Below are 57,671 nucleotides of genomic sequence, written 5' to 3' on the forward strand. Positions count from 1 at the left end.
ATTGATAATCAAGGTGACCAGCCCGAGAGACAGAATCGCAAACGGCAGTGCGATCAGATGCACAATCGGCTTGATTGACGCATTAATCAGCGCCATGAACAAAGCGAACGCGGCGATGCCGAGAATCGGAGGCTCCCCCACCGGGGTCATGCCGGGAGTCACCGCGACCATGACGGCGGCGGCGATAGTCATAATCAACCAGCTGGTCAGGAAACTTCTCATGGCCCAATCGTAGCGCGGCAGGTTTTACTATTGGGCAAAACATGAGATGATGTTGTGCAGAAACGGTAAGAAGGTATTGCCGTTCCCGATTGAGAGGGGACTGACCCGCATGACTGATAATCAACAACAACCGTACGGTTCGGACAGTGTTCCGCAGCCGGCACAGCCCGCACAGCCGGCACAACCGTCTTACGGCCAAGATGCCGCACAGCAGCCGCAGGGCTATGGCGCCCCACAGCCCGCCGCATACGCTCAACCCGCCGCCGGAAGCTACGGCCAGCAGCAACCGCAATACGGCCAGCCCGCCGGCGCATACGCTCAGCCTCAGTACGGCCAGCCGCAGTACGGCCAGCCCGCACAGCCCGCAGCGGGCTACGGCCAGCAGCCCGGCTATGGACAGGCTTACCAGCAGCCGAACGCCTACGCGCAGCCGCAATACACCGCCGCTCCGTATGCCGCCGCCCCGGTGGGGCAATCGTCCAAGTCCAAGCTGGCTGCCGGCCTGTTGGGCATCTTCCTCGGCGGACTTGGTGTGCACAACTTCTATCTCGGCAACACCGGCAAGGCCGTGGCCCAGCTGCTGCTGACGCTTGTCGGCTGGATTCTGCTCGGACTTGGCCCAATCGCAGCCGCCATCTGGGGCTTTGTTGAAGGCATCATCATTCTGTGCAGCAAGCCCGGCTCACCGTGGCATAAAGACGCCAACGGCTACGAACTATCAGACTGAAACTAACCTCGGGCCACGTTCATTGGGCCCCTGATCAACCACGCCTCTGCAGGTATCATCTCGATGCCGCAGTCGCAGCGGGATGCGACACGCCGGCCGTGTACATGAGTTCATGTACACGGCCGTTTTCTTTGTTGCTTTCACCCTCAAAACAAACATTTATCATGTTCACTTTTGCAAGATATGAACATCAGACATCACAGACTACCATAACTTCCCAATTGCATTACCAATAGATTAATAACCGGCAAAACGGCTTATATCCGCCATTTTTCATGCTAGGCTTTGAAACCAGCACATCAACAAAGTGCACAATCCTTTTCTACAGAGAAGGTAACATGTTGTTCAATTCATATGTGAATCGAACAATGCCAGTACTTCCCTAGGTGCTTGCTTGGGGAACGCCATGCTGAAAGGAACACATTATGGCGGAGGGAAAAGTCATCATCGTCAACCCGGATATGTTCGGCAAGGACCCGGATTCGAAAACAACCAAGGCCAATGAAGTGGCCAAGAGCTTCGGCCTGAGCGACGCGGCGTTGGCCGAGGTCGAGGACTTCAAGGCACAACTCACCAAACACAACGCCTGGGATCTGCCGTTCATGGGATACGTCAACGAGGATGGCTACGGTTACGCCTACGTGCCCGGTGCCGCCGTGGTGTACGACCCGTACTGGGACGCCCACCAAGCATTCCTGGCGCTGCCTAAGGACGTGCAGACCACATTCGCCATTCGTATGCTGTTCACGCACCGTCCGGTCGACCGCTATGGCGCCAGCATGTTCCTGCATTACCAGCGTGGCTTCAACGTGAAGTTCGAGGGTATCGGCGCGAACCAGTACTGATTGGTACTGACTATCAACCATCTTTTTCGGATTGCCCGATAAGGGGCGTATAACAACGGTGTTATACGCCCCTTATCTGTATTCAGTGTCAGGCGATGGCCGCCCGCCGCCCGACACAGGCGAATCAGTATCGCACGAGATTCAACAGTTCCTGCTGTTTGGCATAGCGGGAAACGTTGGTCAGGGCGATGCGGATGATGTGTTCGGAAGTCTTTTCCAAATGATTGCCGCCGGCCACATGCGGGGTGATCAGGCAATGCGGCTCATCCCACAACGGACTTTCCGCCGGCAACGGCTCAGGCTCGGTGACGTCCAATCCGGCACCGTGGAGCCGTCCATTGTGCAAGGCGTCAGCCAAGGCCTCGGGATCGATGGCGTCGCCACGCCCGGCATTAATCACGATGGCTGTGGATTTCAGACGACCCAGACGATCCGCATTCAGCAGATGATGGGTCTGCGGCGAGCGCGGCACCGCCATCGCCACCACGTCTGCCAATGGCAACAGCGTCTCCAGCCGCTCGAAGCCATACATCTTTTCAATGCCCTTGGCCGGCACGTCCGCATGACGGCGCACGCCGAAAGTACGCATACCTACGGATTGGGCAAGCTGAGCGAAATGCGACCCGATGTCACCGACGCCGATAATCAGCGCGATGCCACCTTCCGGGCTCAATACCGGTCCTTCATCCTGCCACTGATGATCACGCTGATTGGAGGCATACCGGCTGAGGTTCTTCATCAATGCCCACATGGTGGCGAACATGTGTTCCGACACGCTTTGGCCATACGCGCCGCTCGCATTGGTGACCATGGTGCCGCGAGGCAGCACACCCGGGCAGATGTACGCATCCACACCGGCGCTGAAGGTCTGCAACCATTCAAGACGGGTGTATTGGGAAGCCTGCGAGACCGGAAAGTTGCCGATGACTGCGGTAGCTCGGGAGCGAAGCTCCTCGGGAACAGCGGCCGACCAGACCATGTCGCCGCGGTGCGCTTCGTCGCCCACGAATTCCTGCGGCACATCGCGAGCCGCCTTGGCGAAAGCCCGCCGTTCTCCTTCGTTGAGTGGCAGGCAGTTGACAATCAGCTTATGCGTGTTCTCAATACCCATGGTTCACCAAACTAGGCGGCAGGGCAGATATTATCGCGGTTTCCTCATGCTGAACCAATGCCGAACTGCTACCGGACCAATGCCGAATCCGCCCCATCAAACCCCACCAAACCAAGGGACAACCCATTGCGCATCGACCGTAGCGTCCGCCCCGAACCGTACACTCACAGGTGGTTTTGTGATTCCATAGCGTGCAGCCAAGGCAGTACGATTGCCGGTTTATCCGCACGCACAGGTACCTACGCCGGTTGGTAAACCTTACATTCCATACCTTGCAACCGAACGTTTAGGAGCATGTATGCCTGAGCAGCATATTGATAACGAGAAGATTCCCACACGTCTTATCGGCGCGATTGTGGCTGTCGGCTCACTTGCCTTCATTGGCATTCTGACCGAAACCGTGATGACCGTGCTTTTCCCCGCACTGATGCGCGAATTCCATGTCGACACGGCCACTGTGCAATGGATTACCACGATTTATCTGTTGGCGGTGGCCGCTACCATGCCCATCAGCTCGTTTTTGAAGCGCCGATTCGCGCTGAAAACCATTTTTCTTGCGGCTGTGATTCTGGCCATCGTTGGCTCGCTGATCATGATCGTCGCCCAAGCCTTCCCGCTGCTGATTGTCGCCCGCATTATTCAGGGCATTGGCTCAGGCGTGGCCACGCCGTTGATGATCAACATCATCCTGGAGCAGTCTCCTCGTTCGAAAATCGGCCGATTGATGGGCGTAGGATCGCTGGTCATTACCGTGGCTCCGGCCATCGGCCCGACCGTCGGCGGCGCGGTGACCACAGTGCTGCCGTGGCGCGCGATTTTCGTCATCGCCATTCCGCTGGTGCTAATCGCAGCATGCATCGGCATGAAGTGCATTGAGCAGAAGACACCGACCGAGGCTGCCTATCTTGACCCGATTCAGCTTGGGTCCATTGTTGTCGCGTTGGTCGGTCTGGTGCTGGCGCTCAACCAAGGTGGCGTGGCCATCAGTGCGGCGGTGTCCGGCAAGTCAGCCACACGCTCCGGCATTATCGCCATTGTCAGTCTGATTGCGGGCCTCGCCTTGTTGATCGTGTTCGCCATGAGTTCCAAGCGTGCCTTCTCCCCGCTGCTGCGCCTTGGCATTCTCAAGGATCCCGCCGTACTGTTACACGCCTGCGCATATCTGCTGCTGCCATTGGTCGCCATCGGCTACGGCTATGTCATCACCAATGTGGCACAGCTCTCGCTCGGTACCACGGCATTTGTGGCCGGCTCTCTGGTACTGCCCGGAGCACTGGTCGGCGCTGTCTGTGCCCCGCTTGGCGGCTGGTTCTACGATAAGTTCGGCGCGGTCAAGCCGATTCTGATTCCGATCGGCATCGCTATTTTGGGCCCAGTGCTTATGCTGGTGTTCTCGATGCAGCTTACGCCCTTGCTGCTCGCCGGATTCTATTTCATTTTCGGTCTGTTCTATTCCATCGGCAATGCGAATGTGATGACCAGTGGCCTGTCGGAGGTCTCTCCCGAGTTCAAGCCGGACGGCAACGCCATTTTCAACACGTGTCTTCAGTTTGGCGGCGCTGCCGGTACCGCACTGTTCTCCACGATTCTTTCCGTGGCTCAGGCCGGCGCAGGAGAAGAAGGCACCGCTGAGTTTGCTCACGCCACTGCCGTCGGCGGCACATGGACGTTTGCCACGATGACGGTTATCTGCCTGATTGGCTGGTGCTGTCTGGCCACCGCGTTCCGCATTCGCGCGGCACGTAAGCGTGCATAAATCCGATCATCAATAGAGTCCCAGCTTTCCAAACACGTGTGGGGCGTGCCCCGGGAGAACCCCGGGGCACGCCCCACACGCTAATGAAAGGAAGAAAAGGAGAAAGAAAGCTTTGGCGGGCAGTGCCGGCTGCTGTGACCTTGCCATCACAGCAGCCGGGCTGATCCCGCCTATTCAGTTATGGTGTGTGTCGTATTCGGTGCGGAGACCGAGCGGGCAAGCCCGCTATTTTTTATCTCCGCCGACCGCCATCACCGCGCGCTGAAGCACAACGAAGACGAGGATCATGAGACCGATAACGATGGTGGTCCATTCGGCCGGCACACCGAAGTCAGAGGTGAGCGGATCGAGGATGGAGCGGACCAGAGAGCCGAGCACGGAGCCGAGCACGTAGCCGAAGCCACCGGTGATGATCGTACCGCCGATGACCACGGAGGCAACGGCGTCGAGCTCCCAGCCAACACCCACAGTGTTCTTGGCAGAGCCGATGTTTGCGGTGTACACGATCGAGGCCAGGGCGGCGAGAGTCGCAGAGGTCAAGTAGATGATGTACTGCGTGCGCTTGACCGGCAGACCCATGAGTTCCGCGGAGGAACGGGAGCCGCCGATGGCGTAGATGGTGCGTCCGGTGCGGGTATGGTGCAGGAAGACGTAGCCGAAGACCACAACCACCAGTGCGATGATCACGCCGACGTTGAAGGACAGATCGTTGGAGATCTTCGGATTGTCGATGATCTTGATCACGTTGGAGATGAACGAGAAGTCATTGCCCTGCGGGAAGGTCAGCGAGTCGGTGGAGATGATGGAGGCAAGACCACGGGCCAGGAACATCGTCGACAGGGTCGCGATGAACGGCTGCATGTTGAATTCCTCGATCAAGGTGCCGGCCAGCAGGCCGAACACAGCGCCGATGAGCAGCATGATGATCATGACCAGGAAGGCGGGCACGCCGGCGTTCGCCAGCTTCAGGCCGACGACTGCGGTGATGGCCACGATAGCACCGACAGACAAATCGATACCACCGGTCAGAATCGGCAGGGTCATGGCCACAGCCAGAATAATCAGGTAGGCGTGGTCAATGAACAGGGAGGAGATGAAGCCCAGTCGAATGTAGGTGCCGAACAACGCCTGACCCATGATGATCATCAGGATGAAGATCACCACGGCCGCGAGGGTCGGGATCATCTGACGATCGAGCTTGAAGCCCTTCTTGGGAGCCTTCACTTTGTTTGCCGTAGCTGTTGTCATGCTGCCACCGCCTTAGCTTGAGCCTTGAGCGCGCGCTTGCGTTTCATATTCGCGCTCAGGTTGTGAATCTTCGGAGCCTGCATCACGCAGATCACAATCACAACGACGGCGAAGAAGGCCGGAGTTGCCTCGGCGTTGACGCCCAGGGTGATGATGGTCTTGCGGATCATGGCGATAATTACAGCACCGACAGCAGAGCCGGCGAGGGAGAACTTACCACCCAGCAGTGAAGTACCGCCGATGACGACTGCCAGAATGGCGTACATTTCGAGGTCCTGACCGGTCTTAACCACGTCGACACGCATCACGGATGCGGTGGCGAACAGACCAGCGATGGCCGCGAGGAAGCCGGAAATCGCGTAGACGAGGAAGAGGATCTTCTTCGGCTTGATACCGGTCATACGGGAGGCTTCCTGGTTGATGCCCACGGCCTCAATCATCATGCCCATAGCGGTCTTGCGGCACAGCAGGCCAACGAGAATCACAATGATAACGGCGATGACGAAGTTGGCGGGAATGCCCAGAATGAAGCCGTTGGCGAACCACTTCAGCGGTTCGTTGCCAGCAACTGCGGAGGCGTCGGTGTTCTCACCGGAGGTGATGACCTTGGCCATACCACGGCCGGCGAGCATCATAATCAGGGTGGTGATGAACGGCTGTAGGCCCAGGAAGGAAACCAGAGCGCCGTTGACGCAGCCAATGGCCAGACCAACAGCCAAGGCGATGAGGATGGAGAGCCACACGTTCATGCCATTGGACAGGGTCTGCATGGCGGCGGCACCTGCCACTGCCATAACGGAACCGACCGAAAGGTCGATACCGGCGGTGGAGATAACCAAGGTCATACCGGTTGCAATCATCAGGTATCGGGCAGATTCCTGGAGCATGGTGATCAGCGGGCCGGCCAGACCACCGGTGTTGCTGTTCCAGCTCAAAGCCAGGAAGTCATGCTGGAAGATGGTGCAGATGATGACCAGAAGAATGAATGCGACGATCGACCAGGTCAGGTTGCTGCTCAGCAGCTTCTTGACAAAGTTGTTGCCCTCGGCTTTTGCCTTTTCAGCCATCTCATGCCTCCTTTCCGGTGTTTACGTTGGTGTTAGCGATGGTTTCGACGATGGTCGCCTGAGAGACGGTGTCGTCGTTTTCGATTTCTGCGATCTTGTGGCGGTCCTTGAGAACCTCGATGTCGTCGGACAGACGCACGACCTCTTCAAGCTCGGAGGAGATGAAGACAACGCCCATGCCCTGAGAAGCCAGGTCAAGCACGACCTGCTGAATTTCAGCCTTGGCACCGATATCGATACCACGGGTCGGCTCGTCCAGAATCAGCAGCTCGGGGTGCGTGGCCAGCCAACGGCCAATGAGCACCTTCTGCTGGTTGCCGCCGGAGAGATTCTTGACCGGGCGATCCGGGTCGGCGGGACGAACGTTGAGTTCCTTCATGTACTTGTCAACGATGGCGTCCGCTTCCTTCTTGGGAATCGGCTTGAACATACCGCGCGTTGCCTGCAGGGCGATAAGGATGTTCTGGCGGACGGTCAGGTCGCCGATGATGCCCTCATCACGACGGTTTTCGGTGGAGTACGCGATTTTGTTCTTCAAAGCCGTGTACGGATCGGAGATGTTGACCTTCTTGCCGTTGAGCGTGTAGGTACCCGAATCCGGCTTGTCGGCACCATACAGGAGTCGACCAAGCTCGGTACGACCGGAGCCCAGCAGGCCAGCGAAGCCAACGACCTCACCCTTGTAGATGTCAACATCAACCGGGTTGATGGTGCCCTTCTTGCCGAGGCCCTTGACATCGACGATCGGCTTCTCGCCAGGGGTGATTTCACGGCGAGCCTTCTTGGCACCAATCTGGGACAGCTCGGCGGCGGACTTACCAATCATCATGCCGATGAGTTCGTCGCGCGGGGTGTCCTTGGTCATGACCTCCTTGATGAACTGGCCGTTACGCAGAATGGTCAGACGATCGGTAATCTCATAAATCTGATCGAGGAAGTGGGAGACGAAGAGGATGGCCACGCCCGAGTCACGCACCTTGCGCATGATCGCGAACAGGTCCCTGACCTCGTTGGCATCCAGCGAAGAGGTCGGCTCATCGAGAATCAGCACCTTGGCGTTGATAACCATAGCGCGGGCGATGGCGACCAGCTGCTGCATAGCGATGGAGATGGAGCTCAGCGGAGTGTGCGGGTCAATGGATTCGAGGCCCATCTGTGCCAAATACTTCTTGGCGGCCTCGTGGGTCTTCTTCCAGTCGATGCCGAAGGGGCCGCGCTTTTCGTGGCCCAGCATCACGTTCTCACCGACGGAAAGGTTGGTGCACAGGTTCACTTCCTGATACACGGTGGCGATACCGGCGTTTTGTGCGTCGAGGGTGCCGTTGAACTGCTGAGGCTTGCCGTCCACCATAATGGAGCCGGCGTTGATCTTGTACACACCGGTCAGAGCCTTAATCATGGTGGACTTGCCTGCACCGTTCTCACCCATCAGGGCGTGAACTTCACCCGGGTAGAGAGTCAAATCAACACCATCCAAGGCCTTGACGCCCGGGAATTCAATCGTAATGCCTTTCATTACGACGATGGGGTTTTTATCTGTCATGTCTTTGCCTTAAACGAGAATGAGATGTTATCGTTTTGTGATATTTGAGCCACACATGAGTGATGGCGTGGAAGGAACATCCTTCTCACACCATCACATCAATTATTTGGTCCAGTTATCAATGAGTCGCAGCAGACTTATCAGTAGGCGCGGGTGTTGTTGTCCAGGGCTTCCTTGGCGGAGGCGGCCTCGAAGGTCTTGGACTCGATCTCGATGTCCTTCTCAACGGTCTTGCCATCCAGATAGTCCTTGACGGCCTGAGCGGTTTCCTTACCGAAGATCGGGTTGTACTCGATCACGTAGGAGAGGTCGCCATCAACAAGAGCCTGCAGAGCGTTCTTGGTACCGTCGATGGTGATGATCTTGACCTTGCCCTTGAGGCCGGCGGCGTCAACAGCCTGAGCGGCACCGAGGCCCATCTCGTCGTTCTGAGCGAAGATGAACTGCGGGTTGTCGGACTTGTACTTGTCGAGCAGACCAGCGGTCACGGTCTTGGCCTCATCAGTGGACCAGTTAGCGGACTGGGACTCAAGAACCTTGACGTTGGAGGCAACCTTGTTGTCCCAACCAGTGCCACGATCCTTCACCACGGACAGGCCGGCAGGGCCTTCGAGGATGAAGCCGTTGGCGCCATCCGGGAAGTTCTTGTTCACGAACTCGGCAGCCTGCTCGCCGCACCAGACGTTGGACGGTCCGATGTGAGCAACGATGGCCTTCTTGGCCTCGGCGTCCTTGACGTCCACGTTACGGTCAACGGTGAAGACCGGAATCTCAGCCTCAGCGGCCTTCTTCAGGGAGTCATCCCAACCGGAATCCTCGGTGGAGGACAGGATGATGGCGTCGACTTCGTCGTTAACGAACTTGTTGAACGCCTGAATCTGCTTCTGCTGATCGTTGTTCTGGGTCGGAGAGTAGGTCAGGTCAAAGCCGGCATCCTCGAATGCCTTCTGAATGTCCTTCTCGTTGGCGGTACGGAAGCCGCCCTCAGGACCGACAGCCACGAAGCCAACCGTCTTCTTGCCGGAGTCCGAGCTGCCACCTGCGTTGCTGGAACCGCATGCGGCAACGCTGACAAGCGCAGCAGCAGAAGCAACGAGGGCAATGGCCTTCTTCCAATTCTTCATAAATACTCCTCCTCGAGCAGTGTTTATTTTTTGGATGATCTTTCATCCTGTTTGGTGACTGTTCGTCATCGACAGCCTCTAGTATGACGCTCACAGGCCAAATGTTCAATCGCATGCGATAACAGTTTGATAACAGGTTTATAACAAATTAATAACAGTGGTTCAAAAATGGCGTCGCAACACTGTTTTGCCTTGATAACAGACCAATAATAGTGATTGGTTGCGCAGCGGCAATGCCGCTCGCCAGCCGAGCGACAAAGCCGTTGCCTCATACAACAAGAAAGGTTATTATGAACACCGTTTTTCTTATACCATCTACTGCGCACCGAGGGCAGTGACCTGGCTATCGGCGATGGTCCAGGAACCGTCGAGTGAGCCAGAAACGGAGCGAACAATACCCAAATCGTCCACAATGGCCAGGCGACGGGACAGGCTAATCTGCCCCGATGCCATCGACGTTATGGTTCCATTAGGCAGACGCTGCGCATTGGCCGGGCCTGGTGCCATTTGACGCCATGCCTCTTGTTGTTCGCTGTTTCCCTCAGGAGGTGTGGTGGCGTACACCAGATTCAGATCGTTGTAGAACGTGAGCATGGTGACGTGTCTGAGCACACTCACTTGGGTGGCCGCTTTGCTCAGACCGCTCAGTGTTTTATCACCGTTGCGCGCCACACCGGTCATCATCACGCCGTTCGTGTCCTCGCCCTCGACTGCCAACGCCAATCGGCACCCTTCCGGAGAAACCGCCAATGCCACAATGCTGTCGGCAGCGCCAAGCCAATCAAGCTTCAGATCGGTTTCCTTACCCCCATCTGACACATGCAATTCGCGCCCGTTCTCGGATACAGCCCATACTTCGCCATCCAGACCTTCGGTAATCGATCGCATCGACTCGCCGGAGAACATCACCCCACAGGACGCACCATCAGATTTCAGGCATTCGACGACACCGTCCGCACGCAACACCGCACCGCCGGATGAGGAAAAAACGAAGCCCCGAGCATCGTCATATCCGGGGGCCTCCCCTACACGCAACGGACTGGAGCTGGCCAGGGAAACGATATGCCCACCGGTCAACGTGTATACGCCCGCTGTCGGCTGCTCGGTAGTAAGTTTCACATTTGCGTCGGCATCAGAATAGTCCACTCCGTCGCCGGTAATCTTCAGCGCGTATTCGGCATTGCCGTCGCCCATAGTCAGACGGATGCGATGTACCAGCAGGCCTCGTTCTTCCTCATTCAACGCATTGATACCGCTGTTAAGGTGTATCTCCACCACATTGTTCTTCACCGGCACGCTGTCGACCGCGAGTTTGATGGTAGGCAAGCCGGTGCCTCGCAGCACTCCTTCCAACCAGGAGGGTGCATCCGAGAGTACTTCACCGACTGCCTGGGTGCGCCAGTTGCGCCAGCTCAGCCATCGAACATCCGGTATGAGCTGTTTGCCGGATGTGCTCACCTGATACACGGATACTTGGCGGAAGACTTGTTCAAAATCGGCGGTGGATATCACCACGCCGTTCTCCAACGAGGAGATGCGCCACTGGCCGCTTCTTTTAATCAAGATATAAGGAACTTTGCTGATCGTGCTGCTATCTGTCGGCGTATACACGCCATGCGAGTCCAGAGAGCCGACCACTTGGAGCTGTACTTCTACAATCAGCGAGCTCTCCGCCCCTTGCGGGGTACTCATCGTATTGGCACGGCGGCGGAAATCCGGCGTACCGCTGTAGACCAGTGCCGAGGAATCGCCATTCCATCCGGCCGACGCCGAACCGGTCAGAAACTCACGGGCCACACGGTAGCCATCGGACTGTACGCCGGCAGGCATGGCATCATAGAACCCTTTGACGATGGTTTCCGGCTGCGCATCGTCCGCAGGTCCCTGAGGATTGGTGTAAACACGCTGAGTCTGCTGTTCCACCGGTGCCAGAGTCTGCACCGAGCCGCTAATCGGCAAACCGAACGGACTTGAGCATGCCGTCATCGTGACGCAACAGACTATGGCCGCGCCTGCGGCGGCAATCGTTCTGGTCACTCGTCTCATAGCGGCCTCCCCATCATCGTGTCGCGGCGAACCTCATGATAATCATGTGTGACTTGGCTGGTGGCCACACCAAACCCACCGGTAATACGCAGGTCATCGGGCGTTTCAGAAGCAAAATTCACCGGCAGTTCAGCGTCCGCCACCTCACCTTGGTCGGGGTCACGCGGCAGCAATACCAAGAACCAGGTGCCCTCCCCCACTGCCGAACGTACACGGATAGTACCGTGGTGCAGCAAGGCATCAGTCATGGCGATGGCCAAGCCCAATCCGGTGCCGCCGGTAACGCGCGAACGTGAAGGGTCGCTTCTCCAGAATCGATCGAATACATGAGCGACTTTGTCTTCGTCGATACCAACGCCATAGTCGCGAACGCTGATGGCCACGGCTTTGCGGTTGGCCGCGACACGCACTTCGATCGGCCGGTCCTCAGCGAAATCGACGGCATTGGCCAACAGATTTCTGACGATGCGAATCACTCGACGCGAATCGATACGAGTCAAAACCTGCACATTGGGCAGATACGTGTGAATCGGCACCCGTTTGGCTTGGGCGATGCCGGCAACTTGGTCCACTGCCGTTTCAATTGGTTCGCATAAATCGGTTTCCACAAGGTCAAGTGCCGCATAACCGGCATCGTAGCGGGAGATTTCCAACAGATCGGCGAGCATGTCTTGGAATCGACTGATCTGGCCGGCCAACAGTTCGACCGTACGCTTGGTGGAGGGGTCGAAGCCGTCTTTTTTCATTTCGAGCAGGTCGGAAGCCATACGCATGGTGGTCACCGGGGTGCGCAATTCATGACTGACGTCGGACACAAATCGTTTCTGGAAAACGCTTGCTTCCTCCAGCTCATCAATCTTCTGGTTGAGCGCATCAGCCATCGTATTGAAGGATTGCTGCAGCACACCAAGCTCATCCTTACGATTCACGGTAACGCGCATATCGAGATTGCCGGAGGCCAGTGTTTCCGAGGCCGCTGCCACTCGTTCAATCGGGCGCACGATGCCACGAATCACCAGCCAGATTACTACGCCCACCACGATGGACAGCAACGCACAGATGACCACCAGACTGAGCTGAATCTGCGTCAAGGACTGCTGCTGGAACGTGTACGAATAAATGGCGAAGAATTCGAGGTTGCCGGCCACGCCAAAGTCCAATACGGTGCCGAGCACCGCTGCGGGCGTCCCGCTGCCCGACATGCCGGAATCACCGGGAATTTCGACCGGCTGATAGAACACGCTGTCATCCAAGTCGGAGGCCACGGACGAACGGATGTCATCAGAAATCAGACTTTGATAGCTGGGTTCGGTGGATACGGGGATGATGGCACGCGAGTTGGTATCACGACTCCACAAATACACACCTATCAGGTTGGAGGGCCCCTCGGATTGCAACGAGGACGCCAAGTCATTGACCAGCTGCTGGATCTGCACTGTGGCGGAGACATCGGCCGCGTCCAGACTGGTTTGGGCCTGCTGCACCATGTTTGAATAGTCGGCACGCGACTGCGAAGTGATTTGGGTAAGCAGCGAGGCGCGCACTGATACCATCGATACGCCAGAGAAGACGATGGCCACGGCCAGTGTAAGAATCACGGTGAGGGCCACGGTGCGGGCCTGCAGCGAGCGACGAACTTCAGCGCGTCCGTGGCGCAGCAAGCGTTTGAGGCTGAATCGAGGGCGCAGGTTCATTGTTCAGGAGTGACGAACTTGTAGCCGATGCCACGTACGGTCTGCACGATTTGCGGGTTCTCGGGGTCGTCCTCCACTTTGGCCCTAAGGCGTTGAACATGCACATTGACCAGGCGCGTATCGCCGGAATTCTCGTATCCCCAGACATTCTTGAGCAGGCTGGAACGACTGATGGCCTCGCCGGCGGCGGCCGCAAGCATGAACAGCAGCTCGAATTCCATCGGAGTAAGATTCAGGTCCTTGCCATCCTTGGTGGCGGTGTGTTCCAAACGGTCGATGACGATGGATCCGCGTTCCAGATGGTTGACGTTTGCATTGCCACCGCTTGCGCCACCGGTGGCACCGTCTTCGGCGGCCGGCTTGGCGATGCGGAAGCGTGCATGGATACGCGCCAGCAATTCGGCCACTTTGAAGGGCTTGGGCACGTAGTCGTCGGCCCCGGCTTCCAAGCCGGCCACGACGTCAAGTGTGTCTGATTTGGCGGTGAGCATGATAATCGGCACATTAGAGGTAGCTCTGATGCGGCGGGCCACCCCCGTGCCGTCCAGCCCGGGGAGCATAACGTCAAGCAGAATCAAATCGGGCTTGACGATGGGGAACATTTCCACAGCCCTCAGCCCGTCCAGGCAGGTCACGGTCTGGAATCCCTCGTTTTCCAAAACAAGACTAAGCATTTCGCCGATGGCCTGATCGTCGTCCACGATGAAGATGGTCGCCATGGTGTTTGTCTTCCCTTTCCCACTGTTATTGTTGCGTTACACTTTACTCCCCTATGTTCATTTCTGTTCGGGTTCCCCGCCATGCAACATCGGGCGAATCTTGGCAAGACGCTGGCTGACTTCGTGTTCGTAGCCGCGATCGTTGGGATGGTAGTACTCGGTGCCACGCAGCTCTTCGGGCATATATTCCTGTGGCGCCACGGCACCGGGCCAATCGTGCGCATACTTGTAGCCCTCGTGGTTGCCCCACTCTTTCATAAGCTTGGTGGGGGCGTTCCTCAAATACAGCGGAACAGCGCCGATCTTGCCGGCATCCACGTCCGCGAGCGCCTGGTTAATGGCGTTATAGCTGGCGTTTGATTTGGGCGCGGTGGCCACGGCAATCGTGGCCTCGGCCAAAATAATACGTGCCTCGGGCATGCCGACCAGCGCCACGGCCTGCGCCGCGGCCACGGTGACCTGCAAAATCTGCGGGGCGGCCATGCCGACTTCCTCGCTGGCGGCGATCATGATGCGACGGGCGATGAAGCGCGGATCTTCACCCGCTTTCAGCATGCGTGCCAGATAATGGATGGCGGCATCCGGATCGGAGCCCCGCATGGATTTGATGAATGCGGAAATCACGTCGTAATGGTCATCGCCGTCTTTGTCGTAGCGCACGGTGGCGGTGTCCATTACCGTAGCCACGATTTCGGGGGTGATGATGGGTCGGCGTGCGCCCTTTTTGCGGGCTTCGTCGCCAGTGACCGCGCCAGCCGCGGCCTCCAGAATCGTGAGACTCTTGCGTGCGTCACCACCGGCCATGCGCACGATGTCGGCGATGGCTTCGTCCGTGGCTTTGACCTCGCCCCTGAGACCGCGGTCATCAGTCAGCGCGCGCTGCACCAGTTCGATGAGCTGATCAGGCTCCAATGACTCAAGCTTGACGACCACCGAACGGGAGAGCAACGGTTTGATGATGGAAAAGCTCGGGTTCTCGGTGGTGGCGCCGATAAAGGTCACGTCGCGGTTTTCGACGGCGGGAAGCAGCGCATCCTGCTGGGATTTGGAGAAGCGATGTACCTCGTCGATGAACAGTACGGTTTCCTGGCCGCGTGACACGAGCCGTTCGTGAGCGCGGGTGAGTACGTCGCGCACGTCTTTGACGCCGGATGTCACGGCGGAGAGTTCCTCAAACACGCGGCCGGATTGGCCGGCCACGATGGTGGCGAGCGTGGTTTTGCCGACGCCTGGAGGGCCGAACAGGATTACGGAGCTCGGCGCGGTGAGACTGCCTTTGCTGGCCGGATTGGCGAGGCGGCGCAGCGGCGAGCCCTGGCCCAACACCTGCGTTTGGCCAATCACCTCGTCCAAAGTGCGTGGACGCATGCGCACCGCCAACGGCCGCGTCATCGACTCCGGCGCATCAGCCGCCCCAAACAAATCGTTCTCACTCATAACGTCCTATAGTACCCCAGTGTTCGAACAGACGTTCGAGCTGCACCCTGGCTTCCCTCAGAGAGGGGAGCCAAGAAAGGAATCAGTTACTCACCTTGTAGTCGCGGAAGACTACTTCGCCGGTGTCTTGGGTGGCGTCGAGGTCCACGATGCCTTCGATGGCCCAATCGTGATCGCCATCGGAATCATCGATAATCTGACGCACCTTCCACGTATGCTCGTCGTTCTCGTGCTTGTCATCCAACATGAACAGTTCGGGCGAGCGTGCTTCGGCGCCGATGCCCACGTACTCGTGCTCGTCGTAGTAGTCGTCGAGCACATCTTCCCATTCGTGCACGCCGTAGCCCCAGTCCTTGTCGAGCGCGCCGAGCTTGTCCGGCTGGTCAAGGTCCATAAGCCGCACACGGCGGAACAAGGCATTGCGCACCAGCACGGTAAGACCACGACGGTCCTCGACCACCGCGCTTTTTGCGCCGGGCGCGGCCAGGGATGCCGCAGCCTCGGATTGGTCAGCCGAGTCACCGGCGTTCTCCCATTCGTCCACCAGCGAGGAGTCGATGGAGCGCACGAGCACGCGCAGCCACGAGATGATGTCTTCGAGTTGCTCGTCACGCTTTTCGGGCGGCACGGTGCGCGCCAGCGTGCGGTAGGCGTCCGAGAGGTAGCGCAACAGGGTGCCTTCGGAGCGGGCGATGTTGTATCGGGTGATGTATCCGGTGAAGTCGGAGGCGGTTTCCACCATGTCGCGCACCACGGATTTCGGCGACAGCCAGTAGTCGTTGGCCCACGGCACATCGTGGCGGTACTGATCGAACGCGGCTTCGAGCATGTCTTCCAGTGGCTTCGGATACGTAATCTCCTGCAGCTTATCCATACGCTCGTCATAGTCGAGTCCGTCGGCCTTCATATCGGCCATCGCCTTGTCTCGGGCCTGACGCTCCTGGGCACGCAGCACCTGCTTGGGGTCTTCGAGCGTGGCCTCGGCCATGGAGATCACGTCCAGCGCATAGGTGTCGGACTCGGGGTCGAGCAGTTCGAGCGCGGCCAGCAGGAACGGGGAGAGCGGCTGGTCGAGGGCGAAGTCGTCCGGCATATCAAGGGTCATGTAGTAGTCCTTGCCGCCGTCCTTGCGGTCCTCGGTTTCGATGACTTCGGTATCGAACAGGGTTTGGAAGATCTCGTCGGCCCGCTGGTGCAGATGCTCCTTCTGGTCGGGGGTCTGCGCGGAATCGTCGATGAGATCGTCGATACGGGCACGGGCGTCACCGCCCTGCGCCACTTCATTGAGCACCATCGAATGCGTGATTTTCAGGTGCGGGACCAGGGTTTCCGGTTCGGCGTCGATGAGCTTATCAAACGTGCTCTGGTTCCAGGTCACAAAACCTTCCGGCGCCTTCTTGCGCTTGACCTTCTTGAGTTTCTTCGGATCTCCCCCGGCCTTGGCGATGGCTTTCTGGTTTTCGATTTCATATTCGGGAGCCTCGGCGATCACCAGTCCCTCGGTATCGAATCCCATACGGCCAGCTCGTCCGGCAATCTGGTGGAATTCGCGGGCGCGCAGGCGGCGCATCTTGGTGCCGTCGAACTTGGTCAGGGCCGTGAGCACCACGGAGTGAATCGGCACATTGATGCCGACGCCCAATGTATCGGTGCCGCAAATCACCGGCAGCAGACCCTGCTGGGCGAGCTGTTCGACCAGGCGGCGGTAGCGAGGCAGCATGCCGGCATGATGGATGCCGACACCGGTGCGCAGCAGTCGCTGCAGAATCTTGCCGAAGGCTGTGGTGAACTTGACGCCTTTGATGGCTTCTGCGATGGCTTGGCGCTGTTCCTTGCTGGATACACCGGTGGAGGCGAGCGCTTGCGCGGTCTCCAATGCGGCGTCCTGCGAAAAGTGGACCACGTAAATCGGGGTTTCGCCGTTGCGGAAGGCGAGTTCCACGGTTTTTTCCATCGGGTCGAGCGTGTATTCGTAGCTCAACGGCACCGGTCGCGGCGCGTCGGCGATTACATCCACGTCCGGGGTGTCGTTCAGATCGGAGAGCTTGTCGGCGATGGCGTCCACATTGCCGAGTGTGGCGCTCATCAGCAGGAACTGGGTCTGCGGCAGCGTGAGCAGTGGCACCTGCCACGCCCAGCCGCGCTCCGGATCACCGTAATAATGGAATTCGTCCATCGCCACGAGGCCCACATCGGCATGGGTGCCTTCGCGCAAAGCCTGATTGGCGAGGATTTCGGCGGTGCAGCAGATGATCGGCGCGTCCGCGTTGATGTGGCTGTCGCCGGTGATCATGCCGACGTTGTCGCGGCCGAACACTTCGACCAAGTCGAAGAATTTCTCCGACACCAGCGCCTTGATCGGAGCGGTGTAATAGGAGCGGCGGCCAGTGCACAGGGCGGCGAAGTGCATGCCAAGCGCCACCAGCGATTTGCCCGAACCGGTCGGGGTATTCAAAATCACATGGTCGCCGGCCAAGAGGTCCATAATGGCCTCTTCCTGATGCGGCCATGGTTCGATGCCTTTGATGTCTTCCACCCAGCCGAAGAATCGTTCGTAGATGTCATCGGCCGTAAGATTCCGTTCACGCTCGTCACCGTCCCATTCGGGGGCCAGCCGCCCCAGGGATCCGTATTCCTTCTCGTCAGTCATAATGCTCAGTCTACCTAGTGGCCTATTCCGACGGCACGAGCCGCCCTCCGTCGCTATGCGACGCCTCCCGCCAGCGGGCGGAGCCATGCGAAGAGCTGTGCCATGCGCTTGGCTCCGCCAATGGGAGGATCGCTCACGCCAACCGGCGGCGCACCTCGTCGGGGTCCACCTCGGGTTCGAGGGGAGGCCAGGTCATGTTCATGTTCTTCAAGGTGGTGCGCAGCAGTTCGGAGACCACGGCTCGCGAATACCAGCGGTTATCGGCCGGAACGAGGTACCACGGTGCGGCGGCCGTGCTGGTTTTCTCGAACACTTCCTGCCAAGCGAACATGTACTCATCCCATCGGTCGCGGGCCTCGAGGTCGGAGATATCGAATTTCCAGAACTTGGTGGGATCATCCAGCCTCCCAAGAAAGTGTTTTTTCTGTTCTTCCTGGCTTACCACGAGGAAGATCTTGAGGATGGCGCATCCGCTGGCGGCCAGTTCACGTTCGAAATCGTTGATCTGGTCGTAGCGGGCACGCCATACGTCTTCGGGATAGGTGCCATAGACGTGCGGCATGACCACATCTTCATAATGGGAGCGGTCGAATACGGCAATCCACCCCGGCTTGGGCAATTCACGCTTCACACGCCAGAGGAAGTCGTGGTCGAGATCCTCGGCCGTAGGCTTGCCGAAGCCATGGTAATGGATGCCCATCGGGTCGCCTTGGCTGAACACGTGACGCACAATGCCGCCCTTGCCGGAGGCATCCATGCCTTGCAGCACGATGAGCAGCCGCCGTGTCGAGCCTTTGACGCCATTCGCGTACATGAGCCGCTGGTATCGGGCGATTTCGGAGGAGCTGATCGAAATGAACTTCTCGGCGTCCTCTTTATTGCCGTCGAATCCGGGAGTGGAATCGCCTTCGACATCAGTGACCTGCATGCCGTGGTGGAACATAAGACGTTGAGCGGGCGGCAACGACCATACGGCGCTGAGCAGTTCACTGGATTTCGCCGCACGCGCCAGTCGTTCAGGCACGCTGGCACTGGAGTCGATGGTGTCTATGCGATCCACCGCGAGCTGTAATACCTTGTCGATCCGTCGATCGGTTTTGGATTCCTTTCCCTTGCCGTTCTTGTTGTTCTTTCCTGAGGATTTTCCGGCCGTACCCCACTTGCCGGCCTCTTCAGGCTCGTTGGTTCTGTCGTCGTCCTTGGCCATGCTCCCGATTGTACGTCTTGTAACTCAGGAGACCTAGCAACGTAGCGACATTCACATTTCGCCTGTTACTGCAAATCTATAGGCATGCAGTCGTTCGGACCGTAATTGTTGGCTTTGCACCAATTCCAAGCCTCATCTGTCGAGTCGAAGCCCTCACCGGCAAGAATCACATAGTATTTGTCGGAATTGCTGCTGTAGGCGGGCCAGTCACCCGACCAGATAAGCAGTACGTTTGAATTCTTGTTGTGCATCGTGATGAATTGCGCAAGAATATCGCGGTAGTTCCAGGTCTTGCCTTCAGCCTCCATACCCTTACGCTTGCTGGACAGCTGTGCGGTATACGTGGAATAGACCCGAAAAATCGAACACGGCATCGGCCACGACATTATCGTCGCTGTCCTGCAACGTGAGTCGGGTGGCCGAATCATTGAATTTCGTGGATGCGTTCTTATCATCACAATTCGAAGTGGCCAGAATCGTGACTATCAGATTATCGCTCTCGCTCTTGATCGAGGAGACTGTCATATCGGGAGCGGCATCGCAGGTTTTGGCAGGCTTGGCCTTGTCTTTCGACTTCGATGCGCTGCCTTGGTTACCGGATTGTTTGGTTGCGGTGCCGGAACTTGTGGTGTTGGGAGACGATGCGCCGCCATCAAACCAATGCACGGTACCGGTTGCCACCAAAGCAACAAGCACACCCACTACCACAACCAGTGCGATGACGACCCCCAGCAATATCTTCTTTCCGGCAGACCCACCGGAACGCGGCTGCGCAGCGCCACCGTTGCCTGGCGCCGTCGACAATGTCGAAGTAGGTGCATTCGCCGTGTTGAAACTTGGGGGCAACGGCATCGAACCCGCTGGCACCTGCTGGGGAGCAGCCGGTACCAGCGTCGGGCCATCCATCGACTGAGGACTTGGGCTTGGCGCAGACTGTGCCATCGGCGCACCGCATTCCGTGCAGAATCGGCTTCCCTCCGGCATCTCCGTTCCGCAAACCTGGCACTTCATACTCTCTCCGTTCTCTCTCGTCCCTATCGGCCAATCCCCCGCCCGTTTTGCAGTACATAAAGAAGCGGCAAACGGCCCGAAACATACCTGAGCCATCAGGAAGACGGCACGATCTACTACGAGAAAGATATCATCACCGACCAGCAAATCGTCGGCATCATGCTGAAGCATCCGACCAGCGCACGCGGCTTCAAGCGCTACTTGCGCGCCGCATCATGACGCTTGACCACGATGGTGACGCCACCCGCAGCGAACAGCGTCGCCAGAACCACAACCAACGCAACCGAGGCACCGGTATTGGCCGTATGTTCGGTCTGCTGTGGCTTGGTGCTGCCATTGGCATTGACGCTACCGCTATGGTTGCCGTTATCCTTGTCGTCCGTCCCGGTGGACACTCCGGTAACGGCAACGGGCAGAGCGACCGTGGTCTTATTGGTCGCACCGGTTACGGTCAGGCTGATATCACCGGTCTTGGTTCCGGCGGGAATCGTGACCTTGAGCTCGGCGGTATCGCCATTCGCAACCTGCGCTTCGCCGACCACCTGCTCGCCGATGGTGGCGGTCAGCTTCGTCTCGTCAGGCACGCCCAGCGAGGTGAGCGTGAGCTTCGAGAAGTGCAGGGTGAACGAGCCACCGGCCTTGACCGCACCGGTCGGGATACCGGTGACGGCCACTGCACGGCGGTCGTAGCGCGGGGCAACCGGATTGTTGTCCTTGAGATAGTCGATCCAGGCGTCGCGGTCCACCAGACCGGTGTCCTTGGTGTTCGTGCCTTGGGCGAAGGCGCGGAAGTTATCGCCGCCCTCCAACAGGAAGCTGAACGAACCGATACGGTAGTTGCGTTTCAGGTCCAGAGGCTCACCGTTGACGGTCACCGAGGTGATGTGATGGCCTTGCGCGGCATCCGGATCATACGTGTAGCTCACGTTGTGGGACAGTCCGAGTTGCAGATACGCGCGCGATGGCGTGCTGCCGTCCGCGTTCGTCTGCCACTGCTGTTCCAGCGCTTCCTTGAACTGCGCGCCGGTAAGCGTGGTGGTCCACAGGTTGTTCAGGAACGGCAGTACAGCGTTGGCCTGGGCGTAGGTGATATTGCCGTCGGCATCGAGCGTGCAGGCGTCATTGGTGCCGGACTTGCAGAATTCGGCACGCAGACCGCCGGGGTTGACCACACCGATTTCGGCCGCGCCGCGGTCCTCGCCTTTGAGCGAATCGAGCAGCGCATCGGCCACCAGATTGCCCATGGTCGATTCGGAGGCGCGGTCGTCACGCTTGCCATCCTTGAATGCGGTGGTGCTATCCGCAGACACCTTGCCGACCTTCTCGCCGCCCTTTTCATCGGCCATCTTAAGAGCCTGGTACACGATGTCCCTCACCTTGGCGACAGTCGGATTCGCGGCGGCGAGCAGGCCATCGTTGTATTCGGCGTAATCGTTGTAGTGCGGATCATTTTTGTCGGCGGGCTGCGAAGCCACCTGCACGGCCGTGTTACCGGACTTGTCGTAAGACACCGCACCGGTGGCCGTGTTGTAGGTGAGCACCACTTGGCCGATGTTGGCGGCATAGCTACCGGTCTGGATGATCGGCCGGTTGTTGTGCGCGGGATCGGTGTACGAGTACTTCATGTGGGTGTGTGCAGTGAAGATCACGTTCACTGCCGCATCGGTATCGTCCACGATCTTCTTGAACACGGGGCTGGCGGCCTTCTGCTCGTCAAGTGTGGGCTTGGCGGTGGCGTCATCTTCATTGGAGGCTGCACCCTCATGGTATTCGGCCACAATCACGTCAGCCTCGCCATTGGATTCGTCGCCGTCGGTGAGCTGCTTGGCCACACGGTTCACGGCCTCCACCGGATCGCCGAATTCGATGTCCTTGACACCACCGGGAGCCACCAATGTGCCGGTTTTCTGAGTGACCGCACCGATGATGCCGACCTTCACGCCGTTCACTTCCTGAATGCTGTACTCGGGCAGAGCCGGGGTTGTGGTGCCCTTCTTGTACACGTTGGCACCGAGGTAATCCCATTGGGCGTTGCGCGCGCCCTCCTTGCCAATCACACGATCGGTAAGGTCGGCATAGCCTTGATCGAACTCGTGGTTGCCCACCGCCGAAGCCTTGACGCCCAAAGCGTTAAGCACATCGATGGTCGGCTGGTCCTGCTGTACCGAAGAGTTGAACAGCGAAGCACCGATATTGTCGCCGGCGGACAGCAGCAGTGATGAGTCAGGGTATTCGCCCTTGAGCTGCTCGATGGTGGCGGCGAACGGCACGGTGAGGTTCTTGTCGATACGGCCGTGGAAGTCGTTGAAGTTCAGCAGATTGATGGTGGTGCTGGCGGGAACCGGCTGATTGGTTGCCATATAGCCCATACGCAATGAATGGCCATTGGTCACGCCGTCGTCTGCCCAGCACACCGGCTTGTACACCTTGCCATCCACCACCTTGGTGGCTTCGGCATCGGGGGTGATGGCAAAGCCTTCGGTGTTCTGCGTACGGATTTCATCCGGAGTGTCGGTCAGCTTGGTCAGCTGCAGCACGCCGTTCTTGAACTCGTAGGTACCGATTTTGGCACCGGTGTTCGCATCATTGTCGCTTTGGGCGAGCAGCTGGTTGTGCTCGGCGTCCCAAGTCAGATCGCGCGGACCATCATAGCCGGCGTTCACTGCGGACTGCGGCAGGTCGATGTCGGCCACCGGATGCACCAGGTCCTCATCATTCACGGTTTGCAGTGCGAAGGCGTAGATATGGCCGGTTTTCTCCAGTGCGGCGAAGAACAGACCGCCGAAATCATTGCCGAAACCGTCCGGGTCGTAGGTCATTACGTTCTTCGGGTCAAGGTTGGACTGGAATCCGTTGGCGGTCAGGACCGAGTCGGGAATAAAGGCTATGCCTTCCACCCCAAGATTGGCGTCCGCTCCGTGGCCCAGCGTCACGCCGAACTGCGTGAGTGCTGCGATGAGATTCCACTCGTGCGTAGCGTTCAGATCGTGCGCTCCGTCGCCGTTGGCGTCGGTGGTTTTCTCGGTCACGTCATACTGCAGGATGGAAGGCCGCGGCACATTCTTGTTTTCGTTGTCGCGCTCGGCGCCGATGAATATGCCCTTGGATGAATCTCCGTTGATCAGCGTGATGCCTTCGGAGTCCACACCGCCCTTGCCGTCCTTGAAGTGCAGCTGCTTGCCGCCCTTGGTCTGACCGTTGTTGGTGAAGGTCCAGCCATCAGTGGGATCCTGCTGCCATGTGCCGTTCTGGTAGACGAACTTGTTGATGGAGCCAGGGCCCTTATCAGCGGTGTTGCCGAGCGTGGGGTTCAGATCGTTGTCGGCCGCCCACAGCACGCCTTGCTTGCCGTCTTTACCGGCTTCATACACCAGACCAGACAGATTGCCGTCAGTGTGGTCGCCGCCTTGTCCTTTGGCGCCAAATTCGCCTTCGGCATCCACTGTGGTCACATCGGCCAATCCCGACCATGCGTCCACGGTCATGGTCTCGCCGGCGGGCGGAGTCGGAGTCGGGTCATCGAACACGTTCTGTGCACCGGGCGTGGGCGTATCGGAAAGCGCGAAAGTGCCATCGTCCTTACGGGACCACGACTGACTGTCGCTCATCTTCTTCACGCCGGTTGTATCGGTATTCCATGACGTGGAATCCACCACATCGCTATCGGTAAAGTCGCCGCTGGTAGTGGTCAGATAGGCTTCGTCGGCATCGGAACCCAGGCCGGGCTCGGCCTTGTCGGGGTCGATGTATGCCACCAGATATCCGCCGGCTTTGATGACGGTGTCCGTATTCGTTACTTCGCTGGTGCCGATGGTGTAGTGCTTCTTGGCTTTCTTGCCGCTGTCGTAGATGCCCCAGCCCTTCACGTCAACGTCTGTGGAGCCGGTGTTCTTGAGCTCGACCCAATCGCAACGCTTGCTATCCGGGTCTCCGGCAGCTTTCGTATTGCCGGCATAGACCTCGTTGATGATTACGGATGGTTTGGCAGCCGTGTTCTGTTCGGCAGTGGCCTGCTGCTCGTCCGCAGCCGCAGCGGGCACGCCGATCAGGGCGATGCTGCTCAGTGTCACCGCAGCGGTGAGCAGCGCGATGGCGCGCCGCGACATCGCGGTGAAATTGTTGGTGTGGAACATTACTCCCGTTCCTTCCTCGGGTTGTGCCGCCGCAGCATGATGCTCTTCGGCGGATGACACCCCGAGGGTATGAGAGAGAAATGAAGCCGACACCGTATGAAGGCAAACTCGGCAGATCTCCAAACTGAACTTTGGCTGAATTACTGCTGAAGCTAGTTCTTGGATTTGCGTCGAACCGTCCGTATTCCGCCGACAATCGCGATTACAGCGGTACCGATAGCTACGCTGATCAACGCCGGTCGTTGCGCGGCATGGAGGGTGGCGAGATCCGGTCCGGCCGCAATGGCACTGTTTTCACCCGCCGAGCTATCCGACGCCGGGTGATTGCCCGCGTCGGTGTACTGGGCATTGACCACACTCGGGCCGGTAAGCGCCACTTGGTCGGCGGTCTCGACCTTGGCCACATCGCCGTGCTTATCCAAGGTGACGCGGGCGCACAGGGCTTTGGCCCAGTTGATACGCTGCCAGCCGTCGCTCGATTGCCATAGGGGGTATCCGGAATCCAAGGCAGTGGCTTTCAAAATCGCGTTGCGCTGATCGGCGTGCAGTTCGGGATAGGCCAGTCGCAGCACGTCCGCCGCCCCGCGCGGTGCCACGAAATCAGCGCCGGACTGGGCGGTGTCTTGCGGGAAGGTGTAGGTCAGGCGTGCGGTGTAGACGCGCACGGCCGAGGCCTGGTCCGCGACCGGCTCGGTGGCCACCGGGTCCAGAAAATCGTTGGTGTAGCCGCCCGAACCGGAGGCCTTGGTGTTGGCGATGCAGGCGGCGAGGGTAGTGCCGTGGCCGTCCGCGGCGCAGCGGGACACCAGATAGTCCCGCAGCTGCCGGGACGCGGGCACGATGGACGAAGCGAATTCGTTATGCCAGTACTGCCCGTTCTGGGCGGATGCGCCAATGCGCCCGCCCATGATGTCAAGCGGATAATGCACGCCGAGCACGATGCGGTTGTTGCCGGCCTCCGAAGTGCGGGCCATGATTTGCGGCGCGAGTTCGGGAATCATGCCGGCCAGCGCGATACCCCACGAATAGGCGCCGGTAGTGTGGCCGGAGGGGTAGGAACTGTTTTTCTGCAAGTTCGAGTAGCCGGGCACGTGTTCGAGCCATGAGGGTGATTGCTTGATGTCAAGCGTGGCGGGCAGTCCGGCGAGATCGTTAGTGCCGCCGTAGCTGCTTTCCGCACGGTTCAGATAGGGGCGCGGATGCATGGCCGCACGTTTTGAGGCGTAGGTGGAGGCCACGTTAAAGGAGAAGATATCGGCGACGGCGTTGAGTTTCCCGGATTTGAGCCCTTCGCTCATATATTTGCCAAGCACCGGACCGAGCGCGTCCGGCATGGCTTCCTCGGCTTGCAGATCGGAGTCGACGAGCGCACGCTTGCGTTGGGCGTTCAGGCCATCCTTATCGAGATTTTCGGCGGCTTTGTGGTTAATTGCCACGGCCAAATCTTCGTCGAGTTTCATTGTATCGGCGTCGAGCACCTTGCCACCGTGTTCGGCATCGGTGGGGGCCTGCCAATAGTTCTTTTCGTAGTCGGAGAGCAATGCCACCCAATCCGGGTTGGGCAGCTGGTCGGCCTGTGCGATTGCAGGCGTCACGGCTAGCGTGGCCGCCAACGCCAGCGGCGCAATGGTCGCAATAGCAAAAACGGAGGATAGGTGCCGGAACATCTTCATATGTTCCAACCTATCCTCCGTGAAGGCTACGTAGCCGGAGCCCAGTCAAACACTCAGTAAATTCTTCGTGCCGGCTTAGCGGCGATTGAGCTGACTGTCAGGCCTCTGGCTTGTCCTCAGGCTTTTGAGACTCCTGGAATTCGCCGGTTTCCGGGTCAACCTGTGACTCGGGCTGGGTGGCGTCATATCCCTGTTCGTAGCGGGTGCGCCGCCAGTTGCGAATCGAGGCGTTGGTGCCACGGTGATGCACATGGTATTTGCGCGGCGTACCGCCCAGCGGCAGCTCTTCGACCTCCTTGGCCACAGCGATCTGGTTGACATTGGACGGGTCGCCGGCGGCGATCGGCGCCAGCGGCTCGGGTTCGGCGGGTGCGGCCGTACGCTGCTGCATGCGCGAGGGCAGCCATTCGGCGAGCCTCGACAACAGCCAGCAGGCGATGAAGTAAATCACCGCGGCCATGACCAGCGTCTGCAGGATGTTGAAGTACATCGAGCCGAGTCGGCGCGATTCCTGCAGCAGGTCGGTATACATGATGATCGAGCCTAGGGCGGTGTCCTTCAACACCACGACCAGCTGGGTGACGGCGGCCGGCAGCATGGCGTAGACGGCCTGCGGCACCTCGATCTCCATCAGCGACTGCGTTTCGGTCAGGCCCAAAGCGAGCGAGGCCTCACGCTGGCCGCCCGGCAGATTGCCGACGCCGGAGCGCACCAGTTCGGCGACCACCGAACCGTTGTACAGCACCAAGGCCAGCACCACGGCCCAATAGGACGGGCTGGGCAGGCCCGCGAACGCGAACCATCGCCAGAAGAAAATCATGAGCAGCAGCACGGGAACCGCACGGCAGAACTCGACGATCACGGCGGAGACGCCACGTACCAACGGGTTCGGCAGCAGTCGGCCCACGCCGAACACCAAGCCGAACACCACGGCACCCACCACGGCCACGATGGTGGCCTTGATGGTCATCCACAGTCCGGGCAGGTAGAAGTCGGTCCACGCCTCTCGTTCGACGGCGGGCTTCCACAGCTCCCAGCTGAGCTGGTTCTCGCCGTCCGGCGGGTTGTGCAGGCGCATGAGGATAAGCACGAGCACCACCGCGAACAGAATGCCCGCGATCCAGTTGACGATGCGAATGGTGCGCCGGCCCTTGGGACCGGGCGCGTCGAACAGCACGGAATTCGAAGTATCGGCCATATCCGTCACCTCCTTACGGCGAGTTTGTTGGACAGGTACGTGGTGAGCATGCCGATGGGGATGATCAGGATCACGTAGCCGAGCGCGAAGATCAGGAAGATTTGGATGATCACGTCGGGACGGAATTCGATCATCTCGCTCATCAGCGAGGATGTTTCGGTGGCCACGGATGCGGCGGCGGCCACGGTGGAGTTCTTGAGCAGGGCGATCAGCGTGTTGCCGAGCGGTGCCACGGAGCCTCGGAAGGCCTGCGGCAGAATGATCTCGGTGGCGGACTGCATGAAGCCCAAGCCCAGCGCTCGTGCGGCCTCGGCCTGGCCAATCGGCACGGTGTTGATGCCCGAACGCAGAGATTCGCACACGAACGCCGCCGTGTACAGGCTCAGGCCGGTGACCGCGAGCCAGAAGAAGTTCGTGGTGAAGGTGTCGGAGAAGCTGAGCTTCAGCTGCGCGTAGGCACCCAGCACCATGAACACCATGATGATGGTCAGCGGCAGGTTCTTGAACAGTTCCACATACGCACCGGCCACGGCCCTGAGCGAGGAAATCGGCGAGATGCGCATCACCACAAGGATCACGCCGAGGATCAGGGAGAACAGGGCGGACCATAGGGTCAGTTCGATATTGACCAGAAACGCGCCGAGCACGTCATACTGGCTGAAGAGTTCCAGGAATCCGCTCATCAGGCCTCCTCTCCTTCGTCCGGGGTGGGCGGGTTGTAGCGTACGTCGGGCGTGTAGTTGGTGCCCTTGGTGTTATCGCTGATGGCGTTCTCCCACGAGCCGTCCTGAATCATGTCCACGATGGCGTTGTTGATTTTGGTGGCCAGCTGCGTATCGCCCTTCTTGATGCCCACGCCGTAGTATTCCTGCGTGAACGGTTTGCCGACCACCTTGAGCTTGCCGCGCGAGGCGGAGGCCAGGCCGGCCAGGATGATGTCGTCGGTGGTTACCGCGTCCACGATGCCGGAGAACAGGGCGGTGGCGCATTCGGCGTAACCGGGCTGTTCCATGAGCTGGACTTCGGAGGCGAACTTCTCCTTGACGGTGGCGGCCGAGGTCGAACCGGTGACGGAGCATAGGCGCTTGCCGTTCAGGTCTTCGGGGCCGTTGATGGAGTTGTCGTCCTTGCGCACGAGCAGATCCTGTCCGGCCACGAAGTACGGGCCAGCGAAGGAGACGGCCTTCTTGCGCTCGTCGGTGATGGAGTAGGTGGCGAGGATCATGTCCACGTCGCCGTTCTGAATCATGGCCTCACGCTGCTTGGAGGGGGCTTCCTTCCATATGATCTGGTCTTCGGAATAGCCGAGTTTCTTGGCGACGTATTTGGCCACGTCCACGTCGAAGCCCACGTAGGTGCCGGACTTCTTGAAGCCCAGGCCGGGCTGGTCGAATTTGATGCCGATGCGGATCTTGCCGGTTTCGTCCGCGCCGCAGGCGGCCAGCGACATTGTGCAGGCCACGGCGGCGAGCGCGGCGATCACGCGGCAAGCCTTCCGTTTGAACGTATTGGTGAATGTCATTGGATTACGTACCCGTCTTTCAGTGGGTTCGTCAGTGGGTGAGGATCTTCGAGAGGAAGTCCTTGGCACGGTCGGTCTGCGGATGCTCGAAGAACTCGTCGGGCGTGTTCTCTTCGAGAATCTGGCCGTCCGCCATGAAGACGATGCGGTCGGCGGCCTTGCGCGCGAAGCCCATCTCGTGGGTCACGCAGATCATCGTCATGCCTTCATGCGCGAGTTCGACCATCACGTCGAGCACTTCGTTGACCATTTCCGGGTCGAGTGCGGAGGTGGGCTCGTCGAACAGCATGACCTTGGGGCGCATGGCGAGCGCGCGGGCGATGGCCACACGCTGCTGCTGGCCGCCGGAGAGCTGGGAGGGCATCTTGCTGGCCTGGGAGTCGACGCCCACGCGGGCGAGCAGGTCCATGGCCAGTTGCTCGGCTTCCTTCTTGTCCATGTGACGCACCTTGATGAGGGCCAGCGTCACGTTTTCAAGAATGGTTTTGTTGGCGAACAGGTTGAACGACTGGAATACCATGCCAACTTCGGCCCTGAGGTTCGCGAGCTCCTTGCCTTCCTGTGGCAGGGGCTTGCCGTCGATGCGGATGTCGCCGGAATCGATGGTCTCGAGGCGATTGATGGTGCGGCACATCGTGGACTTGCCTGAGCCGGACGGGCCCACGACCACCAGCACCTCACCCTTGGCGACGGTCAGGTTGATGTCCTTGAGGACGTGCAAAGCACCGAAGTGCTTTTCGACGTGGGTCAGTTCGACTAGCGGACGGTTCGGGTCCTCTTTGCCGGGAACCAGCGGGGTCAATTTGGCCTTGCTTGGTGATGTTGTGCTTGTCGTGCGCGAACGCACTGCTGTTTCATTGTTCGTTTCAGACATGAGTGGGAGGATAACACACCGACGTTTCCAACGTGTTCACAGTATGTCCACACAGTTGCTCAGTCGATGTCTCATTTCCGCATCAGACATCGTGAAGGCGGCATTGGGCATCGGCATACATTCTCGCTGAGTCGCGCATCGCTCGGCGTCTGCTGTGCGCTGATTGCCTGCTGCGTGGTGGCCGAGACGTTGCTGCGACGGCAAAGCGGGCACGTGTTGTCCTATCTGCTGATTCCATGTTTGGCCTTGGTGTCGTTGGCGTTGCTGCCGTGTATGCCGCAGTCGGGCGCATGGCTGGCGGTCACTTTGTATTGTGTGGGGCTGGTCTCGCCGTTTCCCATGTCGTATTCGTATAAATGCGCTAGGCATTTTGAGCGTGGCTAGCTGTTCGCACACGATGAGTGCTGTTATACGGTGGACGACACTCCCGAAGCGCGGTGGATAACCGGGCGCGGCACACGATATGCCGGTGGATAACCGGTTCGCGCCGCTTAAGTTATTCCCATTTTTCGGTTTTGCCCCTGTGCCACCGTGGAATGCGCTACGCTCGGCGCATGAACGGATACAGCGAAGTGCCGCACAATGGCGAAATCAACAACTATCTGCGCAAAGATCTTGACGCCAAAGCCACGGCCAAGAACACGGCCTGTTGGAATCTGCTGGGCAAAGTGCGCACGAAACGCACGTTGTGTTTCTCGCTGTATACCGCATTGGAATTATGCGGCGTGGAGTTGCCGAGGCACAGCACGTTGCCGCAGAAGGATTTTTATGTGACGGTGAGGAGCAAGGGGACCCGCTCTTCATTGGACAATGTCGACTATCGCATATGGAATGCAAAGTTCAACAGTATCGTTTTCTCAAACGGCGTAACCTGCATGCATCCCATGGATGCATGGATACAGTTTGCCCAATATCTCAACCTCACTGAATTAGTGGTGCTGGCTGAAGCGCTCATCAGACGTTATGGATATGCCATTGAACAATTCACTCAACGACTAACGGCCTTTCACCGCGTTATTGGCCGTGCGCGTTGTGAGGCGGCGCTGAAGCTCGTAAAACCATCGGATTCCGTTCAGGAAACTCGTACACGCTTGGCGCTTATGCTTTTCGGCCTGCCCATACCGCAAACACAATATGGCATTACCGATTCAGAGAACGGATACACCTACACCGTTGACATGGCTTATCCACAATACAAAGTCGCTATTGAATATGATGGCGATCATCACCGTCGCTTCCGCAAACAATATGTGCGGGACCAGCAAAAACGTCGACGTCTGCGGCAATTGGGCTGGACCGTCATCGAGGTGTTCGCCGATGACCTGTGGAACACCGCCAAACAACGTGCCTTCGCACAAGAGGTTGCCACCGCGATGCAAATACCGCTTCCTGGCCGTCCTCAACCTTCATGCCGGGTATTAATAGACGGCAGCCTACCATCAATGCGCGCAAAGGGGAATACAGGAGGCGGAAACAAGCAAAACACAACAAAGCATCACAACATTGATCAAATACGGAGTTGCGATCGCTCCTCATGGGGCGGTAATTTGCCCATGGGGCGGTTTGAAGAAATTGTGAAACCGCGGAATTAAGCCATTTTGACCTACCGCCCCATGGGGTTTTCACCGCCCCATGGGTTGTTTACCGCCCCATGAGGAAGTTACCGCCCCATGGAAGGATAATCGGCAAACGCCAAGGGGGACACCGCATGGTGCGAGGTTTGCCGCATGGCGGAGGTGCCATCGGGCGGAGTATTTGGCACCCCTTGGCAGGTATTTGGCACATTGGGCCCCACCCGCAAAAAGCAAATGGCCCTTGGAATTATTCCAAGGGCCATTTGCGGCTAATAGCACCGGAGCATTACTCCTCGAAAATTAATCTACGCGTGCGGAGACCGCCGTCCGAAGCCGAAGGCGCACTGAAGTACGTCGAGTGCTGAGGAAAAGCGGTATACGCTCCGTAGATTAGTTTTCGTCGGCGTCCGGGTCGTAGTCGACGCCAGTCTCGGCGCGCTGCTCGTCGGAAATCGGGGCCGGAGCACCGGTCAGCGGGTCGCGGCCGCCGCCGGCCTTCGGGAAGGCGATGACGTCGCGGATGGAGTCTGCACCGGCCAGGATGGACACGGTGCGGTCCCAACCGAGGGCCAGACCCGCGTGAGGCGGAGCGCCGTACTTGAATGCCTCAAGCAGGAAGCCGAACTTCTCGTCGGCCTCTTCCTTGGTGATGCCCAGCACATCGAGCACACGGGCTTGGATGTCGTCGCGGTGGATACGTACGGAACCGCCGCCCATCTCCTCACCGTTGCAGACGATGTCGTAGGAGTCGGACATGGCGTGCTCGGGATCCTTGTCGAACTTGTCGATCCAATCCTTGGAAGGCATGGTGAACGGGTGGTGCATGGAGGTCCACTTGGAGTGGCCGACAGCCACATCGTCATCATCCGGATCGTCGGTGGGCTTGAACAGCGGGAAGTCCACAACCCAAGTGAAAGCGAACTTCTTCGGATCCAGCAGGCCTTCGCGGGAGGCGAGCTCCACACGCACGGCACCCAGCAGCAGCTGGGCTGACTCGCGGGAACCGGCGGCGAAGAACACGGCGTCGCCTTCCTCGGCACCGACGGCCTCGCGTAGGCCGTTGCGCTCCTCATCGGATAGGTTCTTGGCGACGGGGCCCTTGAGCTCGCCGTTTTCGCCGAAGACCACGTAAGCAAGGCCCTTGGCTCCACGCTGACGAGCCCAATCCTGCCAAGCGTCGAACTGACGACGCGGCGTGGCGGCACCGCCCTTGAAGACCACGGCACCCACGTACGGGGCCTGGAACACGCGGAACGGCGTGTTCTTGAAGTACTCGGTCAGCTCCACCAGCGGGTTGCCGAAGCGCAGGTCCGGCTTGTCGGAGCCGTACTTGTCCATCGCATCCTTCCAGGTGATGCGCGGCAGCGGCAGCTGGACCTCATAGCCGGCGGACTTCCAGATGGCGGCGATGACCTTCTCAGTCATGGCCATCACATCTTCCTGGTCCACGTAGGCCATCTCCATATCGAGCTGAGTGAACTCGGGCTGACGGTCGGCGCGGAAGTCCTCATCACGGTAGCAGCGGGCGAGCTGGTAGTAACGCTCGACACCGGAGACCATGAGCAGCTGCTTGAGGAGCTGCGGGGACTGCGGCAGGGCGTACCAGGAACCAGGCACCAGACGGGCCGGCACCACGAAGTCGCGGGCGCCTTCCGGGGTGGACTTAATGAAGGTCGGGGTCTCGACCTCGGTGAAGTCCATGTCTTCCAGCGCGTGGCGGGCGGCCTTAGCCATGTCGGAACGCAGCTTCAGATTGTGCTGCATGGACGGGCGGCGCAGGTCAAGGTAACGGTACTTCAGACGCACGTCCTCGCCAGGCAGCTTGTTCTCGGACTCATTCTCAAGAGCGGTGGAAACCTGGAACGGCAGGGCGTCGGACTTGGCGAGGATCTCGATGGTCTCGGCCACAACCTCGATCTTGCCGGTTGCCAGATGGGTGTTCTCGTTGCCATCCGGGCGCAGGCGCACTTCGCCGGTAATCTGAATCACGAATTCGCTGCGCAGCGGGCGGGCCATATCCTCGTCGTAAATGACGACCTGCACGAGGCCGGTCGAATCACGAAGGTCGATGAAGGCCACGCCACCGTGATCACGGCGTCGGTCAACCCAACCGGCGAGGGTGACCTTCTGGCCGACCAGGGCCTCGGTCACTTCAGTGGCATGATGTGTTCTGTAAGCCGTCTGGCTCATTGTCTTGTTTCTCCTCGATTTTTCGCGCGAATACGTCAGATTTCGACGGTTTGCTGGGCAACCACAGTATCCGGCTCCCACGACGTGCAATCGGCGGCAACCTGCTCGCCCGTGACGATGTTCTTGACCTCGTCGCCAGCGGGCTCTGCGCCTTCCGCACCTTCGGCAGCGGTGGCCGGGAACCACACGTACGGAATGCCGAGTTTGTCCGCGTACTTGATCTGCTTGCCGAGCTTGGCCGCGGTGGGTGCCACGTCAGTAGCGATGCCGCGCGCACGCAGTTGGTTCGCAATACGATTGGCGGCCGGGCGGTCCTCTTCATTCCACACAGCGACCAGCACGGCGGCCGGGCTGACACGGCTGGCGTGAGCGCCGGCGGTGTGCAGCATGTAGCTGACCAGTCGGCTCAGGCCGATGGACAGGCCCACGCCCGGGTACTTGCGGTTGCCCTGGGAAGCGAGATTGTCGTAACGACCACCGGAGCAGATGGAGCCGAGTGATGCGGCACCGTCGAGGAAGGTCTCGTAGACGGAACCGGTGTAGTAGTCGAGACCGCGGGCGATCTTCAGGTCGGCGATGACGGAACCGGGGCGGATGGCGGCGGCTTCGTCGACGATCATGGCCAGGGTATCGAGTCCCTGACGAGCCAGCGTGTAGGACTCGGAATCCTTGGCGATGCCGTGAGCCTCGCACAGCGCATCGAACTTGGCGGCAAGCTCGGCACCATCGGAGGCGGTGAGCTCGGCCAATTCGAGGCAGGCGCGCGCCTGTGCTTCGGTGGCGCCGCAGGTCTCGGTGAGCAGTCGGGCCACCTCATCGGCACCGATTTTGTCGAGCTTGTCGATCTCGCGCAGCACGCCTTCGACGTCCGTCAGACCAAGGCCGCGGTAGAAGCCTTCAGACAACTTGCGGTTATTGGCGTGCACGGTGGCCTTGGGGAGGCCATACGCGCGCAGCTCTTCCAGTGCGGAGACCATGACCAGCGGCAGTTCCACTTCATAGTGGTCGGGCAGGTCGCCGGCGCCGATCACGTCGATGTCGGCCTGTACGAACTCGCGGAAGCGGCCTTCCTGCGGACGCTCGCCACGCCACACCTTCTGAATCTGCCAGCGCTTGAACGGGAACGCCAACGCACCCGAGTGCTCGACCACATACCGGCTCAGCGGCACGGTCAGATCGAAATGCAGGCCCAAACGCTCTTCAATCGGAGTGTCGGATTCATGACCGACCTCCTGCAAACGGCTCAGCAGGTAAATCTCCTTGCTGGTCTCGCCTTTTTTCAGCAAAGAAGCGCCGGTTTCCACCGCTCGCGTCTCAATGCCGATGAAGCCGTTGAGCTCAAAAACCTTACGAAGCGTATCGATAACACGCTGCTCCACAACACGTTCGGAGGGGAGCCACTCCGGGAATCCTGATATTGATGCACCTTTAGCCACGAAATCAATATAATAGGTGAGGGTTGCGTCAAAACTTCCTGGTTCGCCCGGGATGGGAGACGCTCCCGCTTATGCATTCTACGCTTTAAGGAGCTGGCCATGGCCGACGAAACTGTCACCGAACCCGTAAACACCGCTGCGCCCGAAGAGCAGGCAACGACACCCGCACCCGAGGCCAGCGCGGCCACGCCGGCGCCGACTCCGTCCCCCGCTTCCATGCCGAAACCGCACGCGCCCTCCCCCGCCGCCTTCGCCAAGAAGACTCCGGCGACCAAGCCGCGCGCTGCCGCCCCGGCCGCCGCCACCGCCGCCTATTCCGAGGCTGATGTCAAGGCCGCCGAGGCCTTCGGCCGCGTGGATGACAACGGCACCGTCTTCGTCAAGGATGGCGACGCCGAGCGCGAGGTGGGCCAGTTCCCGGATGTCTCCAAGGAAGAGGCGTTGGCACTGTACGCCCGTCGTTTCCTGGATCTCAAGGCCAAGCTCGATCTGTTGGCCACCCGTCTGGCTTCCCCGAACATCAAGGCCCGTGAAATCGACGAATCCGTGAAGCTCTTGGGTGAAGAAACCTCCGAGCCGGCCGTCGTGGGCGATCTTGCCGCACTCAAGGCCCAGTACGAGGAGCTGAAGGCTGCCGGCGAGGCCAAGAAGACCGAAATCGCCGAGGCACGCAAGGCCGCTCAGGCCAAGGCCGTTGCCGAGCGCACCGCCATTGTCGAGAAGGCTGAAGCACTGGCCGCTTCTCTGGGCGACAACACCAACTGGCGCTCCACCGCCGACAAGTTCCGTAACCTGTTCGACGAGTGGCAGAACCACCAGCGCACCACCGTGCGCATCGACAAGCCGGAGGCCGAGGCGCTGTGGAAGCGCTTCTCCGCCGCCCGTACCACCTTCAACCAGGCTCGCCGCAAGTGGGCTCAGGCTCGCGACAACGAGCGCACGGCCGCCAAGGAAGCCAAGGAAGCGATTATCGCCGAGGCCAATGAGCTCAAGGATTCCACCGCTTGGGGTGAGACTTCCCGCAAGTTCAACGATCTGATGGACCGTTGGAAGAAGGCCGGCCGCGCTGGCCGTAACGAGGACGACGAGCTGTGGGCCAAGTTCCGCGAAGCCGCCGACACCTTCTTCAACGCTCGTCAGGCCGATCGCGATCAGATCAACTCCTCCGAGAAGGAGAATCTGGCTGCCAAGGAGGCTCTGCTGGTCAAGGCCGAGGCTCTGGTGCCGGTGAAGACCGACGCCGAGGCCAAGAAGGCCCGCCAGGAGCTGGCCAAGATTCAGGAAGAGTGGGATCAGATCGGTTACGTGCCGCGTGACGATATGCGCCGCATCGAGAACCGTCTCGACGCCGTTGACAAGCAGATCAAGGCCATCGAGGATGCCGCTTGGAAGCAGACCGATCCGGAGGCCGACGCCCGCAAGTCCAGCTTCGAGGAGCAGCTCAACGCCCAGCTCGCCGAGCTCGACGCCGAGATCGCGGCCGAATCCGACCCGAAGAAGAAGGCCAAGCTCGAAGCCGAGAAGGCCACCAAGGAGCAGTGGCTGAACGCCATCAAGTAAGGGTCTCGCCAGCTCCCCTCTCAGACAGAGAGGGGAGCTGGCAGTAAGGCTGACTGAGGGGAGTTTACGGTTATACCGCAAGCTCCCCTCAGTCGCCTACGGCGACAGCTCCCCTCAGCGAGGGGAGCGTCGTCATATTTATGCCGTTTTCTCCTGCCCTATACTCATAACTTCACCCCATAGTTCCTCAGTCACCCAGCAATTGGTGTCTTACGCCTGAGTCCCTACCGGTACTGCAACAACTGCCGTGAGCCCTTGATGTGCGGCCAGATATTCATGCAACGGCTGGCTGTATGGCATATCCAGCTCGCCGTAATTGGTTCCGGCACGGAAGGCGGGGTAACTGTCGCCGCCCTGAAGCAGATATGAATTGGACGCGATAATCACCAGGTCATCGTCCGCAATCGGTCGGCCGTCAACGGCGAGGTTCGCGATACGAACCGCCGCATGTTCGTCGGCAGCACACTCGTCAGCGTCAGCGTTGGTATCAGCGCCGGAATCAGTATCAACGCCGGCATCGGCATTGCCGCTCTCACCAGCCGTACCGCATTCGGCATACCGATACGTCACGTTCGAGGAGATGCCGAGCCAGCGCCGCTCCAGTCGCCCATCGTCACGGCGAAATTGCTCGGCGAGCACTCTCTTCACATCGCGCCCGGTGAGCGTCTCATGCGCGGCCTTGAACTGCAAGGCCATGAGACTATCCACCTCGCGCACGGTGACTTTGCCATCGCCATTCATATCAAGCCGTGGAGTCCGCAGACTGCCATTATTCGAAAATCCGATTACCGGCAAGCGATTCCCGGCATACACATGCTTCATGATTGACTCTCGGTTCGCGTCCGCCACCAGCACACCGACCGTATTCCCGTGCTTGTCCGAACCTTGTTTGTCGAAATTCACGCCGGAGGCCAAGGTGCCAATCACCGCGCTGCCGGTATGGTTCGCATATGTTGCCGACGCCTGGTAAATATGCTGCGCGCGCGATACCTCATCGTTCTCCTCAGCACCGGCAGACATCCAAGCGGCTTGCGCCGGATGCGCATTAAGCCCATCCACGCCCAGCACGCCGTCAACCGCCGTATGGCTGGTGCCATTGCCGAGGTCAACGTCGGCCACTCGCACCGTGGCGCGACGCCCGGCACCGGTGATGATCAAATCCTGCACGGCCATGTTCCGCCCGAAGCTGCCCGCCTCGTAAATAGGCGCGCCACCCGCGGTTGTACCGTGCTTGATCGCGTGACTGTGACCGGTGTATACCACATCAACATCTCGCCCAATATCGGCGGCGGCTGAAGCATCGGCATGCAGCAAGGCCACCACCGCATCCACCTTTCCGGAGCGCTTGAGTTCACGGGCCACACGATTGATCGCGTCCACCGCCCGTTCGTCAAGATCGGCATCACGAGTGATCTGCGGAGTGGCCACCGAGCCGAGCGCATCAGTAAGGGCGCCCACGAAACCGATCCGCTTGCCGTTCACCGTTCGAATCGTAGAGTCACGTACGTGGCTCAGCAGTCCGTCAGACGACTTATTGGCGGCAGACGTGTTGGCGCACAGCCAGTCGATGCCGTTGCTGGGATCAGCGATGCGATTGTTGAAATCGGCGACACCGCGGTCGAACTCATGGTTGCCTACCGCCGAAATCGTCAATCCCCACGCTTTGGCCATATCCAGCGTGGGTTGGTCCTTCTCCACCGCCGACTCATACGGGGAGCCTCCCACCAAATCGCCGGTCGATACCGGAATCATATTGCCGGGATTATGGCTGTCGGCCACGGTGAAGGCGGTGGCGTTGTCCGCACCACGTTCGATATGCCCGTGAAAATCAGTGATGTCGGCAATGGTCACCGTACGAGTGCCGGAAGATGGATTATCACCGGAAAAAGGAACGGCTCCCGTGGTTCCAGCACAAGCATAAGGAACCACCAGAGCCGTAAGGATAAGCGCTACTGCACCAAAAACGATCCCCGATCGCTTGCCGGCCCACCGCCGGTTCTTCATATTCCTGCTCACACCAGTCACGCTAGAATCGTCGATTGAATGGCCATGCCTAGGAAGGCGACTCTCAGGTGAATTCTTAGCGGCGTCTTGGGATGGGAAAGGCCTGACCCCATACTATCAGGGTCAGGCCTTTGCAACCCGAGTCACTACGAATGCGTCAGCAAGAGGAGATTACTCGCCAAATTCCTCGGCGCAGATCTCAGCTACCGCATCCACGCACGCCTCGGCAATCAGACGGCCGCGTTCGGCGCTCGAGCCGGCCGGATTGGCGAGTCCGCCGTGAGCGGGAACGTCACCTTGGCGCACAGGGTAGCGGACATAGGATTTCGCCGTGGCACCGGCTTCCTCGACCATACGGTCCATGTGCACCAGTTCCGGCGCATAGTGGAGCATCAACGAAGTTTCGGTGACGGCCGCATGCTCCAATGCCCAGCCGGGGAACACCAATCCATCGAACACCTTGTCGATAACCGACTGCGGAACTGGATCCCACCAATTGGTTTCCACGATGGTGGCTACTCCCCCGGTTTCGCGGATGACCAGATCGATGGCCTCGACGATGAACGCCTCGTTTTCAAAATGCGCGTTCATGACGACGATCTTGGTGAAGCCATCGGCGATGAGTTCGCTCAGCACGTCGTGCATTTGGTTGATCACTGTCACGCCGTTCATGTCGATAGTGCCCGGGAACAGCGGCCCGCCACCGGAGAGCGGCTTGGACTTGTATCCGTAGCTCAGGGTGGGCAGCACGGTGCCGTCGATGCGTTCCGCCAGATCTTCGGCGACCCGCGTGGCGAGTACCGCGTCGGTGCCGATGGGCAGATGCTGGCCGTGCTGTTCGGTCGAACCGATCGGCACGATGACGGGACGAGTCTTCGCCTCCTTGAATTCCGGCCAGGTCATGTGGTCCATACGGCGGTTGCTACCCATTGCAGTACTCCTTTAGGTTGGTGGTGGATTGGATGGTCGATGAATACGCCCGGCTCCCTCGGGGAAGGAGCCGGAGCTGAGGAGATCAGATGTGATTCAGATCCTTGTCGGTGTTTTCGTGGGAGAGGATCATCGCGACCAAGGCGATGGCCGCAACGCCCACCATGTACCAGGCCGGGGCGATGGACGAACCGGTCAGGGCAATCAGGCCAGTGGCGATGAACGAGGCCGTACCACCGAAGATGGCGTTGGCCAGATTGAAGCTGAACGCGAATCCGGTGAAGCGCACGGAGGTGGGGAACGTCTCGGTCAGGTAGCTGGACAGGGTACCGTCGTTGGCGGTCAGGGTGGCGCACATTGCCAGCTCAACCAGCAGCACGGGCCAGAACTGGGAGGTGTTGAGGATGAGGAAGGCAGGAACGGTGAGGACGATGAACGCCACGCAAGCGCCGATGAGCACCTTCTTGCGGCCGAATTTGTCGGAGATGTGGCCCATGCCGAACACCATGAACACGTAGGCGACCAGGCAGATGGTGGTGATGGTGCCGGACTGGGGGGCGTCCATGCCGACGGTGTCAGACAGATAGGTCGGCAGGTAGGTGAGCACGGTGTAGAAGCCGACCGCGTTCAGCACGCAGGCTCCGAAGCTGATGATCAGAGCCTTGAGATGGTTGTGGAACAACTCGGCGAGCGGGGCGAACATGCCGCTCTTGGCAGCGATTTGACCGTCGGCGGAGGCGGCGCCCTTGGACTCAAGCGCATCGTTCATCGACTGGTAGACGGGGGAATCAGCGAGCTTGGCGCGGATGTACAGCACAATCAGACCGAGCGGGCCGGCCAGCAGGAACGGCACACGCCATCCCCAACCGACCATCGCGCTAGAGTTCATGTTGGCGGTCATCAGCGTGGCCAGAGTAGAACCGGCGAGCAGACCGATAGCGGTGGAAGCCGGAATCAGCGAGCAGTAGATGCCGCGCTTTGAAGTGGGCGCATATTCGCCGAGGAACGTGGCCGCACCGGCATATTCACCGGAGGCGGAGAAGCCCTGCACCATGCGCAGCAGTAGAAGCAGAATCGGCGCGCCAACGCCAATCACCGAGTAAGACGGCAGGCAGCCGATCAGGAAGCTCGCACCGGACATGAACATAATCGAGTGGGCCAGTGCGGCTTTACGGCCTTTCTTATCTCCATAGCTACCCCAGAACAGTGCGCCGATTGGACGCAGGATGAAGGATAGCGCGAACACGCCGAAGGTCTGCAGCATGGCGACGGTGTGATTGTCGGTTGGGAAGAACACCAGGGCGATAGTGGTGGCGAAGTACGAATAGGAGGCGTAGTCGAACCACTCGATGAAGTTGCCGAGGAAGGAAGATACCGCGACTTTTCTGACCATGGCCTGTTCTTCAGTTTGCGGGGTGGAATTCATCAGTCGTGCAGATGTAGTAATCGTTGCGGAACTCATGATGTCACCGTCCTTTCAAGGATGTGCTGTTCGTGTGACTGAATGAGATTCAAGTGGGAATCCGTTTCGCAGCAGGTCGACCAGCGCCGCGATAGCCTCGACTATGCCCTTGAGTATTTGCTGAAACGTGAATCGTCGATTAACCAGTTCGGCGTAGAAGTGGACAGGTTGCCCAGTGGCACTGCCGTATTATTCACCATGCTGTTCTTGCCATGATTTCGTGAGTTTGGCGGCGAATAGCAGCATCACCCAGTTCGGTTTGTCGTTATAGTCGACGCCGACCATTTGTGTCACTTTGTCCAGTCGGTTGTACAGGGTTTGCCGTCTGATACCCAATTGCTCGCACGCGCCGGTTTTGCTGTCGAGGTTGTCGAAGCAGGCGCACAGTGTGTCCAGCAACAGCGGGGAGGCGGCGACCTCGAATCCGATGGTCTGCACCACGAGCATGCGCATCGCCTTGTCCATATCAGAGGATGCGACGAAACGGTCGACGAGTGCGGACATGGTACTTACGACTCGCCCGTATGCCGGTTCATGATTGGCGATGTCACGCAATACCGCGAACCCGTCGACCAGCGTCACCGTGTCCAATGCCACTCGGCCATGCACCACGTATATACCGTCGCCTTCCAGTACGGCAAGCGCATCCATGCAATGGCGTCCGAATGCGGCCGCACCGTCTGAGGAATCGGTGGTGGAGCACCATCCGACCATCAAGTCACCTTCCAGCATGCAGGAGACGGCGCATCCCGACAGTTCTTCGAACCGTTCGACCATCGTCGATACATGGTTGATGCCTTCCACCACCGATCTGAACCGAAAAGCGAATGGCATATAGATGCATGATCCGGCAAAACCCAGCGCTTCGAGCATCGCATGCGCTTCCTGCGCCTCAAATGTATTGACGTGCACGCCGTCGGCCGGACCCATACTCAGATGATGCATCATGCCCATGCGCGCACCGCCGTCAATATAAAGGGCGGCCACCGGAGACACGATGGTGGCGATGGCCCGACGCATCGTGGCGTCGGAAGTCATGGTGCGTTGCGTGATCTCCAATGCTCCCACCGGCCGGGAGCGACTTTCAAGGGCGATGACGGCGCTCGATTCGTTGCCGGCATCGAACGCACGACCCGCTCGAGCGGCCAACAGACCGTCACCATCGAAAATGGCGACGCTTTCGCCGAACAGCGACGCAATGGTTTCGGCCACAGCCTCGATATTGCCGGTACGGGACAATCCCTCACGTAATGAAGTGGACATTGTGTCCACCTCCAATTGCAAGTGCATCTGTTCGTGCACGATAGCGGTATTGACGCTCTGACAGATGTCGACAAAAGGTACGCGAGATTTCAAACCAATCAACGTCAACCCATGCAGCCTGGCCGCAGACACCAGTTCGTCCGGCATCCGCACCACACCCTCCACCAGTTCGACCACCAGAGCGGCGACACCAGCCTGTGCCAGGCTTGCTACATATTGTCCTAGCGTGCCGTGCCAATCGGCGGCGAGCAGAGCGTTGCCCTCGATAATCAGCATCTCACCGCCCGAAAGGAAGCTGGAGACATCCTCTCGCTCGTTGGTGAACACCCATCGCACTGGCGTATCGAGGTCTTTGCCTTCGACCTCCACCACAGGATCGGCTCGTTTGAACTGCGTGTTATGAAGCACACTGCGAATCGATACAGTCATACAATCTGTCCATTCCCCCGCGGAACACCGGTCGTTCCGGTTAACCTCACCGCAAAGCGTGCTGTTGACAATAACCTCAGTTGGTTACGCGGGCAGTCGGTTCACGTAACCGTTCGGCAACACACCAGTTGAAGGAGCGACGATGACTACCACACTGTTCACCAACGCACATATCGCCACCGGAGAACCCGGAAGCACGGCTGCAAGCACCCTGCCATTGCAGGACATTCTCGTCACGGATGGCGTGTTCACCGCATTCGGCCCCGGACTCGCGCAACAATATGAGGCTCAGGGTGGTGATCTGGCGGCCATTGAGGTGGTCGATCTGGGCGGCAAACTTGTCTGCCCACCGTTCTGCGATACGCATCTGCACCTTGATTACGTATTCACGGCCCGCAAGCCCGGTGCGGTGAATGAAAGCGGAACCTTGTTTGAGGGCATCCAGCGATGGAGTGAGACCAAGTCCGACTTGACGGTCGACGAGATCAAGCAGCGCGCGAAAATCGGCATTAAGAAAGAAATGCTGCATGGCGTGCAGCTCATTCGATCCCATGCCGATGTGACCGACCCGAACCTGACCTCGTTAAAGGCGCTGCTGGAGCTTAAGGAGGAATTGAAGGATACGGTCACTCTCCAGATCGTCAGCTTCCCGCAGGAGGGCATGTACTCCTACGAGGGCCCGCATGGCGAATCGGGTGCCGAGCTGGTGGAGGAAGGACTCAAGATGGGTGCCGACTGCGTGGGCGGCATCCCCCATTTCGAACAGTGCCGTGAGTTTGGCGAGCATTCCATGCACACGGTAGTTGAGTTGGCTTCGAAATACGACAAGCTCATCGACGTGCATTGCGATGAGACGGATGATCCGAATTCCCGTTACGTGGAGCTGCTTTCGGCGCTGGCATATAAGGCTGGCATTGGCCCGAAGGTCACCGCCAGCCACACCTGTTCGCTGGGATCGGCGGACAACGCCTACTTCTTCCACCTGACCAAGCTGCTTAAGGCGGCGCATATCAACTTCGCCTGCGCCCCCACCGAGAACCTGTATTTGCAGGGCCGTCAGGATACCTTCCCCAAGCGCCGTGGCATCACGCGAGTCAAGGAGCTCACTGAGGCGGGTGTCAATGTGTCATTGGGCCAGGATTCAATGCAGGACCCGTGGTACCCGTTGGGCAATGGCAATATGATGCTCATTCTTGATTATGTGCTGCATTTGGCACAGATGATGAGCTTTGAAGAAATCGACGATGCGTTGAAGTTCCTGACCGTCAACGGTGCCACTACGTTGGGCCTGCGCGATATGTACGGCTTGGAAACGGGCAAGCCAGCAAACTTCATTGTGCTGGACGCCGATAGCGTGTTCAACGCCGTGTATGAGCGCTGCTCGGTATTGCGTTCGGTGCGCGCCGGCCGCACGCTGTTTACCCGCGAGGAGACCATCGACACCGGACTCGCCCTGCTGTAATAATCCGACACAAACAGTAGCTCCCCTTGACAGGGGAGCTGTCGCCAGAGGCAACTGAGGGGTAGACCACAAACGTGCACATCATGTGTGCGCAGGTCTACCCCTCAGTCAGCTTCGCTGACAGCTCCCCTGTCAAGGGGAGCTTTGCTGGTATGCGCTAGCTACGCTATCGAAACGGACTACTCCTGCGGAGCGTCACCGGAATCGGCGGGAGCGGATTCGGCCGGCTCAGTGGCCGGAGTGGCGTCGGCTGGAGTCTCGCCATCAGTGGCGGCACCGTCTTCGGCGGGCTTATCGGCGGCGGCCGGCTCCTCGAACTCCTCACCCTTGAAGGTGAATTCGCCGAGGATACCCTCGCCTTCCGCATCCACAATCACGCGCTGACCGTCTTCGAGATCGCCCATCAGGATCTTCTCGGAGATGGCGTCCTCGATGTCGCGCTGAATCACGCGGCGCAGCGGACGGGCACCGAGCAGCGGGTCGAAGCCCTTCTGCGCGAGCAGGTCCTTGGCGGCGTCGGTGAGTTCGAGCGACATATGACGGTCGAACAGGCGGTCGTTGAGCTGCTTGACGTCCAGATCCACGATCTGGCGCACCTGCGGCTCGGTGAGCTGCTTGAAGACGATGATGTCGTCCAGACGGTTCAGGAACTCCGGGCGGAACTGCTGCTTCAATTCGGAGCTGACCTGGTCCTTCATGCGCTGGTAGCTGGACTCGTTGTTGGCACCTAGGTTGAAGCCCGTGTTGGCGGCCTTGGCGATGTCTCGCGTACCGAGGTTGGTGGTCAGGATGATGATGGTGTTCTTAAAGTCCACCTTGCGGCCCTGACCGTCGGTCAGGTGGCCGTCATCGAGCACCTGCAGCAACGTGTTGAAGATGTCCGGATGAGCCTTTTCGATCTCGTCGAACAGCACCACGGAGAACGGCTTGCGGCGCACCTTTTCGGTGAGCTCGCCGCCTTCCTCGTAGCCGACGTATCCCGGAGGCGCACCGAAGAGTCGCGAAGCCGCGTACTTCTCGGAGAACTCGGACATATCCACGCGAATCAGCGCGTCCTCATCGTCGAACAGGAATTCGGCGAGCGTCTTGGCCAGCTCGGTCTTGCCGACGCCGGTGGGGCCGGCGAAGATGAACGAGCCGGACGGGCGCTTCGGGTCCTTCAGACCCACGCGAGTACGGCGGATAGAGCGGGACAGGGCGGAAACCGCCTCGTCCTGGCCGATGATGCGCTTGTGCAGTTCGGCTTCCATGTTGAGCAGTTTCTTGGACTCGGCCTGAGTCAGCTTGAACACCGGGATACCGGTGGTGGAGCTGATGACCTCGGCGATCACGTCCTCGTCCACGACCATCTTGACGTCGGACTCGCCTTCGCGCCAGGAGTCTTCCTTCTGCTTGCGATCGGCTTCCAGCTTCTCCTGCTTGTCGCGCAGTTCGGCGGCCTTCTCGAAGTCCTGGCCCTTGATGGCCTCGTCCTTGTCGGCGGCGATCTTGGCGATCTTCTCGTCGAGTTCCTTGAGCTCAGGCGGGGCGGTCAGGCGCTTGATGCGCAGGCGTGCACCGGCCTCATCGATCAGGTCGATGGCCTTGTCAGGCAGATTACGGTCCTGGATGTACCGGCTGGACAGCTCTGCGGCGGACTGCAGCGCGCCATCGGTGATGGTCACGTGGTGGTGGTTCTCGTAACGGGAACGCAGGCCCTTCAGGATCTCGATGGTCTCGGCGATGGTCGGCTCGTGCACCTGAATCGGCTGGAAACGGCGTTCCAGAGCCGCGTCCTTCTCGATGTACTTGCGGTACTCGTCGGTGGTGGTGGCACCAATGGTCTGGAGCTCGCCACGGGCCAGCATCGGCTTCAACATGTCGGAGGCACCCAGCGCGCCGTCAGCCGAGCCGGCGCCCACGATGGTGTGGATCTCGTCGATGAACAGCACGATATCACCACGGGTCTTGATTTCCTTCAGCACCTTCTTCAGGCGCTCCTCGAAATCACCACGGTAGCGGGAGCCGGCCACCATGGAACCGAGGTCCAGCGAGTAGACCTGCTTGCCCTTCAGGGTTTCCGGCACGTCGCCGGCTTGGATCTTCTGGGCCAAGCCTTCGACCACAGCGGTCTTGCCCACGCCGGGCTCGCCGATCAGCACCGGGTTGTTCTTGGTGCGGCGGGAGAGCACGACCATAACACGCTCAATCTCGTTGGTACGGCCGATGACCGGGTCCAGCTTGCCTTCAGCGGCTTCGGCGGTCAGGTTGCGGCCGAACTGATCGAGGATGGCGGAACCGGACTTGTTCTGCTTGTCCGTCACGCCGCCGGCGTTGGCCAAGTCGCCCTTGCCGTCACCGGTGCCGGTGCCGGAGTTGCCGCGAATCATATCGATGGTCGCGCTACGCAACTCGCCCAGATCGACGTCCATCTTGATGAGCACCTGGGTGCCCACGCCTTCGCCTTCGCGAATCAGGCCGAGCAGGATGTGCTCGGTGCCGATGTAGCTGTGGCCCAGCTGCAGGGCTTCACGCAGCGAAAACTCCAACACCTGCTTGGCGTGCGGAGTAAAGGGGATGTGCCCGTTCGGAGCCGCGTTGCCCTTGCCGATCATTTCTTCAACCTGCTTGCGGGTGGCATCCAGCTCCACGCCCTTCGAGGCGAGTGCCTTGGCGGCTACACCCTCACCTTCGCGGATCAGGCCGAGCAGCAGGTGTTCGGTGCCGATGTAGTTGTGCTGAAGGGCCCTCGCCTCTTCCTGCGCCAACACGATCACGCGCCGTGCACGGTCGGTAAACCGTTCGAACATGCTTGTCCTTCCTCAATTGACATTCCGTCTTACTCTACCGATTCACGATGACGTTTATTCATCGGATTCCACGAATTGCGCCGTGAGAGGAGAAGAAAACGATATGCTGGTTCTAGATTCACCCGTAGTCGATTACAAGGAGGCTCGAAATGAGTGAAGCTGCAACCAAGCCCGACATCGTTGTCGGTGTGGATGGTTCCGATGAATCCTTTGCCGCGCTGAAGTGGGCGCTTGAGGAGGCCTCGTTAACCGGTCAGAGCGTCAACGCCGTGTTTGGCTGGACGCATTCCTGGGATATGGGGTCCGAACCGGACAGCGACGAGGCCTGGGCCAAGGTCCGCCACGATATTGCCAACGAGCTGCGTGTGTGGGTCGACAAGGCCGCTGCAGGCATCGACTTCGATCCGGCGAATCTGAAGCTCACCTCGGTGAAGGCCTCCGGTACTTCGGCCCTGCTGCAGATCGGCCATGATTCGCAGCAGATCGTGGTCGGCCGCCGCTCGCTGAGCCGTATGGCCCGCTGGTTCATGGGGTCCCTGTCCGCTTCGCTGGCCGAGGCCGCCGAAGTGCCGGTGACCGTGGTGCGCATCGCCGGCAGCGAGGATGAGACCGTGACCGAGGCCATTGCCAACGCCCTGACTCCGGGAGACAAGCCCGTTCACTACACGCAGCCTCAGCCGGTGGTTGAGGAGGCTCGCCGCCCGGTGGTGGTTGGTGTGGATGGTTCCGAGACTTCCCGCCGTGCGTTCGATTTCGCACTGGAAGAAGCACGACTGCACGACGCGCCGCTGCATGTGATGTTCTGCTGGCAGCTCAAGGATTTGGGCGTTATTCCGGGCTATGAGAACGCCGTGGCACCGGTGAAGGTCGGTCAGCGCCGCGCCGAGGAGATTCTCTCTGAGCTGATGGCCAAGGCCCGGATTCCCGATGGCGTCAAGGTCAGCACAAACGCCTTCCATATTCCCGCATCCAAAGGTCTGATCGCGGCCTCGCGGTACGCCAGCCATCTGGTGGTCGGCTCGCGTGGCCTGTCCGGGCTGGACGCGCACTTCCTGGGATCGGTGTCCCGCCAGATCGTGAACTTCGCCGAATGCACGGTGACCGTGGTGCACTGATTCACCAAAATCGGCATGGAGTGCTAACGCACGCCTCGGTGATGGGCTTGCAGGGAGGAATTCTTTATTCCTGCAACCCCATCACCATCTACTTTTCGCGGAATTCGGAGTTTATTCCTCGTCCGCCCTGTTCTGGCGCAGCTGCTCAATGAGATCGATGACGGTTTCGAGTTCAGGAGTCACATCGTCTGAAGGACGAACGTTATCCTCTTCGTCGTCCATCTCATCATCCTCATCATCATCGGCAACGGTGTTGTTGAGGATATCCTCTTCGGTGGCCTCGTCGTCAGCATCAGACTTGGACTCGTCGCTGGAATCAGCTGCATCAACATCCACAACGGAATCGGATGCGTTCTGTGCAACGGACTCATCACCGGCAGACTGGGATTGCGAGGTCCCGTCGCCTGCCGCCTCCTCAGCGGGCTCAGTATCGACGGCGTTCCCGTCAACAGTCTTCTGTGCTTCGATATCATCACCGGCAGGCTCGCCTGTCTTGTCGGTTTCGCCTTCGGCCTCGTCCTGGGCAGCCGGTTCCTGCTTGCGCGGACGGTTGGCCACCACGTCGATATGCAGATCGTCGAAAGCAGGCTTGGACTGCACCCACAGCTGGCTTGGCTCGGGAGGTTCGATTTCGGAATGCTCACCGCAGCCGTGGTCCAAGGAAACCACGCGGCCGTCATCCGGACTCCACTTGTTGGCGCACACGCCGAACATACGGTCGAGTTCGCCCGCGAGCGGCACGAAGAAACCACAGGTGGAGCACAGGTTGCCTTCGGCGGTTTTGGTGCTCAACGCTTTGGGGCCTCGCGGACCTTCATACCAGCGCTTGGCAGCCTGCGCGCGGCCCAGCGAGGTCAGCACGTGACGGCGGGTCAGTCGGAAGGTCTCGACGGCGTCGTTGACATCCTGCAGCGAGGATTCCTCGACTTCGCCTTCCTCGATGCGCTCGTCATCCGGATCGGTACCGATCGAATCGGTGGGAGCCAGATCCGTGGGCTCAAGGCGATCCCTCCAAGGAATCCACTTGGGCGGCATCAACGCGCCCTCAGTAGGGATCAAGGAGGATTCGTTGACGGTCCAGGAGTCGATCTCCTCGTCGTGATACAGCGTCACCGACCATTGCCATCCTTCGTAGCCACGGATATTCGCGGCGAAGCGGAAGTCAGTGACGTGATCCTCAAGATCATATGAGGTAACGAAATCCCCCACCTGATCGCTCTCGTCGGCCACTTCGAGCAGCACGGCGCGCGCGATGGCGTGAGGGTCCGGTGTCACGATGGTTTCGGTGGTATCAGTCATAGATCAGATCAGTCCTGTACATCGAATTGATCCGCCACCGCACGCAGCAACGTGGCCAGCTTTTTGCTGTCGGCAGCAGATGGGTAACGGTGACGGCGCAACGTATTGCCGGCCGCATCAAGCATCTTGATGAGGTCCTCGCAGATGGCGGCCATGTCATCCGCCTTCGGGCGGGTGGCCTTGACCAAGCTGGGAGCGGAGGCGATCAGGCGAACATCCATGGCCTGCGGCCCACGACGGCCGTCCACCACGGAATACTCCACCTTGGCCCCCTTGCGCAACGTGGTGACGCCAGTGGGTAGGGCCTGAGCCGGCAGGAACACGTCCTTGCCTTCCTCACTGGTGATGAAGCCATAACCCTTGGCTGCGTCAAACCAACGAACTCGACCGGTGGGCATTGCGAACCTTCCTTAATCCTCAATGGAAATAGTAAACCGAAGGTACAGTTTACCTCACAGGGCTTGACCTCACGCTTTGGGCTGAGTCGCCTGAGTCTTACGCTCAGAGCTGAACCAAGAAGTCTTCTGTTTGGCGTCCTTGGTTTTGCCGGTGGACTGCTTGGGCTCAGGAGCGGCGATCTGCTCAATCGGCAGCACCACGGTGAAGGTCAGGCCTCCCCCATCGGTGCCGGTGGCGCAGATAAAGCCGTGATGTGCTTTGACCACGGATTGCGCGATGGCCATGCCCAAACCAGTACCGCCCTTTTCGCGGGCACGGGATGGGTCCGCGGTGTAGAAGCGTTCGAAAATCTTCGAGCGCGATTCAGGCGGCACGCCGGGGCCATGGTCCACGAAACGCAATACGGCATATCGATAGCCGGTCTGCATCGAGGCACCTACTTCGGCAGCGTCGATGAACCGCCGCATTGACGCGTCGCTGGCGGGCATGCGGGCGAGCTGTCTTGGATCGATGGCGGCCGGCATCACACCGAGCGCGGCTTCAGCGGGCGAATCGGCAGGCGTGTAGCGGTGGATGTTGCCCACGATGTTGGTCACCACCTGGCGCAGTCGAGAGGCATCACCGGGCAGTACGACCTCAGGCCAATCGCCTTCGGCAAGGCTGAATTCGGCGGGATGGTTCAAATCGCGCGCCGGTTCGAGGGAAATCTGCATGCGGCGAACGGCACGGTCCGGGTCGAGCGCATGCAAATCGTCGACGGCGTCGGTGACCAGCGACGAGAGTTTCACCGTGCCGGTCATATCGATGCCGCGCCCCTCATCGAGACGGGCCAAAGACAGCAGATCCTCAACAAGAACAGTCATGCGCTGGCTGGACCGTTCGATATGTTCGATGGACTCGTCCGCACGCTCCAAGGCACCAGGCATATCGCGCTGCATCTTATACAGCTCCGCATAGCCATGGATGGCGGCCAACGGGGTGCGCAGCTCATGGCTGGCGTCGGAGACGAACCGTTTCATCTTGTCGGTGGTCTCCTCCTGCTCATGGAAACTGGATTCTATTCGGGTGAGCATGGAATTCAGCGAGGCGGCCAGAGAGCCGACCTCGGTGTTTTCCGGCGCGGAAGGAATACGTTGGCTCAGGTCGCCGGCTGCAATTTTCGCGGCGGTCTTCTCGATGCGCTTCAGCGGCGTCATCGTGTGCTGGATGATCAGCGTGGACAGGGAGCCGCCGAGCAGCACCACGGCGATGCCGACCACAATGCAGTATCGGGTGAGTGTGTTGACGGTGTCGATTTGGTCGGCCAGCGACAAGCCGATGTACACCACGGCACGGTCCTTGCCGTTTTGCTGGAAGGTCACCGGCAGAATACGCCATGGTGCCCTCGCCGTGACGATGGCGGCATGGTTGGCATTGGCAGTGGGGTTGGCCAGTACCTTGGTGATGGTGTCAGAGGAATTGGAGTTTCCGTTGGCCGGATCGTTCTGGCTGTCCGCACTGTCGGACTGCACCGTGATGATCTGCTTGGCCACCGCCTGCGTAGTGAATGCCTGACCGAGCGTGATGCCATTGGTATCGCCATAGGTAGGCAGAATCGGCACCGATACGATACCGTCCTGCATCTGCGGCATCAGCGGGGTCACGACCAGAGGATTGCCTTCTTTGTCTTTGGTTCCGTCGGTGTATTGAATCTGCAGAAAGTACGAGTTCGGCCCCGATGAGTCATTTTTTGACAGCAGATCGATATTGTTGACCACCAGTTGGCTTTGCGAGCTTAACTGGGTGTCGGTTTTCTGCAGCATGTAGTTGTTCACCAACGCGCGGATGGAGAAGGAAATCACCGACACGCCGATGAGCAGCACGGCGATGGTGCAGGCCACCAGCTTGCTGCTCAACGAGATACGGTCGATATGCCGCATCAGCATGTTTTTCTTACGCTCGCGCTGCTCTTGGAAATGGGCGGCGAACGGCGACATTGCAGGCATGGGATTCGTGTTCGGGGCGGCGTTCGGCGTGCTGCTCGGCGGTACGCCGCCTGACTGCTTATCGGGGATACTCATGAGATTGCGATACGTTATGGATGGAGGCGATTAGTTCTTCGGTTCGCGAATCATGTATCCGATGCCGCGCTTGGTTTCGATCAGCGGAGTCACCTTGCGCTTGCCGCCTTCGCCGTCGTCGACCTCGATGCCGTCGACTTTCTTGCGCAGGTAGGAGATGTACGATTCGACGATGGCTGCGTCGCCGCCCCAGTCGTATTGCCAGACATGGTCGAGAATCTGTGCCTTGGACAGTACTCGGCCCTCGTTGTCCATCAGGTAGCGCAGCAGCTTGTATTCGGTAGGGCTCAGGTCAACCGGCTGCCCTGCACGGGTCACGTCGTGGGAGTCCTCGTTGATTTCCAAGTCGGCGACGCGAATAATCGGATCGTCTTCCACCTGTTCGCGGGTACGGCGCAGAATGGCGCGGATGCGAGCCACGACTTCCTCGAGGCTGAACGGCTTGGTGACGTAATCGTCACCGCCGACGGTCAGGCCCATGATCTTGTCTTGGGTGTCGTCACGAGCGGTGAGAAACAGCACAGGGGCGTTAATGCCTTCCTGGCGGATGCGACGGGTGACGGTGAATCCATCGATGTCAGGCAGCATGACGTCCAACACGATGAGGTCAGGCTGCACTTTTTCGATAACCTCAATGGCTTCGGAACCGGAAGCGGCGGTGTTTACCTCGAATCCGGCGAAGTGCAGGGAAGCGACCAGCAGTTCTCGGATGGACGGCTCGTCGTCGACAACAACAATCGATGCTTCAATAGGCTTACTCATGCTTCCTAGAGTGTCGCGCTCTTCTGGGCGTTTCCTGAATGTCATCTTGGAGTTCGGCCTTGGAATCCTTCTTGATCTCCTTGCGCCGATGAATCACCACCATGACCACGATGATGATGACCAGCGCCACCAATACCACACCCATGATGATTATGCCTACGATCACCGTGGACGATGAGGTGGAGGCTTTTTTGGATTTCACGATTTGATCCATCATTGCCGTTGCCGCGCCAGACCAGCTCGGCGGGTTTTCCAGTAACGGCTGCTGTGCGGCTTCGGATAGCTTATCGACGGTTTTGTTATCGAGAAGCCACTTATCGGAGTTCTTGGACACGACGACCACCAGGTTGCCGTCATTCGAGGCCACGGCAAGCATCACTGTGTTCGGCTTGGGATTCATGGACTCCATCACGGTTGCCGCCCAGTCTCCCGGTTTCTGTTGACTATTGAAACTGGAAAGATACAGCAGATGCACGTGTACACCGGTTTCCTTCTCGGTTTTGGCGATGGCATCCGTGACTTCGGCCGCATGGGAGCCCAGGAGATTTTCCGTATCCGTGATGTTCTCGGTGATGGTCACGCCGCTGTCGGTGCTGCTGCTGGAGCTGTCAGAGCTGTCGCTCGAGTTATCCCCATAGGCATTTGCGGTTATCCACATTGCGTTCATCGCTACTGCAGCAAGGGCGCAAATGGCGCAAACAAGCCATTTTCGGACCATATTCCCGAAGGCCGAATAGGACGGCTCCGAAGCTAGGACCACAATAGTTGTTTTTCCGTCTTCCCGATTCGTTGTTGACATATCCTCCACCTTAACGGCCGGTATTGGCAATCGGCCGCCATACATACCATTAACCCTCTAGAAAAGGAGCAACGATGCCCCAATATCAGGTAGATTCCGAGCGAATCCAATCATCCTCGGCCGCAGTGGCCACTTCGATCTCGCAAATCAGGCAGGCCGTGGGCGGCATGTACACCAATCTCAATGCCTTGCAGGACGCATGGCGAGGTTCGGCGGCCACCCAGTTCACCGCGGTAGCCGAACAGTGGCGTGCGGCCCAACAGCAGATGGAGGCCTCACTCGAGTCCATCCAACGCTCGCTGACGCAAGCCTCCACCGTGTACGCTGACGCCGAAATCCAAGCTTCGCGCCTGTTTGCCAGCTAGTTTCTTGGCTCCCCTCAAAGAGGGGAGCCAGAATACAAAAAAGGGACTCCCGAAGGAGTCCCCTTTCAGCTCAATCAGCTAGCGATCGTTTGCGGATCAGTAGCCCATGTCGGCACCGGCGGCCGGGGCAGCAGACTTCGGCTCCGGCTTGTTGGCAACGACGGCCTCGGTGGTCAGGAACAGACCAGCGATGGAGGCGGCGTTCTGCAGAGCGGAGCGGGTCACCTTGACCGGGTCGGTCACACCGGCGGCCAGCAGGTCTTCGTAGGTGTCGGTGGCGGCGTTGAAGCCTTCGCCATCAGGCAGGGAGCGGACGGTGTTGATGACCACGTCACCGGACACGCCGGCGTTCTCGGCGATCTGCTTGATCGGGGCCTCGATGGCGCGGAACACGATGGCGGCACCGGTAGCCTCTTCGCCGGTCAGGGAGGTGACGGCCTCGGTCTTCTCGGCCTTGGCAGCAGCCTGAACGAGGGCCACGCCACCGCCAGGCAGCAGGCCTTCCTCGATGGCGGCCTTGGCGTTACGCACGGCATCTTCGATGCGGTGCTTGCGCTCCTTGGCCTCGACCTCGGTGGCAGCGCCGACCTTGATGACAGCCACGCCGCCAGCCAGCTTGGCCAGACGCTCCTGCAGCTTCTCACGGTCGTAATCGGAGTCGGTGTTCTCGATCTCAGCGCGGATCTGGGCCACGCGAGCGTCGATGTCTTCCTTGGAGCCAGCGCCCTGAACGATGGTGGTCTCGTCCTTGGAGACGATGACCTTCTTGGCGTGGCCGAGCACGGAGGTGTCGACGGACTCGAGCTTCAGGCCCAGTTCGTCGGAGACAACCTGAGCACCGGTCAGGATGGCCATATCCTGCAGCATGGCCTTGCGACGGTCGCCAAAGCCCGGGGCCTTGACGGCGCAGGACTTGAAGGTGCCACGGATGTTGTTCAGGATCAAGGTCGGCAGTGCTTCGCCGTCGACGTCCTCAGCGATGATCAGCAGCGGCTTGCCGGTCTTCATGACCAGCTCGGCCACGTGCACGATGTCCTGCTGGGATGAGACCTTGCCGGAGGTCAGCAGAATGTACGGATCTTCGAGCACTGCGGTCTGGTCGTCAGCGTTGGTGACGAAGTACGGGGCGATGTAGCCCTTGTCAAAACGCATGCCCTCGGTGAAGTCGAGGTCCAGGCCGAAGCGGTTGTTGTCTTCAACGGTCACAACGCCGTCCTGGCCGACCTTGTCCAGAGCCTCAGCGATCTTCTCGCCGACCTCAGGGTCAGCGGCGGAGATGGTGGCGGTAGCAGCGATCTGGTCCTTGGTCTCGACGTCCTTGGCGGCAGCGACGAGTTCCTTGACGATGACCTCGGTGGCCTTCTCGATGCCGCGACGCAGGGCGATCGGGTTGGAGCCGGCGACCACGTTCTTCAGACCCTCGTGAACCAGGGACTGAGCAAGCACGGTTGCAGTGGTGGTGCCGTCACCGGCGACGTCGTCGGTCTTCTTGGCGACTTCCTTGACCAGCTCGGCGCCGATGCGCTCGTACGGGTCTTCAAGGTCGATTTCCTTGGCGATGGACACGCCATCGTTGGTGATGGTCGGAGCGCCGTAGGTCTTGTCGAGCACGACGTTGCGGCCCTTCGGGCCCAGAGTGACCTTGACGGTGTTGGCGAGCTTGTCAAGGCCCTCCAGCATGCCCTGACGGGCTTCCTCATCATAAGAGATGATCTTTGCCATGGTTGCGTATTCCTCCAAATGGCTAGGTATACCGGTTATCACTCGCAAGCGTCGAGTCGTGACGACCAGCCGTCAGCTGCCGATTATCACTCTCGACCTCCGAGTGCTAACCCAGACATTAGCACTCGCGCCCGCCGAGTGCCAACACCATCGGCGGCGATTGCGCTTTGGGCATGAAAAAGCCCCAACCGTCGAAACGGTCAGGGCCTTCAATGCACATCCTTGCGTGCGTGTTACTCACTCGGAGCGGGCTTCACCCGAAGACAGCTTGACAACATCCTTTGCCTGCGTGCCTTTGCCGGACGAAGCGGGCGTATACTCCACGCGATCGCCCTCGTACAGCATTTTGAACTTATTGGTGCTGCCGTCGTCCTTGATTTCCGCGTAGTGCACGAAAACGTCCTCGCCGCCGTCGTCCGGCTGGATAAACCCGAACCCCTTCTTGGCAAGGAAGAACTTCACGGTACCTTGTGCCATATCTGGTCTTTCCTTTGTTCCCTTGGGCGTCGCGACACAAAACCTATAGGGAACGTAGAAAGAACCGCATCGCGCTCCCCCTACCTCGCGACTAGATGACGATTGTACAGTGACGAGGGAACAATCTCAACCGCAGTGGCACATTTTCGGTACGAATTATTCCATAGGCGTGAGAACGCTCACAGTTTTCGATGTATTTCTCGCCGATATCAGGGGCGCATCAACAACGCTAGTTGAGCAACACCACCGTAATGGGAACGGCGAGTCCTTGCACCTGCTCCACAGCCGAAATGCCAAGCGTGGTCGCCACATCCTCAGCGGTGGCCTTATCGGTCTCATTCTGATACCACACCACGGAAGAAGCCGGCAATGTGCCGCTCGGATTGGTCGCCTCGACACTGGTGTAACCGGCGGTCTGCAGCACATCGGCCTGCTGACCCGCATATCCTTGGATTCCTGTGGCGTTGACCACACGCACCTGCGTGGCCTTATTCACAGTCGCGATGGCTTCGGACTGCTGAGACTGCTGATCGGAGTTTTGATTCTCATTCGAGGATGTCGTGTCACTGTCGGTATCGGACTTTGCCGAATCCGAAGTCGAGTCCTTGGACGAATCGGTCGAAGTGGACGAGGAATCATCCTTGGTGCTGTTCTTGGTCTCAGCCTTGCTGGACGAATCGGACTTGGACGTGGTCGCCGTCTGGGACGATCCTCCCACTACATTCTTGTATTCTCCGGAAATCCATGCCCAGGCCCCGACACCGCACAGCGCGGCCACCAGAATAACGACGATGAACGGGCAGAGGCGGGCCATTACCGAACGAGCGCCACGGTGAACTCCCACCGGTCCCTTCGGAGGATTGTCGAAGGAATCCGGTTCATAGGATTCGTAGGTCATCGTGTCGCGTGCCATAATCGCCCTTTCTTCCTATCAAAACTACCCATGAGTGTAATCGGCAAACAACTCATCAGTCCACCACACCACGCCCCATGCACCGGATATGCACGTTTGACTACAGTGGTGAGTCATGATCAAACCATTGAGCGAACTGGTAGAGCCAGGGTGGGCCCATGCCTTGGCCGACGTGGAGCCCACCATCCACCATATGGGCGATTTTCTTCGTGCGGAAAACGCCGCCGGGCGCCCGTGGCTGCCGGCAAGCCACAATATTCTGCGCGCGTTCACCATCCCGTTCGATTCCATCAAGGTGCTGATTGTCGGCCAGGACCCCTACCCGACCCCGGGTCACCCGGTGGGTTTGAGCTTCTGCGTGGCGCCAAATGTTCACCCGCTGCCGAAAAGCCTGATCAATATTTATAAGGAATTGGTTGACGACCTTGGGGTGCCCATGCCCACCAACGGCGATCTGACACCGTGGACGGAACGTGGGGTGATGTTGCTCAACAGATGTCTGACTGTCGGCGTCGGGCGGCCAAATTCGCATCAGGGCAAAGGCTGGGAGGAAGTCACCGAGGCCGCGATTCGTGCGTTGAACGCGCGCACGGACGCCGACGGCAAGCCCCAGCCGCTGGTGGCGATTCTCTGGGGGCGTAATGCGCAAAGCCTCGAGCCATTGCTGACCAATGCCTTCATTATCAAATCGCCTCATCCGAGTCCGCTGTCCGCTTCCCGCGGATTCTTCGGCTCCAAACCATTCTCCAGAGCCAATCAAGCCCTAGTCACCATGGGTGCCGACCCGGTGGATTGGACTCTTTAGGCAGGCCAACAGTCATTGTGAGTAGTTACAGTGGGGGGCATGACTTTGT

44 protein-coding genes and 1 pseudogene (2 of these 45 running past the window's edge) are annotated in these 57,671 nt (G+C 59.4%); 10 read left to right on the forward strand and 35 right to left on the reverse strand.

Going from position 1 to position 57,671, the window contains the following annotated elements:
- On the reverse strand, window positions 1–222 hold the 5' portion of the coding sequence (locus BLLJ_RS07270; protein ID WP_007053231.1) for a phage holin family protein. It extends 144 nt beyond the left edge of the window; only the first 222 of its 366 coding nucleotides appear in the window; the start codon lies at window positions 220–222; its stop codon lies beyond the left edge, outside the window.
- Between the two features lie 49 nt (window positions 223–271).
- Here BLLJ_RS07270 and BLLJ_RS07275 point away from each other — a divergent pair, with 49 nt between their 5' ends.
- Both BLLJ_RS07275 and BLLJ_RS11170 read left to right on the forward strand, forming a co-directional pair.
- Window positions 272–949, forward strand: a complete 678-nt coding sequence (locus BLLJ_RS07275) for a TM2 domain-containing protein (protein ID WP_008782692.1) — start codon at window positions 272–274, stop codon at window positions 947–949.
- Between the two features lie 425 nt (window positions 950–1,374).
- Window positions 1,375–1,794, forward strand: coding sequence for a hypothetical protein (locus BLLJ_RS11170; RefSeq protein WP_013582852.1), 420 nt, complete (start codon window positions 1,375–1,377; stop codon window positions 1,792–1,794).
- Window positions 1,795–1,918: 124 nt separating this feature from the next.
- Here BLLJ_RS11170 and BLLJ_RS07285 read toward each other — a convergent pair whose 3' ends face one another.
- Window positions 1,919–2,905 carry a D-2-hydroxyacid dehydrogenase gene (locus tag BLLJ_RS07285; protein WP_013582853.1) on the reverse strand — a complete coding sequence of 329 codons (987 nt, stop codon included), beginning with the start codon at window positions 2,903–2,905 and terminating at the stop codon, window positions 1,919–1,921.
- Between the two features lie 298 nt (window positions 2,906–3,203).
- Here BLLJ_RS07285 and BLLJ_RS07290 point away from each other — a divergent pair, with 298 nt between their 5' ends.
- On the forward strand, window positions 3,204–4,661 hold the full coding sequence (locus tag BLLJ_RS07290; protein ID WP_007053226.1) for an MFS transporter: 1,458 nt from the start codon (window positions 3,204–3,206) through the stop codon (window positions 4,659–4,661).
- A 225-nt stretch (window positions 4,662–4,886) separates the two neighbouring features.
- On the opposite strand, the gene BLLJ_RS07295 is transcribed toward BLLJ_RS07290, so the two are convergent.
- From BLLJ_RS07295 to BLLJ_RS07380, 18 genes are all read right to left on the reverse strand, one after another.
- Window positions 4,887–5,909, reverse strand: coding sequence for an ABC transporter permease (locus BLLJ_RS07295; protein WP_007053225.1), 1,023 nt, complete (start codon window positions 5,907–5,909; stop codon window positions 4,887–4,889).
- The gene (locus BLLJ_RS07300; protein WP_007053224.1) at window positions 5,906–6,976 is read right to left on the reverse strand and encodes an ABC transporter permease; all 1,071 of its coding nucleotides are present in this window, start codon (window positions 6,974–6,976) and stop codon (window positions 5,906–5,908) included. The genes BLLJ_RS07295 and BLLJ_RS07300 overlap by 4 nt, the downstream gene beginning before the upstream one ends.
- Window position 6,977: 1 nt before the next feature.
- Window positions 6,978–8,519, reverse strand: coding sequence for a sugar ABC transporter ATP-binding protein (locus BLLJ_RS07305; protein WP_007053223.1), 1,542 nt, complete (start codon window positions 8,517–8,519; stop codon window positions 6,978–6,980).
- 140 nt (window positions 8,520–8,659) lie between these two features.
- Window positions 8,660–9,643: an ABC transporter substrate-binding protein gene (locus BLLJ_RS07310; RefSeq protein ID WP_007055612.1), complete on the reverse strand. Its 984-nt coding sequence runs from the start codon at window positions 9,641–9,643 to the stop codon at window positions 8,660–8,662.
- 315 nt (window positions 9,644–9,958) lie between these two features.
- Window positions 9,959–11,689, reverse strand: a complete 1,731-nt coding sequence (locus BLLJ_RS07315) for an LpqB family beta-propeller domain-containing protein (protein ID WP_032735545.1) — start codon at window positions 11,687–11,689, stop codon at window positions 9,959–9,961.
- A complete protein-coding gene (gene mtrB / locus BLLJ_RS07320; RefSeq protein WP_007053220.1) occupies window positions 11,686–13,383 on the reverse strand; it encodes an MtrAB system histidine kinase MtrB in 1,698 nt (565 codons plus the stop codon). The genes BLLJ_RS07315 and mtrB overlap by 4 nt, the downstream gene beginning before the upstream one ends.
- Window positions 13,380–14,102 carry an MtrAB system response regulator MtrA gene (gene mtrA / locus BLLJ_RS07325; protein WP_007053219.1) on the reverse strand — a complete coding sequence of 241 codons (723 nt, stop codon included), beginning with the start codon at window positions 14,100–14,102 and terminating at the stop codon, window positions 13,380–13,382. Before mtrA ends, mtrB begins: the two co-directional genes overlap by 4 nt.
- A gap of 57 nt (window positions 14,103–14,159) precedes the next feature.
- Complete coding sequence (locus tag BLLJ_RS07330; protein WP_007053218.1) at window positions 14,160–15,539, reverse strand: replication-associated recombination protein A; 1,380 nt, start codon at window positions 15,537–15,539, stop codon at window positions 14,160–14,162.
- Window positions 15,540–15,621: 82 nt separating this feature from the next.
- Complete coding sequence (locus tag BLLJ_RS07335; protein WP_013582854.1) at window positions 15,622–18,189, reverse strand: DEAD/DEAH box helicase; 2,568 nt, start codon at window positions 18,187–18,189, stop codon at window positions 15,622–15,624.
- 133 nt (window positions 18,190–18,322) lie between these two features.
- Window positions 18,323–19,396 (reverse strand): PPK2 family polyphosphate kinase, encoded by a 1,074-nt coding sequence (locus tag BLLJ_RS07340; protein ID WP_007055606.1) that lies wholly within the window; start codon window positions 19,394–19,396, stop codon window positions 18,323–18,325.
- Between the two features lie 65 nt (window positions 19,397–19,461).
- On the reverse strand, window positions 19,462–19,704 hold the full coding sequence (locus tag BLLJ_RS07345) for a hypothetical protein (protein ID WP_007058714.1): 243 nt from the start codon (window positions 19,702–19,704) through the stop codon (window positions 19,462–19,464).
- A gap of 4 nt (window positions 19,705–19,708) precedes the next feature.
- Entirely contained in the window at window positions 19,709–20,578 is an 870-nt protein-coding gene (locus BLLJ_RS10550) for a zinc ribbon domain-containing protein (protein ID WP_080557739.1), read from the reverse strand.
- A 26-nt stretch (window positions 20,579–20,604) separates the two neighbouring features.
- Entirely contained in the window at window positions 20,605–24,540 is a 3,936-nt protein-coding gene (locus BLLJ_RS07355; RefSeq protein ID WP_013582856.1) for a 5'-nucleotidase C-terminal domain-containing protein, read from the reverse strand.
- A gap of 152 nt (window positions 24,541–24,692) precedes the next feature.
- Window positions 24,693–26,213, reverse strand: a complete 1,521-nt coding sequence (locus BLLJ_RS07360) for an acid phosphatase (RefSeq protein ID WP_013141102.1) — start codon at window positions 26,211–26,213, stop codon at window positions 24,693–24,695.
- Window positions 26,214–26,310: 97 nt separating this feature from the next.
- Window positions 26,311–27,411 carry an amino acid ABC transporter permease gene (locus BLLJ_RS07365; protein WP_007055633.1) on the reverse strand — a complete coding sequence of 367 codons (1,101 nt, stop codon included), beginning with the start codon at window positions 27,409–27,411 and terminating at the stop codon, window positions 26,311–26,313.
- 5 nt (window positions 27,412–27,416) lie between these two features.
- Complete coding sequence (locus BLLJ_RS07370) at window positions 27,417–28,094, reverse strand: amino acid ABC transporter permease (RefSeq protein WP_007055631.1); 678 nt, start codon at window positions 28,092–28,094, stop codon at window positions 27,417–27,419.
- On the reverse strand, window positions 28,094–28,933 hold the full coding sequence (locus tag BLLJ_RS07375) for a glutamate ABC transporter substrate-binding protein (protein WP_012471745.1): 840 nt from the start codon (window positions 28,931–28,933) through the stop codon (window positions 28,094–28,096). Before BLLJ_RS07375 ends, BLLJ_RS07370 begins: the two co-directional genes overlap by 1 nt.
- 31 nt (window positions 28,934–28,964) lie before the next feature.
- The gene (locus BLLJ_RS07380) at window positions 28,965–29,807 is read right to left on the reverse strand and encodes an amino acid ABC transporter ATP-binding protein (RefSeq protein ID WP_162094060.1); all 843 of its coding nucleotides are present in this window, start codon (window positions 29,805–29,807) and stop codon (window positions 28,965–28,967) included.
- Between the two features lie 554 nt (window positions 29,808–30,361).
- On the opposite strand from BLLJ_RS07380, the pseudogene BLLJ_RS07390 reads away from it, so the two are divergent.
- Window positions 30,362–31,314, forward strand: a pseudogene (locus BLLJ_RS07390) (endonuclease domain-containing protein).
- A gap of 457 nt (window positions 31,315–31,771) precedes the next feature.
- Here the strand turns inward: BLLJ_RS07390 and aspS are convergent.
- Both aspS and hisS read right to left on the reverse strand, forming a co-directional pair.
- Window positions 31,772–33,571 (reverse strand): aspartate--tRNA ligase, encoded by a 1,800-nt coding sequence (gene aspS / locus BLLJ_RS07395; protein WP_007053205.1) that lies wholly within the window; start codon window positions 33,569–33,571, stop codon window positions 31,772–31,774.
- Between the two features lie 35 nt (window positions 33,572–33,606).
- Window positions 33,607–35,007 (reverse strand): histidine--tRNA ligase, encoded by a 1,401-nt coding sequence (gene hisS / locus BLLJ_RS07400; RefSeq protein ID WP_032682683.1) that lies wholly within the window; start codon window positions 35,005–35,007, stop codon window positions 33,607–33,609.
- A 99-nt stretch (window positions 35,008–35,106) separates the two neighbouring features.
- On the opposite strand from hisS, the gene BLLJ_RS07405 reads away from it, so the two are divergent.
- A complete protein-coding gene (locus BLLJ_RS07405; protein WP_007058697.1) occupies window positions 35,107–36,567 on the forward strand; it encodes a DUF349 domain-containing protein in 1,461 nt (486 codons plus the stop codon).
- 210 nt (window positions 36,568–36,777) lie between these two features.
- Here BLLJ_RS07405 and BLLJ_RS07410 read toward each other — a convergent pair whose 3' ends face one another.
- The 4 genes from BLLJ_RS07410 to BLLJ_RS07425 all read right to left on the reverse strand — a co-directional run bounded on the left by BLLJ_RS07410 (window position 36,778) and on the right by BLLJ_RS07425 (window position 42,655).
- On the reverse strand, window positions 36,778–38,571 hold the full coding sequence (locus tag BLLJ_RS07410) for a bifunctional metallophosphatase/5'-nucleotidase (RefSeq protein WP_032740870.1): 1,794 nt from the start codon (window positions 38,569–38,571) through the stop codon (window positions 36,778–36,780).
- 171 nt (window positions 38,572–38,742) lie between these two features.
- On the reverse strand, window positions 38,743–39,501 hold the full coding sequence (locus tag BLLJ_RS07415) for a creatininase (RefSeq protein WP_013582859.1): 759 nt from the start codon (window positions 39,499–39,501) through the stop codon (window positions 38,743–38,745).
- An 85-nt stretch (window positions 39,502–39,586) separates the two neighbouring features.
- Window positions 39,587–40,963 carry an MFS transporter gene (locus BLLJ_RS07420; protein WP_007055613.1) on the reverse strand — a complete coding sequence of 459 codons (1,377 nt, stop codon included), beginning with the start codon at window positions 40,961–40,963 and terminating at the stop codon, window positions 39,587–39,589.
- A gap of 189 nt (window positions 40,964–41,152) precedes the next feature.
- Complete coding sequence (locus BLLJ_RS07425) at window positions 41,153–42,655, reverse strand: PucR family transcriptional regulator (protein WP_007053976.1); 1,503 nt, start codon at window positions 42,653–42,655, stop codon at window positions 41,153–41,155.
- A gap of 142 nt (window positions 42,656–42,797) precedes the next feature.
- On the opposite strand from BLLJ_RS07425, the gene BLLJ_RS07430 reads away from it, so the two are divergent.
- Window positions 42,798–44,117, forward strand: a complete 1,320-nt coding sequence (locus tag BLLJ_RS07430) for an amidohydrolase family protein (RefSeq protein ID WP_007053197.1) — start codon at window positions 42,798–42,800, stop codon at window positions 44,115–44,117.
- Window positions 44,118–44,296: 179 nt separating this feature from the next.
- On the opposite strand, the gene BLLJ_RS07435 is transcribed toward BLLJ_RS07430, so the two are convergent.
- Window positions 44,297–46,906 (reverse strand): ATP-dependent Clp protease ATP-binding subunit, encoded by a 2,610-nt coding sequence (locus tag BLLJ_RS07435; protein ID WP_007053196.1) that lies wholly within the window; start codon window positions 46,904–46,906, stop codon window positions 44,297–44,299.
- A gap of 149 nt (window positions 46,907–47,055) precedes the next feature.
- Between BLLJ_RS07435 and BLLJ_RS07440 the strand changes: the two genes are divergently transcribed.
- A complete protein-coding gene (locus BLLJ_RS07440; RefSeq protein WP_007053195.1) occupies window positions 47,056–48,021 on the forward strand; it encodes a universal stress protein in 966 nt (321 codons plus the stop codon).
- A 111-nt stretch (window positions 48,022–48,132) separates the two neighbouring features.
- On the opposite strand, the gene BLLJ_RS07445 is transcribed toward BLLJ_RS07440, so the two are convergent.
- From BLLJ_RS07445 to BLLJ_RS07465, 5 genes are all read right to left on the reverse strand, one after another.
- Window positions 48,133–49,320: a DUF3027 domain-containing protein gene (locus BLLJ_RS07445; RefSeq protein ID WP_007058563.1), complete on the reverse strand. Its 1,188-nt coding sequence runs from the start codon at window positions 49,318–49,320 to the stop codon at window positions 48,133–48,135.
- Window positions 49,321–49,328: 8 nt separating this feature from the next.
- Window positions 49,329–49,718, reverse strand: coding sequence for a cold-shock protein (locus tag BLLJ_RS07450; RefSeq protein ID WP_007053193.1), 390 nt, complete (start codon window positions 49,716–49,718; stop codon window positions 49,329–49,331).
- Window positions 49,719–49,787: 69 nt separating this feature from the next.
- Window positions 49,788–51,779, reverse strand: coding sequence for a HAMP domain-containing sensor histidine kinase (locus BLLJ_RS07455; RefSeq protein ID WP_007055645.1), 1,992 nt, complete (start codon window positions 51,777–51,779; stop codon window positions 49,788–49,790).
- Between the two features lie 30 nt (window positions 51,780–51,809).
- A complete protein-coding gene (locus BLLJ_RS07460) occupies window positions 51,810–52,541 on the reverse strand; it encodes a response regulator transcription factor (protein WP_007053191.1) in 732 nt (243 codons plus the stop codon).
- Window positions 52,534–53,199: a TPM domain-containing protein gene (locus BLLJ_RS07465; protein ID WP_007055616.1), complete on the reverse strand. Its 666-nt coding sequence runs from the start codon at window positions 53,197–53,199 to the stop codon at window positions 52,534–52,536. The genes BLLJ_RS07460 and BLLJ_RS07465 overlap by 8 nt, the downstream gene beginning before the upstream one ends.
- 215 nt (window positions 53,200–53,414) lie before the next feature.
- On the opposite strand from BLLJ_RS07465, the gene BLLJ_RS07470 reads away from it, so the two are divergent.
- Window positions 53,415–53,705 carry a WXG100 family type VII secretion target gene (locus BLLJ_RS07470; RefSeq protein ID WP_007053189.1) on the forward strand — a complete coding sequence of 97 codons (291 nt, stop codon included), beginning with the start codon at window positions 53,415–53,417 and terminating at the stop codon, window positions 53,703–53,705.
- 96 nt (window positions 53,706–53,801) lie between these two features.
- On the opposite strand, the gene groL is transcribed toward BLLJ_RS07470, so the two are convergent.
- From groL to BLLJ_RS07485, 3 genes are all read right to left on the reverse strand, one after another.
- The gene (gene groL, locus BLLJ_RS07475) at window positions 53,802–55,427 is read right to left on the reverse strand and encodes a chaperonin GroEL (protein WP_007053188.1); all 1,626 of its coding nucleotides are present in this window, start codon (window positions 55,425–55,427) and stop codon (window positions 53,802–53,804) included.
- A gap of 237 nt (window positions 55,428–55,664) precedes the next feature.
- Entirely contained in the window at window positions 55,665–55,904 is a 240-nt protein-coding gene (locus BLLJ_RS07480; RefSeq protein WP_007053186.1) for a cold-shock protein, read from the reverse strand.
- 229 nt (window positions 55,905–56,133) lie between these two features.
- On the reverse strand, window positions 56,134–56,817 hold the full coding sequence (locus BLLJ_RS07485; RefSeq protein ID WP_007055622.1) for a LytR C-terminal domain-containing protein: 684 nt from the start codon (window positions 56,815–56,817) through the stop codon (window positions 56,134–56,136).
- A gap of 115 nt (window positions 56,818–56,932) precedes the next feature.
- Between BLLJ_RS07485 and BLLJ_RS07490 the strand changes: the two genes are divergently transcribed.
- Together BLLJ_RS07490 and BLLJ_RS07495 are read left to right on the forward strand one after the other, a co-directional pair.
- Window positions 56,933–57,622 (forward strand): uracil-DNA glycosylase, encoded by a 690-nt coding sequence (locus tag BLLJ_RS07490; RefSeq protein ID WP_007053184.1) that lies wholly within the window; start codon window positions 56,933–56,935, stop codon window positions 57,620–57,622.
- 39 nt (window positions 57,623–57,661) lie between these two features.
- On the forward strand, window positions 57,662–57,671 hold the beginning of the coding sequence (locus tag BLLJ_RS07495) for an AAA family ATPase (protein WP_007053183.1). Its footprint extends 1,070 nt past the window's final position; only the first 10 of its 1,080 coding nucleotides appear in the window; it begins with the start codon at window positions 57,662–57,664; its stop codon lies off the right edge, out of view.

The sequence above is a fragment of the Bifidobacterium longum subsp. longum JCM 1217 genome, assembly GCF_000196555.1.
GTDB classification, from domain to species: domain Bacteria; phylum Actinomycetota; class Actinomycetes; order Actinomycetales; family Bifidobacteriaceae; genus Bifidobacterium; species Bifidobacterium longum.

Excerpts from the sequence above, each read along its gene's own strand:
- BLLJ_RS07290 (WP_007053226.1), top strand. The coding sequence starts at position 3,204 with ATGCCTGAGCAGCATATTGATAACGAGAAGATTCCCACACGTCTTATC.
- BLLJ_RS07445 (WP_007058563.1), bottom strand. The coding sequence starts at position 49,320 with ATGACTGATACCACCGAAACCATCGTGACACCGGACCCTCACGCCATC.
- BLLJ_RS07405 (WP_007058697.1), top strand. The coding sequence starts at position 35,107 with ATGGCCGACGAAACTGTCACCGAACCCGTAAACACCGCTGCGCCCGAA.
- BLLJ_RS07440 (WP_007053195.1), top strand. The coding sequence starts at position 47,056 with ATGAGTGAAGCTGCAACCAAGCCCGACATCGTTGTCGGTGTGGATGGT.
- BLLJ_RS07295 (WP_007053225.1), bottom strand. The coding sequence starts at position 5,909 with ATGACAACAGCTACGGCAAACAAAGTGAAGGCTCCCAAGAAGGGCTTC.
- BLLJ_RS07275 (WP_008782692.1), top strand. The coding sequence starts at position 272 with ATGTTGTGCAGAAACGGTAAGAAGGTATTGCCGTTCCCGATTGAGAGG.
- BLLJ_RS07425 (WP_007053976.1), bottom strand. The coding sequence starts at position 42,655 with ATGACTGTATCGATTCGCAGTGTGCTTCATAACACGCAGTTCAAACGA.
- BLLJ_RS07480 (WP_007053186.1), bottom strand. The coding sequence starts at position 55,904 with ATGGCACAAGGTACCGTGAAGTTCTTCCTTGCCAAGAAGGGGTTCGGG.
- BLLJ_RS07490 (WP_007053184.1), top strand. The coding sequence starts at position 56,933 with ATGATCAAACCATTGAGCGAACTGGTAGAGCCAGGGTGGGCCCATGCC.
- BLLJ_RS07330 (WP_007053218.1), bottom strand. The coding sequence starts at position 15,539 with ATGAGTGAGAACGATTTGTTTGGGGCGGCTGATGCGCCGGAGTCGATG.
- BLLJ_RS07285 (WP_013582853.1), bottom strand. The coding sequence starts at position 2,905 with ATGGGTATTGAGAACACGCATAAGCTGATTGTCAACTGCCTGCCACTC.
- aspS (WP_007053205.1), bottom strand. The coding sequence starts at position 33,571 with ATGAGCCAGACGGCTTACAGAACACATCATGCCACTGAAGTGACCGAG.
- BLLJ_RS07365 (WP_007055633.1), bottom strand. The coding sequence starts at position 27,411 with ATGGCCGATACTTCGAATTCCGTGCTGTTCGACGCGCCCGGTCCCAAG.
- BLLJ_RS07375 (WP_012471745.1), bottom strand. The coding sequence starts at position 28,933 with ATGACATTCACCAATACGTTCAAACGGAAGGCTTGCCGCGTGATCGCC.
- BLLJ_RS07355 (WP_013582856.1), bottom strand. The coding sequence starts at position 24,540 with ATGTTCCACACCAACAATTTCACCGCGATGTCGCGGCGCGCCATCGCG.
- mtrA (WP_007053219.1), bottom strand. The coding sequence starts at position 14,102 with ATGGCGACCATCTTCATCGTGGACGACGATCAGGCCATCGGCGAAATG.
- groL (WP_007053188.1), bottom strand. The coding sequence starts at position 55,427 with ATGGCAAAGATCATCTCTTATGATGAGGAAGCCCGTCAGGGCATGCTG.
- BLLJ_RS07465 (WP_007055616.1), bottom strand. The coding sequence starts at position 53,199 with ATGTGGATAACCGCAAATGCCTATGGGGATAACTCGAGCGACAGCTCT.
- BLLJ_RS07315 (WP_032735545.1), bottom strand. The coding sequence starts at position 11,689 with ATGAGACGAGTGACCAGAACGATTGCCGCCGCAGGCGCGGCCATAGTC.
- BLLJ_RS07305 (WP_007053223.1), bottom strand. The coding sequence starts at position 8,519 with ATGACAGATAAAAACCCCATCGTCGTAATGAAAGGCATTACGATTGAA.
- BLLJ_RS07380 (WP_162094060.1), bottom strand. The coding sequence starts at position 29,807 with ATGTCTGAAACGAACAATGAAACAGCAGTGCGTTCGCGCACGACAAGC.
- BLLJ_RS07420 (WP_007055613.1), bottom strand. The coding sequence starts at position 40,963 with ATGAGTTCCGCAACGATTACTACATCTGCACGACTGATGAATTCCACC.
- BLLJ_RS07340 (WP_007055606.1), bottom strand. The coding sequence starts at position 19,396 with ATGGCCAAGGACGACGACAGAACCAACGAGCCTGAAGAGGCCGGCAAG.
- BLLJ_RS07335 (WP_013582854.1), bottom strand. The coding sequence starts at position 18,189 with ATGACTGACGAGAAGGAATACGGATCCCTGGGGCGGCTGGCCCCCGAA.
- BLLJ_RS07370 (WP_007055631.1), bottom strand. The coding sequence starts at position 28,094 with ATGAGCGGATTCCTGGAACTCTTCAGCCAGTATGACGTGCTCGGCGCG.
- BLLJ_RS11170 (WP_013582852.1), top strand. The coding sequence starts at position 1,375 with ATGGCGGAGGGAAAAGTCATCATCGTCAACCCGGATATGTTCGGCAAG.
- BLLJ_RS07360 (WP_013141102.1), bottom strand. The coding sequence starts at position 26,213 with ATGAAGATGTTCCGGCACCTATCCTCCGTTTTTGCTATTGCGACCATT.
- BLLJ_RS07470 (WP_007053189.1), top strand. The coding sequence starts at position 53,415 with ATGCCCCAATATCAGGTAGATTCCGAGCGAATCCAATCATCCTCGGCC.
- BLLJ_RS10550 (WP_080557739.1), bottom strand. The coding sequence starts at position 20,578 with ATGCTTCAGCATGATGCCGACGATTTGCTGGTCGGTGATGATATCTTT.
- BLLJ_RS07410 (WP_032740870.1), bottom strand. The coding sequence starts at position 38,571 with ATGAAGAACCGGCGGTGGGCCGGCAAGCGATCGGGGATCGTTTTTGGT.
- BLLJ_RS07310 (WP_007055612.1), bottom strand. The coding sequence starts at position 9,643 with ATGAAGAATTGGAAGAAGGCCATTGCCCTCGTTGCTTCTGCTGCTGCG.
- BLLJ_RS07485 (WP_007055622.1), bottom strand. The coding sequence starts at position 56,817 with ATGGCACGCGACACGATGACCTACGAATCCTATGAACCGGATTCCTTC.
- BLLJ_RS07415 (WP_013582859.1), bottom strand. The coding sequence starts at position 39,501 with ATGGGTAGCAACCGCCGTATGGACCACATGACCTGGCCGGAATTCAAG.
- BLLJ_RS07435 (WP_007053196.1), bottom strand. The coding sequence starts at position 46,906 with ATGTTCGAACGGTTTACCGACCGTGCACGGCGCGTGATCGTGTTGGCG.
- mtrB (WP_007053220.1), bottom strand. The coding sequence starts at position 13,383 with ATGAACCTGCGCCCTCGATTCAGCCTCAAACGCTTGCTGCGCCACGGA.
- BLLJ_RS07430 (WP_007053197.1), top strand. The coding sequence starts at position 42,798 with ATGACTACCACACTGTTCACCAACGCACATATCGCCACCGGAGAACCC.
- BLLJ_RS07460 (WP_007053191.1), bottom strand. The coding sequence starts at position 52,541 with ATGAGTAAGCCTATTGAAGCATCGATTGTTGTTGTCGACGACGAGCCG.
- BLLJ_RS07300 (WP_007053224.1), bottom strand. The coding sequence starts at position 6,976 with ATGGCTGAAAAGGCAAAAGCCGAGGGCAACAACTTTGTCAAGAAGCTG.
- BLLJ_RS07345 (WP_007058714.1), bottom strand. The coding sequence starts at position 19,704 with ATGGAGGCTGAAGGCAAGACCTGGAACTACCGCGATATTCTTGCGCAA.
- BLLJ_RS07450 (WP_007053193.1), bottom strand. The coding sequence starts at position 49,718 with ATGCCCACCGGTCGAGTTCGTTGGTTTGACGCAGCCAAGGGTTATGGC.
- BLLJ_RS07455 (WP_007055645.1), bottom strand. The coding sequence starts at position 51,779 with ATGAGTATCCCCGATAAGCAGTCAGGCGGCGTACCGCCGAGCAGCACG.